The sequence below is a fragment of the Sporomusa sp. genome (genome assembly GCF_035561155.1).
Taxonomy (GTDB): domain Bacteria; phylum Bacillota; class Negativicutes; order Sporomusales; family Sporomusaceae; genus Sporomusa.
Map to the genome: position 1 here is coordinate 171,391 of NZ_DATMYD010000071.1, position 50,555 is coordinate 221,945.

The 50,555-nt window shown below is 45.1% G+C and carries 51 protein-coding genes, 1 other RNA gene and 1 riboswitch; of the genes, 6 read left to right on the top strand and 46 right to left on the bottom strand.

Going from position 1 to position 50,555, the window contains the following annotated elements; genetic code table 11:
* Window positions 1-110: 110 nt before the first annotated feature.
* The 3 genes from VN447_RS09055 (at window position 111) to VN447_RS09065 (ending at window position 2,994) form a co-directional block, all read left to right on the top strand.
* Window positions 111-734, top strand: a complete 624-nt coding sequence (locus VN447_RS09055) for a tetratricopeptide repeat protein (RefSeq protein WP_325524831.1) — start codon at window positions 111-113, stop codon at window positions 732-734.
* A 249-nt stretch (window positions 735-983) separates the two neighbouring features.
* The gene (locus tag VN447_RS09060; RefSeq protein WP_325524833.1) at window positions 984-1,406 is read left to right on the top strand and encodes a GNAT family N-acetyltransferase; all 423 of its coding nucleotides are present in this window, start codon (window positions 984-986) and stop codon (window positions 1,404-1,406) included.
* A 100-nt stretch (window positions 1,407-1,506) separates the two neighbouring features.
* On the top strand, window positions 1,507-2,994 hold the full coding sequence (locus VN447_RS09065) for a recombinase family protein (protein ID WP_325524835.1): 1,488 nt from the start codon (window positions 1,507-1,509) through the stop codon (window positions 2,992-2,994).
* A 168-nt stretch (window positions 2,995-3,162) separates the two neighbouring features.
* Here VN447_RS09065 and spoIIR read toward each other — a convergent pair whose 3' ends face one another.
* From spoIIR to lgt, 24 genes are all read right to left on the bottom strand, one after another.
* Entirely contained in the window at window positions 3,163-3,762 is a 600-nt protein-coding gene (gene spoIIR, locus VN447_RS09070) for a stage II sporulation protein R (RefSeq protein ID WP_325524837.1), read from the bottom strand.
* Window positions 3,763-3,796: 34 nt separating this feature from the next.
* Entirely contained in the window at window positions 3,797-4,570 is a 774-nt protein-coding gene (sigG, locus tag VN447_RS09075) for an RNA polymerase sporulation sigma factor SigG (RefSeq protein ID WP_325524839.1), read from the bottom strand.
* 140 nt (window positions 4,571-4,710) lie between these two features.
* A complete protein-coding gene (sigE, locus tag VN447_RS09080) occupies window positions 4,711-5,448 on the bottom strand; it encodes an RNA polymerase sporulation sigma factor SigE (RefSeq protein ID WP_325524840.1) in 738 nt (245 codons plus the stop codon).
* Window positions 5,427-6,359, bottom strand: a complete 933-nt coding sequence (locus VN447_RS09085; RefSeq protein ID WP_325524842.1) for a sigma-E processing peptidase SpoIIGA — start codon at window positions 6,357-6,359, stop codon at window positions 5,427-5,429. The genes sigE and VN447_RS09085 overlap by 22 nt, the downstream gene beginning before the upstream one ends.
* Before the next feature lie 201 nt (window positions 6,360-6,560).
* A complete protein-coding gene (ftsZ, locus tag VN447_RS09090) occupies window positions 6,561-7,610 on the bottom strand; it encodes a cell division protein FtsZ (RefSeq protein ID WP_325524844.1) in 1,050 nt (349 codons plus the stop codon).
* Between the two features lie 27 nt (window positions 7,611-7,637).
* Window positions 7,638-8,831: a cell division protein FtsA gene (gene ftsA / locus VN447_RS09095; protein ID WP_325524846.1), complete on the bottom strand. Its 1,194-nt coding sequence runs from the start codon at window positions 8,829-8,831 to the stop codon at window positions 7,638-7,640.
* Between the two features lie 159 nt (window positions 8,832-8,990).
* The gene (locus VN447_RS09100; RefSeq protein ID WP_325524848.1) at window positions 8,991-9,320 is read right to left on the bottom strand and encodes a small basic family protein; all 330 of its coding nucleotides are present in this window, start codon (window positions 9,318-9,320) and stop codon (window positions 8,991-8,993) included.
* Window position 9,321: 1 nt separating this feature from the next.
* Window positions 9,322-10,014, bottom strand: coding sequence for a DUF881 domain-containing protein (locus VN447_RS09105; RefSeq protein ID WP_325524850.1), 693 nt, complete (start codon window positions 10,012-10,014; stop codon window positions 9,322-9,324).
* Between the two features lie 25 nt (window positions 10,015-10,039).
* Window positions 10,040-10,786 carry a cell division protein FtsQ/DivIB gene (locus VN447_RS09110; RefSeq protein ID WP_325524851.1) on the bottom strand — a complete coding sequence of 249 codons (747 nt, stop codon included), beginning with the start codon at window positions 10,784-10,786 and terminating at the stop codon, window positions 10,040-10,042.
* A 294-nt stretch (window positions 10,787-11,080) separates the two neighbouring features.
* The gene (locus VN447_RS09115) at window positions 11,081-12,010 is read right to left on the bottom strand and encodes a D-alanine--D-alanine ligase (RefSeq protein ID WP_325524853.1); all 930 of its coding nucleotides are present in this window, start codon (window positions 12,008-12,010) and stop codon (window positions 11,081-11,083) included.
* Between the two features lie 14 nt (window positions 12,011-12,024).
* Window positions 12,025-13,278 carry a UDP-N-acetylglucosamine 1-carboxyvinyltransferase gene (gene murA, locus VN447_RS09120; protein ID WP_325524854.1) on the bottom strand — a complete coding sequence of 418 codons (1,254 nt, stop codon included), beginning with the start codon at window positions 13,276-13,278 and terminating at the stop codon, window positions 12,025-12,027.
* Window positions 13,279-13,355: 77 nt separating this feature from the next.
* A complete protein-coding gene (murC, locus tag VN447_RS09125; RefSeq protein WP_325524855.1) occupies window positions 13,356-14,732 on the bottom strand; it encodes a UDP-N-acetylmuramate--L-alanine ligase in 1,377 nt (458 codons plus the stop codon).
* Between the two features lie 135 nt (window positions 14,733-14,867).
* Complete coding sequence (gene murG / locus VN447_RS09130) at window positions 14,868-15,995, bottom strand: undecaprenyldiphospho-muramoylpentapeptide beta-N-acetylglucosaminyltransferase (protein ID WP_325524857.1); 1,128 nt, start codon at window positions 15,993-15,995, stop codon at window positions 14,868-14,870.
* Between the two features lie 18 nt (window positions 15,996-16,013).
* Complete coding sequence (gene spoVE / locus VN447_RS09135; RefSeq protein WP_325524859.1) at window positions 16,014-17,117, bottom strand: stage V sporulation protein E; 1,104 nt, start codon at window positions 17,115-17,117, stop codon at window positions 16,014-16,016.
* A 13-nt stretch (window positions 17,118-17,130) separates the two neighbouring features.
* Window positions 17,131-18,498, bottom strand: coding sequence for a UDP-N-acetylmuramoyl-L-alanine--D-glutamate ligase (gene murD, locus VN447_RS09140; RefSeq protein WP_325524861.1), 1,368 nt, complete (start codon window positions 18,496-18,498; stop codon window positions 17,131-17,133).
* A 1-nt stretch (window position 18,499) separates the two neighbouring features.
* Window positions 18,500-19,474, bottom strand: coding sequence for a phospho-N-acetylmuramoyl-pentapeptide-transferase (gene mraY, locus VN447_RS09145; RefSeq protein ID WP_325524863.1), 975 nt, complete (start codon window positions 19,472-19,474; stop codon window positions 18,500-18,502).
* Between the two features lie 22 nt (window positions 19,475-19,496).
* A complete protein-coding gene (locus VN447_RS09150) occupies window positions 19,497-20,879 on the bottom strand; it encodes a UDP-N-acetylmuramoyl-tripeptide--D-alanyl-D-alanine ligase (protein ID WP_325524864.1) in 1,383 nt (460 codons plus the stop codon).
* Window positions 20,872-22,386 (bottom strand): UDP-N-acetylmuramoyl-L-alanyl-D-glutamate--2,6-diaminopimelate ligase, encoded by a 1,515-nt coding sequence (locus VN447_RS09155; RefSeq protein ID WP_325524866.1) that lies wholly within the window; start codon window positions 22,384-22,386, stop codon window positions 20,872-20,874. Before VN447_RS09155 ends, VN447_RS09150 begins: the two co-directional genes overlap by 8 nt.
* A gap of 87 nt (window positions 22,387-22,473) precedes the next feature.
* A complete protein-coding gene (locus tag VN447_RS09160; protein ID WP_325524868.1) occupies window positions 22,474-24,564 on the bottom strand; it encodes a stage V sporulation protein D in 2,091 nt (696 codons plus the stop codon).
* A gap of 26 nt (window positions 24,565-24,590) precedes the next feature.
* Window positions 24,591-25,043, bottom strand: coding sequence for a cell division protein FtsL (gene ftsL / locus VN447_RS09165; RefSeq protein ID WP_325524870.1), 453 nt, complete (start codon window positions 25,041-25,043; stop codon window positions 24,591-24,593).
* A gap of 37 nt (window positions 25,044-25,080) precedes the next feature.
* A complete protein-coding gene (gene rsmH, locus VN447_RS09170; protein ID WP_325524871.1) occupies window positions 25,081-26,022 on the bottom strand; it encodes a 16S rRNA (cytosine(1402)-N(4))-methyltransferase RsmH in 942 nt (313 codons plus the stop codon).
* A 25-nt stretch (window positions 26,023-26,047) separates the two neighbouring features.
* Window positions 26,048-26,479, bottom strand: coding sequence for a division/cell wall cluster transcriptional repressor MraZ (gene mraZ, locus VN447_RS09175; protein ID WP_325524873.1), 432 nt, complete (start codon window positions 26,477-26,479; stop codon window positions 26,048-26,050).
* Between the two features lie 155 nt (window positions 26,480-26,634).
* Window positions 26,635-27,465: a polysaccharide deacetylase family protein gene (locus tag VN447_RS09180; protein ID WP_325524875.1), complete on the bottom strand. Its 831-nt coding sequence runs from the start codon at window positions 27,463-27,465 to the stop codon at window positions 26,635-26,637.
* Window positions 27,452-28,276 (bottom strand): prolipoprotein diacylglyceryl transferase, encoded by an 825-nt coding sequence (lgt, locus tag VN447_RS09185; protein ID WP_325524876.1) that lies wholly within the window; start codon window positions 28,274-28,276, stop codon window positions 27,452-27,454. The genes VN447_RS09180 and lgt overlap by 14 nt, the downstream gene beginning before the upstream one ends.
* 184 nt (window positions 28,277-28,460) lie before the next feature.
* Between lgt and VN447_RS09190 the strand changes: the two genes are divergently transcribed.
* Window positions 28,461-28,658 carry a DUF1858 domain-containing protein gene (locus tag VN447_RS09190; protein WP_325524878.1) on the top strand — a complete coding sequence of 66 codons (198 nt, stop codon included), beginning with the start codon at window positions 28,461-28,463 and terminating at the stop codon, window positions 28,656-28,658.
* Window positions 28,659-28,691: 33 nt separating this feature from the next.
* Here the strand turns inward: VN447_RS09190 and VN447_RS09195 are convergent, their stop codons facing one another.
* From VN447_RS09195 to cbiD, 22 genes are all read right to left on the bottom strand, one after another.
* Window positions 28,692-28,937: a FeoA family protein gene (locus tag VN447_RS09195; protein ID WP_325524879.1), complete on the bottom strand. Its 246-nt coding sequence runs from the start codon at window positions 28,935-28,937 to the stop codon at window positions 28,692-28,694.
* A 20-nt stretch (window positions 28,938-28,957) separates the two neighbouring features.
* Window positions 28,958-30,901, bottom strand: coding sequence for a ferrous iron transport protein B (feoB, locus tag VN447_RS09200; protein WP_325524881.1), 1,944 nt, complete (start codon window positions 30,899-30,901; stop codon window positions 28,958-28,960).
* 114 nt (window positions 30,902-31,015) lie between these two features.
* Entirely contained in the window at window positions 31,016-31,339 is a 324-nt protein-coding gene (trxA, locus tag VN447_RS09205; protein WP_325524883.1) for a thioredoxin, read from the bottom strand.
* Window positions 31,340-31,380: 41 nt separating this feature from the next.
* Window positions 31,381-31,770, bottom strand: a complete 390-nt coding sequence (locus VN447_RS09210; protein WP_325524885.1) for a CoA-binding protein — start codon at window positions 31,768-31,770, stop codon at window positions 31,381-31,383.
* A gap of 42 nt (window positions 31,771-31,812) precedes the next feature.
* Window positions 31,813-32,244, bottom strand: a complete 432-nt coding sequence (locus tag VN447_RS09215; RefSeq protein ID WP_325524886.1) for a peptidylprolyl isomerase — start codon at window positions 32,242-32,244, stop codon at window positions 31,813-31,815.
* A gap of 143 nt (window positions 32,245-32,387) precedes the next feature.
* Window positions 32,388-32,563, bottom strand: a non-coding RNA gene (gene ssrS, locus VN447_RS09220) — 6S RNA.
* 163 nt (window positions 32,564-32,726) lie between these two features.
* Window positions 32,727-33,347 (bottom strand): alpha-ribazole phosphatase, encoded by a 621-nt coding sequence (gene cobC / locus VN447_RS09225; protein ID WP_325524888.1) that lies wholly within the window; start codon window positions 33,345-33,347, stop codon window positions 32,727-32,729.
* A gap of 4 nt (window positions 33,348-33,351) precedes the next feature.
* The gene (gene cobD, locus VN447_RS09230; RefSeq protein ID WP_325524890.1) at window positions 33,352-34,452 is read right to left on the bottom strand and encodes a threonine-phosphate decarboxylase CobD; all 1,101 of its coding nucleotides are present in this window, start codon (window positions 34,450-34,452) and stop codon (window positions 33,352-33,354) included.
* Window positions 34,442-35,323 (bottom strand): GHMP kinase, encoded by an 882-nt coding sequence (locus tag VN447_RS09235; RefSeq protein WP_325524891.1) that lies wholly within the window; start codon window positions 35,321-35,323, stop codon window positions 34,442-34,444. Before VN447_RS09235 ends, cobD begins: the two co-directional genes overlap by 11 nt.
* Window positions 35,324-35,361: 38 nt before the next feature.
* On the bottom strand, window positions 35,362-36,087 hold the full coding sequence (gene cobS / locus VN447_RS09240; protein WP_325524893.1) for an adenosylcobinamide-GDP ribazoletransferase: 726 nt from the start codon (window positions 36,085-36,087) through the stop codon (window positions 35,362-35,364).
* Between the two features lie 22 nt (window positions 36,088-36,109).
* The gene (gene cbiB / locus VN447_RS09245; protein ID WP_325524895.1) at window positions 36,110-37,069 is read right to left on the bottom strand and encodes an adenosylcobinamide-phosphate synthase CbiB; all 960 of its coding nucleotides are present in this window, start codon (window positions 37,067-37,069) and stop codon (window positions 36,110-36,112) included.
* A gap of 2 nt (window positions 37,070-37,071) precedes the next feature.
* Window positions 37,072-38,604, bottom strand: coding sequence for a cobyric acid synthase (locus VN447_RS09250; RefSeq protein WP_325524896.1), 1,533 nt, complete (start codon window positions 38,602-38,604; stop codon window positions 37,072-37,074).
* On the bottom strand, window positions 38,597-39,178 hold the full coding sequence (gene cobU, locus VN447_RS09255) for a bifunctional adenosylcobinamide kinase/adenosylcobinamide-phosphate guanylyltransferase (protein WP_325524898.1): 582 nt from the start codon (window positions 39,176-39,178) through the stop codon (window positions 38,597-38,599). Before cobU ends, VN447_RS09250 begins: the two co-directional genes overlap by 8 nt.
* Window positions 39,168-40,580 (bottom strand): cobyrinate a,c-diamide synthase, encoded by a 1,413-nt coding sequence (locus tag VN447_RS09260; protein ID WP_325524899.1) that lies wholly within the window; start codon window positions 40,578-40,580, stop codon window positions 39,168-39,170. The genes cobU and VN447_RS09260 overlap by 11 nt, the downstream gene beginning before the upstream one ends.
* 99 nt (window positions 40,581-40,679) lie before the next feature.
* On the bottom strand, window positions 40,680-41,306 hold the full coding sequence (locus tag VN447_RS09265) for a precorrin-8X methylmutase (protein WP_325524901.1): 627 nt from the start codon (window positions 41,304-41,306) through the stop codon (window positions 40,680-40,682).
* Window positions 41,307-41,397: 91 nt separating this feature from the next.
* Window positions 41,398-42,159, bottom strand: a complete 762-nt coding sequence (gene cobK / locus VN447_RS09270; protein ID WP_325524903.1) for a precorrin-6A reductase — start codon at window positions 42,157-42,159, stop codon at window positions 41,398-41,400.
* Window positions 42,156-42,854, bottom strand: coding sequence for a precorrin-3B C(17)-methyltransferase (gene cobJ / locus VN447_RS09275; RefSeq protein ID WP_422663596.1), 699 nt, complete (start codon window positions 42,852-42,854; stop codon window positions 42,156-42,158). Before cobJ ends, cobK begins: the two co-directional genes overlap by 4 nt.
* Window positions 42,855-42,865: 11 nt before the next feature.
* Window positions 42,866-43,939: a cobalt-precorrin 5A hydrolase gene (locus VN447_RS09280; protein WP_325524907.1), complete on the bottom strand. Its 1,074-nt coding sequence runs from the start codon at window positions 43,937-43,939 to the stop codon at window positions 42,866-42,868.
* Between the two features lie 3 nt (window positions 43,940-43,942).
* Window positions 43,943-44,707, bottom strand: coding sequence for a precorrin-4 C(11)-methyltransferase (gene cobM / locus VN447_RS09285; RefSeq protein WP_325524909.1), 765 nt, complete (start codon window positions 44,705-44,707; stop codon window positions 43,943-43,945).
* Between the two features lie 44 nt (window positions 44,708-44,751).
* Window positions 44,752-45,333, bottom strand: coding sequence for a precorrin-6Y C5,15-methyltransferase (decarboxylating) subunit CbiT (gene cbiT / locus VN447_RS09290; protein WP_325524911.1), 582 nt, complete (start codon window positions 45,331-45,333; stop codon window positions 44,752-44,754).
* Window positions 45,330-45,962, bottom strand: coding sequence for a precorrin-6y C5,15-methyltransferase (decarboxylating) subunit CbiE (gene cbiE, locus VN447_RS09295; protein ID WP_325524913.1), 633 nt, complete (start codon window positions 45,960-45,962; stop codon window positions 45,330-45,332). Before cbiE ends, cbiT begins: the two co-directional genes overlap by 4 nt.
* Entirely contained in the window at window positions 45,941-47,035 is a 1,095-nt protein-coding gene (cbiD, locus tag VN447_RS09300) for a cobalt-precorrin-5B (C(1))-methyltransferase CbiD (RefSeq protein WP_325524935.1), read from the bottom strand. Before cbiD ends, cbiE begins: the two co-directional genes overlap by 22 nt.
* A 111-nt stretch (window positions 47,036-47,146) precedes the next feature.
* Window positions 47,147-47,333, bottom strand: a riboswitch (cobalamin riboswitch).
* Between the two features lie 203 nt (window positions 47,334-47,536).
* Between cbiD and VN447_RS09305 the strand changes: the two genes are divergently transcribed.
* The gene (locus VN447_RS09305) at window positions 47,537-48,142 is read left to right on the top strand and encodes a lactate utilization protein C (RefSeq protein WP_325524937.1); all 606 of its coding nucleotides are present in this window, start codon (window positions 47,537-47,539) and stop codon (window positions 48,140-48,142) included.
* Entirely contained in the window at window positions 48,142-50,313 is a 2,172-nt protein-coding gene (gene ldhH, locus VN447_RS09310; protein WP_325524915.1) for an L-lactate dehydrogenase (quinone) large subunit LdhH, read from the top strand. Before VN447_RS09305 ends, ldhH begins: the two co-directional genes overlap by 1 nt.
* Window positions 50,314-50,555 lie beyond the last annotated feature (242 nt).

Below are 50,555 nucleotides of genomic sequence, written 5' to 3' on the forward strand. Positions count from 1 at the left end.
CTTACCCACCAAGGATGATTAAGATTAATCCTCTTTATAAGTGCAGAAACTAAAGGATATTTATGGAATATGTCGTATGTTTATTATTAGATTTATAGGAGGTGGCCATTTTGAATATTCAACGATTTGTATTTATCCTAGCCCTTATATGCTATTCCCTCATATGGATTTCCCCAGTCGGTGTTGCTGCTGAAGCACAGGAGAAATATACTAATCCTCATGACAAGGTAATTGCGGAATGTACGGAGATAATTGATCAAAATCAGAACGATGCTGTTGCATATTTTAAGCGCGGCAAAGCCTATTTAATTAAATTGCAGTACGACTTGGCTTTAAAGGATTTTGACAAGTCTATCGAACTCAATTCCAAGTATTCGTCAGCATATTTGAACCGTGGTTTGGCCTACGAAAAGAAAGGTCTACTCGATGATGCACTCGACAATTACAGCCAAGCAATAAAGTCTGACCCTTCCTATTCCTTGGCTTATACTTTTCGCGCTTACATTTACGTCAGCAAAGAACAGTATGACTTGGTAATTCAGGATTGCAACAAATCCATTGAGCTTAACCCTAAAATGCCCAGACCGTATTATCTCAAGGCGTTAGCTTATGAAAAAAAGCATCAGTATAATGACGCTATCGCAAACTATCGCGCATATATCACAAACTCTACTGACCCGGTAAAAATTGAATCAGCAAAAGACTCCATTAGAGGGCTCGGCGGAACGCCTTAATACTTCCTAGGTGCAACGATAGAACCAGAAAAACTTAGTGTAATAATCCAACCATCTGATTTTTATTTATACTCGCCTATGTTAATTAAACCCTATTTTAAGAAATACATTGCTGAATTACTTAACGTTATTTGGGGTAGCAAAAAAACACAGCACTGGCAGGATAGGCTGTGTTTTTTATGTTTAGAGGTTTGATTTGCGATTTCGGGTATTTACAACCCAGCCAAGTCGATTCGAAGGAGTAAGTATATGTGGCAAAAAGATGATTATACCATTTCAACCGATAAATCTCTGCTGGAGTTCGATATAATTCACAAATATATTTCTTGTGATTCTTATTGGGGTATAGGCCGAAGTCAAGAAGTTATGCAGAGAGCAATTGAACATTCCGCGTTTTGCTTCGGCGTGTATCACGGCAAAAAGCAAATTGGCTTTGCACGTGTTGTCAGCGATCTAGCCACTTTTGGCTACATAGCGGATGTCTTTATTTTAATAGGTTATCGGGGGCATGGCCTGGGCAAGTGGTTGATTCAGACTATAGTAACCCATCCTGAACTAGCAGTATTAAAGAGGCTTATGTTATTTACTAGGACACCCGATTTCTATGGTGACGCTGGGTTCAAAATTTTTGATCAATCACATGAGACTAAGTTCTTAGAACGTAAGGTTTAAAAGGTACTCCAGGGCTACATACTGCCACGCCTGATACACGCATTTATGAGCTGTTATTAAAAGCTGGCGGTTGATAATTTTTCATCTAAATGGAGGCTCTATGAATGCAGTTTACGTCCGTGTAAGCTCAGAAGAACAAGCAAAATCCGGCTACTCACTTAGAGACCAGTTACAGGTTTGTCGAAATCGCCTGCTCAGTATGGGTTTTACTGAAATAAAAGAATATATTGATGATGGCTATAGTGGAGAATACCTGGACCGTCCCGCCCTCGAGGAGCTTAGAAGTGACCTTCGTGCTAAGCTCATTCAAAACATCTGCATCTATGATCCAGACCGGCTAAGCCGTAACCTTACTAACCAGCTCCTCATTGCCGACGAAATCGAAAAATCTGGTGTCAACCTCTACTTTGTGACCGGAGACTATGATGCCAGCCCAGAAGGGCGTTTGTTTTTTAGCATACGGGGTGCCATCAGCGCATTTGAAAAAGCAAAGATTCGTGAGCGTACCCAGCGCGGCCGGAAGGCCAAAGCTAACTCCGGTAAAATCGTCCATAATGCCCGGCCATATGGTTATAACTTTGATAAAGATACCTCAATGTATGTCATCAATGAGGATGAATCCAAAGTAGTCCGCATGATTTACGCCATGTGCATCGAGCAAGGCATGGGCGCAAGAACTATCACACTGGAGTTAGCCCGCATGGGGGTTAAAGGTCGGAAAGATGGTAAACCACTATCCATTAACTGTGTAGAGCGAATCTTAACCAGAGATATGTACTATGGTCAGCACTATCTATTCCGCCAATCAGTCAGTAAGACAGGCCAGAACACTCGGGAAATTACCGATAATCCACGTGAGGAATGGATACCTATAGCAGTGCCGGCTATTGTAGATTATGAGACATACCAGAAAGCCCAGGAGCAGCGGCAAAAAAATAAGCGCTATGCAAAGCGCAATACAACCCACAATTACTTATTACAGGGTATCCTATACTGTTCCCTATGCCAACGTTCTATGACTGCTTACGCACGTCCGGGACAGCGTAAAAAGACGGCTCCTAAGATGTACTATTATTATTCGTGTATTACTAATGAGTCCGGTAATTACATGCTCGAAGAACCTTGCCAGTGCCGGAGAATACCGGCTAATGAATTTGATGAATCAATATGGAATATCTTCGTTAACTCAGCCAAAGGCAGTGACAACCTCGAACGGTATATAAAAAAAGATGTTGTAAAAGATTACTCAACAGAGATTGACAAATTGTCGAAACTTGAGTCGGATTTATTTAAAAAACGATCAGAAATTACTACCTGGTTCCGGGAGGATTTGATCGATGCCAACACAGCAAAGAAAGAACTTCAAGGTATTAACAGAGAATTGACGTCTGTTACATCGGCTCTAAACGCGCTCCGGCACGCTCAAAGTAAGTTGACTATAACCGGACCGACAATTCTGCCGGAGGAAATTTTGGCTGCTAAAACCTTCGCTGACAAGCAAGATATTCTCCGCAGATCGGGCATCAAAATCTATGCCATACGCCATGATGACTCAGTAGAATTTGAATTTAAAAAAACAAAAACCTAGATTTCATCTAGGTTTTTCACATTTATTATTGCACCTCTGATTTGTTCAAGTCGCTGGTTTTTAACATTCATCCCCCTCCTCTGCCTAGAATTTATCATATAAATATGTAGCATCTAGATTCTACAATAATTATATGAAGGACAAGGGCCAAATGTGTGCCGAAATCGTTTATTTATTAAATAATTCGGCTATTTTCCATCGAACTTGTGGAAAAGAAGCACTCTGTTGCTCAGATTCTTTAGAAAAGCTCAGCGGCGCCAGAGCAGTATTAGCTCCGTCAATAAAACATAGCGGCGGAAATAGTACACACCACCAATTTTGTCCAGCTGCCTGCCCCAATAGAATACGAACAGCCTGATACTCCCCAGCAGGTAATACTAAACTGCCATATGAGCGAACAGGAAACTCAAAAGTTCCCATTTGCACAGCAACCGAATAATTGGCACCGTTTTCGCCTAGTATTTTTCTAGCCACCATAACAATGTTCTCCTGATGGCTGGCTATAATTTCGTTAGCCTCCTGAGCATCGCTTACCTCTTTAACATAAGGGGTTAGATAGGCGATCACTGCATCGCGCACTTTTAATTTGAGCTGTTGATCTTCAGTGCTGTCGCTGTTAGCCAGAATATGCAATCTAACATAATCCCCACGATTAGGCGTTACAGGTATTCCTCGCTCATCCTCATAGAGTAGCAGACTCCAACCGCCAGCAACAAAACAAAATAACAGTGTCAACATCATTAGTTTAAGTGGTAAATTTCTCCTCATTTTTACTGCCTCCCAAAATCTTGCACGTAAAGCTCTATATATATTTGCGCATATGCCCTAAGGCCGCTTTCTCCAGCCGTGATACTTGCGCTTGTGATATACCAATTTCTTCAGCGACTTCCATCTGAGTTTTTCCTTCAAAGAATCTAAGGGTAAGAATATGTTTCTCCCGTTCACTTAGCTTGCGCAGGGCTTCCTTAATCGCCACTCCTTCAAGCCAGCTTAAGTCAAGGTTCTTATCATCGCTAATTTGATCCATAACAAAAATTGGATCGCCACCGTCATGATAAATCGGCTCAAAAAGCGATATGGGTTCTTGGATAGCATCAAGAGCAAAAATTATTTCTTCTCTTGGCACTTTGAGTTCATCCGCAATCTCATTAATGGACGGTTCTCGCGAAAATCGGCTGACCAGCGAATCACGAACCTGCAACGCTTTATAAGCAATATCTCGCATTGACCGGCTCACCCTGATCGGATTGTTATCTCTTAAATAACGGCGAATTTCCCCAATAATCATTGGCACCGCATAGGTAGAAAACTTAACATTTTGTGACAAATCGAAGTTATCGATTGCTTTCATTAGACCAATACAGCCAACTTGAAATAAGTCATCTACATATTCGCCCCGATTGTTAAACCGCTGGATTACACTGAGCACTAAACGCAGGTTGCTATAAATCAACTGTTCCCGGGCCGCTCTTTCACCGGCTTGCATTACCTCGAACAGCTCACGCATTTTAGTGGCAGAAAGCACCGGGAGCTTTGCTGTATTTACACCACATATCTCTACTTTATTGATTATCATGTTGTACCTCCCCAGTTTTCTAAGCTACTAAAACTACTTACCCCACACAAGCATTATTGCCATGGCTTGGAGGTTTTATACTCTAGCTGGCAATACGACAATCCACTTCAGTAAAAATGGCAAAAAAAAAGCCGTAGGATTTATTCCATACGGCTAATTTCTTTGCGTAAACGTTTTATTATTCTTTTCTCAAGTCGCGAGATGTACGACTGTGATATTCCCAGCATGTCGGCAACTTCTTTTTGCGTGCGCTCGTTGCCATCATCATTAAGACCAAACCTAAGCTCCATGATTCGCCGTTCTCGTCCTGACAGCTTACTCATAGCTGTGTACAGCAATGTTTTATCCACTTCTTCTTCAACTGATTTATAAATAATGTCATTATCCGTTCCTAATACATCAGAAAGCAAAAGTTCGTTACCATCCCAATCAATGTTAAGCGGCTCGTCAAACGACACCTCAGCCCGGGTTTTACTATTACGACGCAAGTACATTAGGATCTCATTCTCGATACAACGTGAAGCATAGGTAGCGAGTTTAATCTTTTTAATAGGATCAAATGTATTTACCGCTTTAATCAATCCAATCGTACCAATGCTGACCAAATCTTCGACACTTACCCCAGTATTCTCAAATTTACGCGCTATATAGACAACAAGCCGAAGGTTACGCTCGATAAAGACACTTTTAACAGACTTATCGCCTTTTTGTAAGCGATTAAGCAAAAATACTTCTTCATCGCCTGATAGCGGCGGTGGTAAAATTTCTGCACTACCTACATAAAATACCTCGTCTGGCTTAATCCAGCCTATGCTTTGAAGAAACGATATTACCTTAAGCTTAAAGTATAACTTAACTATCGGCCAGGTAATGCGCATATCCCTGCCTCCTTTGTCGTATTTACCCCGGTTATTAGCGCAGGGTGTAAAAGCGCCTGACAGTCGCTACCGCCAGAAAATACACCGTTATAGATGCCGATAAGCACATTGGCTGTCTGAGCCGGGCCATACTCGGTCATTACTGTAATACTATCTGGCCTAAAGCCTAGAAGAATACTCCGGCTGCCGACAGACTGATAAGGAACAACTTCTACTCTGGCCAGCCAGGCTGCGTCCAAACATTGATCAAGATTAGCTATCCACGCATCTGGGCTGTTTTTGGTCAAATATTCCGATGCCTGTAAGCTAAGCAGTTGGAGTGATGTCTGGTATGTTAAAAGAACGACAGGTGTGCGCCCCAGCAGCGAATACAACCCGTTACCGGTATCAAGCATACCAGTTATCTCAGCATATCGCCCATCGTACTCAATTTTTGCTTGATATAGAGTTTGCCGACGATACATTCTCCCAAGCATTTGTTTAACAATAAGCAAGATAAGTGTTACCGCTATAACGCTGCCTATCGCTAAGTTACCCCAAGATAAACCAATAATGTGGCTAACCCCATGAGGCGCTCCGGTCTGGACAAAGTACAGCCAGCCCAACACGGCTCCACCCAAAATAAAAGAAATAATAAAAAAAATGCCGACAAGTATCAATGTAATCTTTAATGGCCTGCGGCCAAAAGCCAATAAGATAAGCGTCACCGAGGCTAACAGCTTTCCGGGAATCGTATACAGTATCGCCATTTCCGGAAAAATCCCGGCTAGTGAATAAACTCCCCCCATCAAAGCTGTAGGCAGTATGCGTTTCCAACTGAACGGAACTCCCGCAGCATTTGCTGTTAAAACTAAAATGACACTATTCATGATAAAATTAATCAATAGTACCATATCAGCATAAATGTACACTGGTCATACCTTCCTGACATGGAATTTTATCCCATAGAAAAAACTGATACATAGCAATATATGCTTTAGCCAAAATCACTATTCCAATTATACCAAGTATTTTTCTAAAATAATGTAATTTTTTGCCAATAAATAATTCTAAAAATAGACAGAAAACCCGGCTCAATATGAGCCGGGTCTTAAGTACTAGTAAATCAATTATCAACGACGCATCCAAGCCGGAATATCTAAATCTCGCCCTTTAAACGGTTCAATAACCGGGCTTTCATGTCTACCTTCACTTGCTTTTAGCAATGGCTTAGGATCAAAACCAGTAGCAATAACGGTTACCCGCACTTGATCTTCAAAACGTTCATCAATGGTCGCACCGAATATAATAGTTGCTTCCGGATCAGCAGCCTTAGCGATAATATCAGCTGCTTCATTTACTTCAAACAGAGTGGTGTTGGGACCGCCAGTAAAGTTTAACAGCACTCCTTTAGCGCCATCAATTGACATTTCCAGAAGAGGACTCCTAATAGCAGCTTCAACGGCTGCAATTGAACGATTATCACCTGTGCCAAAACCAATACCCATCAGTGCTGAACCGGCATCACTCATAATGGTCTTTACATCAGCGAAGTCAAGGTTTATGAGAGCCGGCACGGCAATGAGGTCGGAAATTCCTTGAACACCTTGACGGAGTACATCATCAACAATTTTAAAGGCATCCATAATTGAAGTTCGTTTATCAACAACCTGCAGCAAACGGTCATTAGGGATGGTAATTAGAGTATCTACCTTTTCTTTAAGCTTCGCAATCCCACGTTCTGCCTGCATCTGACGCCTACGACCTTCAAAAGTAAACGGCTTGGTAACAACGCCAACAGTGAGTGCGCCTACTTCCTTAGCGCACTCGGCCACTACCGGGGCCGCGCCTGTACCTGTACCGCCGCCCATGCCTGCAGTGATAAATACCATGTCAGAACCCTTAAGAACTTTAATGATATCTTCCCGGCTTTCTTGGGCCGCTTTTTCACCAATATCCGGATTAGCACCTGCACCCAGACCTTTTGTCAATTTTTCGCCAATCTGAATACGATAAGCAGCCTCCGAACCGATTAATGCTTGTGCATCTGTATTAACAGTAATAAATTCAACGCCCTGCAGACCAGCCCCAATCATGCGGTTCACCGCATTGTTTCCGCCGCCGCCTACGCCAATAACTTTTATCGAAGCAAATTGATCTAAATCCATATCAAATTCCAGCATTAGTAAGTTTTCCTCCCTTTATATCTATCAAATTTTCAATAGTTTTTTAGCTTTATGAACAAACAAGTTCCAGGCACTACGCCCGGCAACTGGCTCACTTGCCGAAATTCTGGTACCGTGTTTTATTATACCATAACACACAGTATTGGCCGGATGAACATATTCAGCAGCCAAGCATTCCGGTTTTACCGTTTCTGTATGTATTTGAAAAACTTTGGCTACACAAGTCGCTACACTAGGCATCGCTCCGCAACCGCCAGTTAAGTAAATCGCTTCAAAAGCTTGTCCTTGATTTGTTAAATATTTTTCCAGCAGCGGCTTAAGATAATCGTACACCAAAGTCACAATTTCCTCTACCCTGCTTTCGATAATATCACATAAAAAGTCAAAAGGAATATGTTTGTCAACCGTTCCATAGTCATTGCAATCTAAGACTACTCCCTGGTTACGCAGATTAGGGGATAGTCGCGAATAATAGCGCTTAATTTCCTCAGCATGGCCCCGGTTAACGCTCAAGCCCTGCATTAAATCACTGGTTATGTAGTCACCACCCAGCGGTAATGATGCTGATGAAGAAAGGCGGCCTCCCACATACATAGAAATATCAGCAACTCCTGCGCCAATGTCTATGAAAATGAAGTTAGATGGCTGGCAGGGCAACTCATTATTCATTCCTTCAGCTGCCATGATACCGCTAGCAACTATTCCATTTAACTGAATACCACTCCCACCCAGTGCACTGATAAGACTCTGTAATATAGTTTTGGGAGCTGAAACTATATGAGTTTCCACTTCAAGAGCCTCTCCAGGCTGTGTTGTAATTTCCTTTGCCGGAAAGACATGCAGAACTTCATATTCATTATTCGCAACTGAAAAAACAGCTGCCTTACAAGCACGCTCCACATCCGCGTTGGTGACAACTCCAGATGAAGCCGGTGCAACTCTCCCAATACTATTTTGCGCAACAAGCATCGAGCCGCTAATACCCAGATACACAGATCCAGCAGCTTGGCTATCAGTTGCCATAACAACACACTCTACCGCCTGTTTGATAGAATGGGCCAAAGCGTTAACGTCAGTGACAGCACCCCTAACATATCCTTCAGTTGGAGCAGCGCCACTGCCAAAAAGTTCTACTCGGCCATCGGCTTCTTGCCTTCCGGCCAACACTTTGACCATACCTGTGCCGACATCAATAGCTAATATATTTTTTTTATCCATAACTCCCTCGCAGCACAGTATTATGTTTCTTCCCAATAGTTTCAACAAAAGTAGCATTTTCCCTTTTTTTTAAGTGGAAAATTCGCGCTTTTTTTTGAAAGTAATCATAATAAAAGCTTCAAAGCCGGAACATATCTGACAGGCTTTGAAGCTTTCACACTACTTTTTCAGGAAATACCGGCGAATTATAGCCAAGTTTTGAAAAATTCTTAGGCCAAACGCCAAAAGTGAAACGTAGTATAAATCAATTCCTAACCGGTCTCCAATATATACTAAACCGGCAGCTAATAATGCATTAGTGAAAAAACCTGTTATAAATACAGTATTATCGAACTTTTCTTCAATCCCGGCCCTAAGGCCACCAAAAACTGAGTCTAACGATGCTAATAATGCAACCGACATAAATTTAGCATATTCAAGGGGTACTGTAATCGGAAAAGCTATGCCAATAATTATACCTATAATAAGTCCAGTAACCGGTAATACCATATTAGCGACCACCTTCCTGAACCGGCTTAGCGAACTCAAACCGGAAAGCGCCTTTATATGCCGGGACTTTTACTCCATCTTGTTTTTTGATTGTTACCTGAATACCCCAAAATTGGAGTGTCTCAATTACGCCGCCGCGCATTTTGAGCGCATTTTCAAGTGTTGTCGGCTCTCCTATAACCCTGACCTCATAAGGTGGTGAATACCGCGAGTTATTAACCGACAGTGTCGGGCCGGCACAACGAACTTCTGAACTAGCAATAAGCCGCTGCTCGTTAATCGATATAGCTTCGGCGCCTGCTGCCCATAATTCATTAATTACCTTCAGGATATCATCATCATGAATTAGATATAAATTAGGGTTTTCTCCCGGTTTGGACGGACGCTTGCTGTCATCAATAGTTACAATAATTCCAGGGCCTTCAACAGCCACTACGCCAGCTCCCATCCTTACCATTTCGAATTCCTTGGACGCAGCCTCCGCACCCGAAGTGCGTTTTAACTCCTGAACCTGCTTAATTAGCGCGTCCCGTTCCTTTTCTGTCTGGCTTAAGCGTTGGGACAAATCTTCCACCCGTTGGTACGGAATGCTTGATCTGATATCCTGAGTGGTACGAAATTGTACCGCCAGCATAATACCCAACACAACACAGACCAGGGCAATAGCAAACTGCCCTTGTTTGATAGGTAGCAAAATATCGTCTCCTTTCAAAATTCCCTTATCTGTTACGTATTTTAATGATAGGTGATTTATAGTTAAGATCTACATATTCAACAGCCATTTTCTTAGCAGAGATCTCCTGTAAAATCTCGCCTGTCAGCGTCGCTTTTTCCGTAAGGCGCTGGCTATCGCCTACCCGAATGTATACTGAACTTGTTGTATAAGCAACAAGTTCATCCGGCGACTTGATATTGACCTCTGATAACTGGTTTAGAGCATTTTCATCCAGTGCCGCAAGATATGTTAGAACATTGGAAAGGCCAGGATTATTGACCTGGTCGCCCACATACACGTTTCCCAAACGAACACCGGTAATAACAGGGACTTTTACCTCCTTTAGGTTTCTTAAAGCAGCTAAAACCACGCCTTGTCGGTCAATTTCGACAAAACCATATTGGCTGGCAACAAAAGCCAGGGGCTGACGTTCCTTAATATGGATAGCAATAGTAGCTGGGAAACTTCTTTCTACCTTGACTTCTGCCACCCGAAGGTCACTCATCAACCGGTCCCTTATATCAGCCGTTTTTAGTCTAAAAATATTTACTTGTTCGGGAACGCCTGCAACTCGCAAGACATCTTCAACCGTTATATACTTATTTCCATCAACTAATACTGTCCCAACGGTAAAATATGGAGAATTAATAAATAAAAAAAATGCTATCAGCGATGCTAAAGCCGCTAGCAAGGCCGCTAAGGTGGAACTCCGCCGCCGCCTGGCCGCTCTCAAGCGTTCTGCTGTCTGCATGCTATCACTCCTGTAGACATCTTCTGCAGTAATTATACAACGGATTGTCCGCTAGATAAAGTGAAACTTACCTAGAAGGAAATGGTAATGCCCTTCTAGGTTTAGTTGAACCAATCCAGGAGCTTAGCGCCACTTATGCTACCACTAAGCAGTGGAGGTATTAGTGGCGGTTAGCTATCGGATAAAGTGAAACTTACCTAGAAGGAAATGGTAATGCCCTTCTAGGTTTAGTGGGGTTACCTATCAGCTAATAAAAAAGCGAGCAGTATCTGTCGACACTGCCCAAGCCACCTTTTAATCAGCGGCCATCAAAAGAATCCGCTCACACAAATCGGCAAAATGTATGCCAACAGCAGCAGCCGCTTTAGGTACCAAGCTGGTAGCTGTCATCCCCGGAATAGTATTAACTTCCAGTACAAACGGATTATTGTCATTGTCAAGCATTACGTCGACACGGCCAATCCCTCGACAGTTTAACAGCTTATATGCTTCAAGCGCTACTTGCTGAACACGGCTGGTAACCTCGGCTTCCAGGTCAGCTGGTACAATATATTCGGTAGCACCTTTAGTATATTTTGACTTATAATCATACCGGCCTGACTGAGGTACTATCTCAATGATAGGCAATGCTTCCGGTTGGTCAGTGCCAAGTATAGAAACAGTCAACTCTTTTCCCCTAATAAATTCCTCAACAACAATATGGTCGCTAAACTTAAAAGCTTCTGTTACGGCGAGTTCGATATTGGCGGTTTCTTCCACAATTATAACACCGATACTTGACCCCTGAGCAGCGGCTTTAATCACCACAGGTACGCCAAATTCCATTTGAATTTCACTGGCCAAATTACCGCCGGCATCTTGCTTGTTATATAGTCGTGACCGCGGCGTAGGTATTCCAGCAGCCATAAACAGTCGTTTAGTTACTGCTTTATCCATGGCTACAGCACTAGCTAATACTCCTGAACCGGTGTATGGTATGCCTAACATTTCAAGTGTACCTTGCATTAGTCCATCTTCGCCATAAAGGCCATGGATGGCATTGAAGACTATATCAATTTGTTCGCTTTTTAGTTGGTCGACAAAGTGCCGGGGGATTAGGTCAATGCCTACGGCATTATACCCTTTTTCTTGCAGTGCCGCCAAAATAGCCCGCCCTGTATTTAAAGATACCTCCCGCTCAGCAGACGGCCCACCCATGACAACCGCAATTTTTTTATTTTTCATTAAAAAGTCCCCCTTCAGCTACCCTGTACCCTTACAATTTGTGCCCCTAAAGCCTGTAGTTTTTTCTCTATACTTTCATAACCTCGGTCAATATGGTAGACTTGCTCAACCTCTGAGGTTCCCTCAGCGGCTAAAGCCGCTAATACTAAGGCACTGCCAGCCCTTAGATCAGGTGCGGCTACGATGGCTCCGGTCAAGCTTGAGACTCCGCGAATAATGGCCGTACGACCTTCGACTTTGATTTTAGCGCCCATTCGTGTAAGCTCATCTACATGCTTAAAACGATTCTCAAAAATAGTTTCCGTAATAATACTGGTACCTTTGGCAATGGTAACCAGCGATAGCATCGGAGCCTGCAGGTCGGTTGGAAATCCTGGATAAGGCAATGTTTTGATATCAACACCGCGAAGTTCTCCCGCCTTTATCCGGACATAGTCCCTGCCGGTAACTACCTGCGCTCCAATTTCTTGTAGTTTATCAGTGACTGAGAATAAGTATTCTGGAATAATATTTTCAACTACAACATCACCACGAGTCATAACACTTGCCATTAAGAAAGTGCCTGCTTCAATTCTATCGCACATCACGGTGTGCTCGGTAGGAACAAGTTTGGCAACTCCGTCAATTCTAACAGTATCCGTACCGGCGCCGCTGATTCTTGCTCCCATTTTATTTAAGATAGTCTGCAAATCAGATATTTCAGGTTCACGCGCCGCATTGCGGATAATTGTCGTTCCTTTGGCCAGTACGGCAGCCATCATTGCATTCTCGGTCGCACCAACGCTAGGGAAGTCAAAATTGACTTCGCCGCCTGTTAACTCTGCCGCTTCGGCCACAATAAAGCCAAAGCTTTCATCAACTTTCGCGCCGATTCTTTCTAGAGCTTTGATATGTAAATTAATTGGTCTTGGGCCGATAGCACAACCGCCAGGGTAGGAGACTCTGACTTTACGGAATCGCCCTAAGAGCGGCCCCATCAAGAATACCGAAGCCCTCATTTCCCGCATTAGGTGCTCGGGTATTTCGGCCTTGCTGACATTAGTAGTATCAATCAGCATCGTATGGCCTTGCCTAGATATTTTAGCTCCAAGTAATGTCAAAATATCCTGCATGGCTTGAATGTCGCGCAAATAAGGAACATCATGAATAATGCTGACGCCGGAACACAGAAGCGTTGCTGCCATAATTGGCAACGTAGCGTTTTTAGCCCCGCTTACCCGGACGTTGCCACATAGTTGTACTTCTCCTTTGACGATAAATTTCTCCATCGTCTTCCCTCCCAGACAAGTACAATCACCCTCTATTTTTCTTTATATCTAATCTCTAATAAATCCTCTACACAATACTACCGATGCATAAGCTTTTCTACTAGTTCTTCCCCCGTCTGATAAATATTCCCAGCTCCCATGGTCATTACTAAATCTCCGGGCTCTACAATTTCAGCTAAATACCGGGCAATTTTATCTTTGTCCGGTATATACGTAACACGCTGATTGGTTTGCCGCTCGACCTCATCCTTGAGTGTCTCCCCACTAATCCCGGGAATAGGCTGTTCTCCAGCTGAATAAACATCGGTAAGAATCAGCATATCAGCTGGTGTAAAAGCACTGCCGAATTCCTTACGCAAGAACTGGGTACGTGTATACCTATGCGGCTGAAAAACACAAATTAACCGTTTGGGTTCTGTTTGACGCGCTCCTAGCAAAGTTGTGGTAATTTCCGTAGGATGATGAGCATAGTCATCCACTACCCAAACGCCGTTTACCCTCCCTTTAGATTGAAAACGACGTTTAGCTCCTTGAAACTGGCTAAGGCCTTCGGCAATTTGCGAAAAACTCAGCCCGGCTTCAACACCCACAGCCACAGCAGCCAAGGCATTTGCCACATTATGCATACCTGGAACACAGATTCTAGCCGTACCTAAAAGTTCATCACGGTAGTACACATCGAAGATTGTAATCGGACCATCAGATTTTATATTACGCGCAGTATAATCAGCATCATGCTCAAGCGCATATGACACGTAGCGCTTTTCAAGTTTAGACGCCATATTCCTAACATAGGAATTGTCAAAACATAAAACGGCTAATCCGTCAACTGGCTTGAGCTTACCTAAGAACTCATCGAAAGTGCGTAATATATTATCCATGGTCTTGTAGTAATCCATGTGATCGTTTTCGATATTAGTCACGACAGCAATATGCGGTGAAAGTTTCAAAAAAGAGCCATCGCTTTCGTCGGCCTCAGCTACTAAATAAGAACCATGACCGAGTTTTGCACTGCCGCCTATTGATTCTAACTCACCGCCAATAATTATGGTCGGGTCCATACCTGACTTCTCAAGCATGAGGGCAATCATTGAGGTAGTTGTGGTCTTGCCATGAGCACCGGCTACAGCTATTCCCTGTCGTTTGCACATCAGAAATGCCAGCATATCAGCCCGGTGATATACAGGGATTTCCTTGTCACGCGCAGCTTTAACCTCGGGATTGGTTTCCGGGATAGCGGTTGAAACAACTACAGCTTGCGTATCGCCAATATTTTCATAACTGTGACCAATATGTACCCTTGCACCAGCCTGCTCAAGCTTAGAAGTAACAGCCGATTTCTGGGCATCAGAGCCTGAAACAGCATACCCCATATCAAGCAATACTTTCGCAATAGCACTCATACCGGAGCCACCGATACCGATAAAATAAAATTTTTTCACATCATCTAACAACAGTATTTCTCCCCTTTCTTGCGCACCCCGTCTCCGGTGCCCGCATCCGGCAGAAAGAGCTGCTCCTAAACTTACCCGGATGCCGCTCTGGCATACCACATTGTATGCGCTGCCCACACCCGGTGTTACCTTTTATTATTTACTTTGCAGCTTTATTAGGCAAAGGGCCAACCGGGCAATTGCTTCTGCCGCCTGAGGCCGACCCAACTCTCTGCTCTTTTCAGCCATACCTGATAGCATGGTCGGATTCTCTAGTAAGTTTTCAATGGTATTTGTTAATTTAACCCCGGTTAATTCTTTATCAGCAATAACGGTTGCCGCACCATGTCTCTCAAGAGCTCTGGCATTGAACTCCTGATGGTTTTCGGCAGCATAAGGATACGGTATCAATATTGCAGGGATGCCTCTGGCCGTTAATTCAGCCAATCCCACAGCCCCGGCGCGGAATATCGCCAAATCAGAGGCTGCCAAAGCTAAGGGCATATTATACAAATATGGTTTGATGATAATATTGCCACCACTGGAAATGTCTATACCAGCTTGTTTAATATTGCCAACTATGCTATTATACTCGCTTTGTCCTGTCACATGCAATATTTGAATGCGCTGGCTACCGTTAAAATGTTTGTAAACATCAAACATAGCATTGTTTATACTGCGTGCCCCACGGCTACCGCCAACTACCAGCAGGGTAAGTTTGTTGGGCTCTAGCCCTAACGCTGTTTGACCCTCTACCCGGGCAGCCGACATGACCTCAGGTCTAATAGGATTGCCTGTAAATATAATCTGGTCAGGCTTGTACTTCTTAAAATATTGCTCAGCTTCCTTATATCCTACGGCAATTTTATCAACAAACCGGGATAATATTTTATTAGTTATACCTGGAATGACATTTTGTTCTTGAATCATAGTTGGTATTTTGAGCAGGCTGGCTGCCAGCAGCACCGGACCGCACACATAGCCGCCAGTACCAATGACAACATCAGGCTTAAATTTTTTAATAATTTTAGCAGAGCTCCAAACACTACCCACTGTCTTAAGCAGTGTCTGGACATTCTGCCAGGAAATTCGCCGCTCCAGCCCTCGTACTTCAATTGTTGCAAAATTAAACCCTTCTTTGGGCACAATGTCCGCCTCAAGGCCGTGTTTAGTTCCTACAAACAAGATTTCGCAGCTGTCGGTTAACTTGGCTACTTCTCTTGCGATAGTAACGGCGGGGTAGATGTGACCACCTGTTCCCCCGCCAGAAATAATCAGGCGCATATGGTTTGCCCCCTAAATTCATTTCATGTTTACATACCGTGATATATTGAGTAAAATACCTACCCCTGCTAGTGTAAAAATTAGAGCAGAACCACCAAAACTAATAAAAGGCAATGGTATTCCCGTTACTGGCATGGATGCGGTGACCACCGCAATATTCATGAGCGCCTGCAAAACGATGATACTTGTTATGCCGCCAGCCAACAAACTTCCAAAAATATCAGGCGCCGAAATGGCTATTTTAAAACCTCGCCAGGCAAATAGAAAAAACAATATTATTACAGTAGCTGTACCTATAAAACCAAGTTCTTCCCCTAGTATAGCAAAAATAAAATCAGTGTGAGGTTCGGGCAGATACAAAAATTTTTCCCGGCTGCGACCTAAGCCAACACCAAACAAGCCGCCAGAACCAATAGCATACAAAGATTGAATAATGTGGTAGCCGCTGTTTAACGGGTCAGCCCATGGATCACTAAATGCCAGCAGTCGCTTTAGACGGTATGGCTCCGCAATAATGGCGGCAACTATGCCTGCAACACCGAGGGCACCTAACGACCCTAAATGTGATAATCTAGCCCCTGCAGCAAATAACAAAATAAACACGGTACCACCAATAACAAGTGCTGTCCCTAGATCAGGCTCTTTTAAGATTAACCCAAACACTACTAAGAGCATCAGTAATTGTGGGACAACGCCCTTAATAAAGCTACCAATTTTATCCTGAGATTTTGCCAGACTATTAGCAGTAAAGAGCACCATGCTCAATTTTGCTATTTCTGATGGTTGCAGATACAGGGAACCGAAACCTAACCAACGCCTTGCCCCATTGACCACTTTACCTAACCCAGGAACGAGGACAAGTACTAATAGAATAAGGGTAATTATCATAGCGGGTTTTGCCAGTTTACGCCAAGCGTGATAATCAACGTTCATTGTAAACAGCATGGCCAGCAATCCCAGTGTGGCCCAAATCATCTGGCGTTTTAGAAAATAGTAGCTGTCATTATAGTTGACATATGCTGAAACCGCACTTGAACTATAAACCATTACTATCCCGAACCCCAACAAACCAATAATGGCAAAAAAGATGACATAGTCGGGCGACTTAGGTCTGACCGCCAATCTCGCTCCCCCCTTAACCTAACCGGCGTACCAAATCTTTGAATACTTTCCCCCGTTCTTCATAATTGTTGAACATATCATAGCTGGCACAGGCCGGCGATAAGAGCACCACCTGAGGAGGCTGCGCCAAGCTATGGGCAAGCGCCACTGCCTCACTCAACGAAGGCGTATTATGAATATTTTTCACGCCATGTTGTGCTGCGGACTCCGCAAAACGTTGCTGAGCTTCTCCCAATAAAATCAAATGGTCAACCCGCTCTTTAATCAACTGCATAAATTCAGTTAAATCGGTATTCTTATCCCGACCACCGGCAATCAGAATAATTTGCCCGGGAAAAGCCTCTAACGCTTTTATTGATGATTCAGGGTTAGTGGCTTTAGAATCATTGTAATAGGCTACGCCGGCAATCTCAGTCACAGGCTCAATACGATGCTCTACGCCCTGGAATGTTTTAAGAACTTTAGCCATATCTTCAAGGTCAGCTCCGGCCAAATAGCCAACCGCACAGGCAGCTAATGCATTTTCTACATTATGGCCGCCTTTTATTTGAATATCATTGACTGCACAGATATCAGTATGTTTCCCGTCCCAATTCAGTGTGATCGTTCCGTTTTCTACAAAAATACCCGAGTCCAGACGCTGCTGGCGGCTGAAATACAGTATTTTACCTGGCGCCCGTTCGGCCATCCCTCTTACGACTATATCATCATAGTTGAGAATTAAGTAATCATTCTCATGCTGGTTAGTAAATATGCGTTCTTTCATTTCCTGATAAACTGCCATTGTATGATGTCTGTCCAAATGATCCGGTGTCAGGTTTAAGACTGCCGCAATATGAGGTCTAAATTTTATAGCCCCTTCAAGTTGGAAGCTTGATATTTCAGCAACTACAAAGCCATCAGGTCCGGTCTCAAGCGCCTGATCAGACAGTGCAGCGCCAATATTGCCGCCTACAGATACCTGACGACCAGTAGTCTTAAGTATCTCGCCAATTAGTGTTGTTGTTGTTGTTTTACCATTGGTACCGGTAACTGCAACTATAGGCGCATTACTCAGCCGATAAGCTACCTCTACTTCGCTCATTATGGTAATACCCCGGCCCTGAGCAGCGGCAACAAGCGGGATATATATAGATATGCCCGGTGACAACACTATATAGTCCATACCGTCCAGTAATTCTTCATTTTGATTCCCTAGCGCCAAAACAACACCAGTTGCTTTTAGCTGAGAAAAATCTTTATCAATTTTATCGGCAGACTTGGCGTCACTTAATATAACATGTGCGCCTAACTGCTGCAAAATATTAGCTACTGAAATACCGCTGACACCGGCGCCTAACACCAAAATATTCTTATTGGAAAACTCTGTCTGTTTACTCATTTTACATACCCCCTGCCCGGCTGACTGCCAACACGCTCAAAGCCACGGCGGCAAACACTGCGCCTGCCAGCCAAAATACCGTCACCACTTTGGTTTCAGACCAACCGGACAATTCAAAGTGGTGATGAATTGGACTCATTTTAAATACTCGCTTCCCTGTTGACTTAAAGGAAATAACTTGAATAATGACTGAAAGCGCTTCAATAACAAATACGCCGCCAACAATAACCAACAAAAATTCAGTTTTAGTCATTACTGCAACTGCCGCAAGTGCCCCTCCCAAAGCCAATGAACCGGTGTCGCCCATAAAAACCTTAGCAGGATGAGCGTTATACCGTAAGAACCCCAGACACGCCCCAGCCAAAGCTACACAAAAAATGGCTAAATGAGGTTTTCCAAAGGAAAGAGCCACTACGGCATACGCCAATGCAGCTACGGTTGTCGTGCCTGCGGCTAAGCCGTCAAGACCGTCAGTAAGATTAACTGCATTCGTAGTACCGACAAGTACAATGAAGATTAGCAGATAATATAAGGCCCCAAAGTCAACATTAACTCCCAGAACAGGTATCCATAAATCGGTTCCGCGACCAAAGTAAATACTTGCAATATAGGAGAGCGCCAACGCCATAATAATTTGTCCCAGCAACTTTTGCCGGGCTTTAAGACCCAATGAACGTTTAAGCACCACTTTTATAAAATCGTCAAGAAAACCAATTAAACCATGGCCTAATGTAACAAATAAGGCTAACAGCACCTCAGGGTTTTTGCCTGCAAATACAAGGCTGGGAATCGTAAGAGCCACTAAAATCAACACCCCGCCCATAGTGGGCGTGCCAGCTTTGGCATAATGTCTTTCAGGGCCTTCTTCCCTGATGCTTTGCCCAAATTTAAGCCGCCTTAGCATGGGAATAACCAACGGCCCCGCTATTATAGCAATGGCAAATGCCATCGCGGCAGCATACAACAATTCCTGCATCGTAACCTCCTGTATTGGCTCGCTATAGCAGCGACGTATCGTTAAATGTTTCCAGCATAGTTTCCATCTTCATGCCACGGGAACCTTTAAGCAAGATATAATCTCCAGGCTTCATCAAACAGCGTAAAGCTTCTATTGCCTCCTGGTGCCCGGTAAAGGCGCGGGTAGTTTTAACACCATGCTCATAGGCAGCATCCACAATATGTTGTGATAATTGCCCCACTGTGAGTACTATGTCTATTCCTTGCTCAGCGGCCAGCTGCCCGATCCGACGATGAGCCTCAACTGCTGCCTCGCCAAGCTCCAGCATATCACCTAACACTGCGATCTTGCGGCCTTTGCTAATGTCAGACAACGTCTTAAGCGCGGCTGCCATTGATAGCGGACTGGCATTATATACGTCATTGATAACAGTATACTCTCCGTATCTTTTTACCTCTTGCCGCATCGCACCAGGAATAAAACTACTAATCCCGTCTTTTATTTCACCAGGCCGTAACCCTAATTCCCATCCGACGGCGATAGCCGCCAGTGCATTATAAACATTATGTATACCCATTGTATGCAAAATAACAGGAAAAGAACCACGTGGACTACAACAGTCAAACGTAGTTGTCAATTCACCGTTCTCCCCGGTGGATATGTTCTCGGCACGCACAAATGCTTCTGGGTTTAAGCCGTAAAACACGACGCGTCCATGAGCTTTTTCCTGCATAGCTCGAACATGCGGATCATCAGCATTAAGCACAATCAAATCATCATGAGCAATAGCTTCAACTAATTCGGCCTTAGCAGCAGCGATATTTTCAACTGAACCTAGGATTTCCATATGAGTTTCACCTACATTGGTCACTACACCCACTGTAGGTAAAGCAATTTCGGTCAGCTCATGAATTTCTCCACGGGCGCGCATACCCATCTCAACAACTGCGGCTTCATGTACAGACTCAAGTTTTAACAGGGTTAGTGGTAGCCCAATTTCATTATTAAAATTGGCTTCTGTCTTAAGCACGTTGAACCTGCTAGACAACACAGCGGCAAGCATATCTTTGGTTGTAGTCTTACCGTTAGAACCTGTCACACCGATTACAGGGATCTGATAACGTTTACGATGAAACCTTGCTAAAGCCTGCAGGGCAGCCAGAGTATCTTTTACTTCTATTACAGCCACGTTAGCAGGCACAGATGTCTGCCTGCTAACAACGACCCCAATTGCCCCCTTACTGACAGCCTGAGCAACAAACTCATGCCCGTCAAAGCGTTCACCAATTAAAGCTATAAACAAATTGCCAGGCTGAACAGTCCTAGTATCAGTGGAAATACCACGGAAAAGTTTGCCGCCTGTTGCACTGGCCAAACGACCGCAGGTAGCCTTTAACACTTCAGTCAAACTAAAATCAGGCATTTGTTCTCATCTCCCTGATAATCTCACGAGCTACTTGCCGGTCATCAAAATCTATTGTTCGGTCTTTTAATATCTGGTAAGTTTCGTGGCCCTTACCAGCAATGAGTACGACATCCTGCGGCCCAGCCAATTTAATTGCCTGAGTGATGGCCTGACGACGGTCAGGAAGTATTTCATAGCTTTTGCCAAAGCAAGCGGTTTCCAAACCTTCCCTTATCCCCACTTCTATATCTTCTAATATTTTTTCAGGTTCTTCACTACGGGGATTATCAGATGTAGCCAGCACGATATCGCCATATAAAGCGGCTAGTTTGCCCATAATCGGCCGCTTAGTACGGTCACGATCACCACCACAGCCAAACACTACGATAATCTTGGCTCTGGCAAACTGTTTAGCTGTTTTAAGCACGTTTTCTAAACCGTCCGGTGTATGAGCATAGTCAACAATGACAGTAAACGGTTGTCCGGCATGCACTAATTCAAATCTTCCTGGTACGCTGGTAAAGCTTTCGAGGGCCTGTTTAATAATGGCTGGGTCAACTTTTTCCGCCAGAGCAACCCCGATTGCCGCCAACACGTTATAGACGTTAAACATGCCAGTAATACTTAGCTTGAGCGGCATAGTCCCAAACGATCCATTGACACTGAAGCTGGAGCCAGCTGCTTCCACATCAAGACTGTCGGCAGTTAATACTGCAGAACTATTAATAGCATAACTTATGATCGGACAATTCGAATTGCTTGCCATCGTTTTACCGGCATCATCATCAAAATTAATGATTGCGGCTTTACCTGCTTTCTTACTGCCAGGCCTGTTCAAGTGCCGGAACAACTCAGCTTTGGCGTCAATATAGTTGTCAAACGTTTGATGAAAATCCAAATGATCTTGGGTCATATTGGTAAATACAGCAACATCAAATTCACAGCCGGCTACCCGGCCCAACGCCAAGGCATGTGATGAAACTTCCATAACTGCGTATTCCATACCGCTATTGACCATTTCAGAAAGCGTACTTTGTAGTTCAATTACATCAGGTGTAGTATTTTTTACCGGCAGTACCTTATCGTCAATCAGCGTCTGTATTGTTCCAATTAGACCTACCTTGTAGCCGGCCTGCCGTAAAATACTTCTAATCAAGTAGGTAGTTGTTGTTTTGCCGTTAGTGCCAGTGACGCCAATCATTCTTAACTTATGACCCGGATAATCAAAAAAATAAGGCACAACGGCCTGCATCGCCGTACGAGTATTATCAACTTTGATGACAGTTATGTTGCCGTTTGATGCTTCTGGTACATCTTTTTCCACAAGCACAGCCACTGCTCCGCGCTGAATTGCATCGCCGACAAAATCGTGCCCGTCAACATGAGCTCCTGTCAGACAGACAAACAATGTGCCAGGAACTACCCTGCGGGAATCGTGGGCCACTGCCTTGATTTCTTTATCAAGCCGTCCTTGTATTGCTGCATACGGCAGTAATGCCGCCAATTGTTCTAAATTTTTGACCATAACCTTATCCTCCTGCCCAACTACAAAAAAATTAGTTAATATACTCTTATTATCTATTTTTACCAATATATCTTATTTTAACGCCATTTACTCGAAATAGGTAGTAATACTTGTTCCTGATAATACTTTACTGCCAGGTAACGGGTCTTGTTTGATCGTTTTCCCGCCCGTCCCCTGAGGATTTATTACAAGTCCAAGCTCGGCCAGCATATCTGATGCCTCGCGTGGTGTCCGACCGGTTAAGTCCGGTACAGTAACTTCACCTGCCAGATAGCGTGGTGTCATAGTATAAAGCAGCACACCGCTACCAGTCGGCATGCGACTTCCAGGTTTAGGAATTTGATCCGCTACCCTGTCACCTGACTCTTCAATACGCGGGATCAACCCTGCTTTCTCTAACTCTTTTATGGCCTCAGGAACATTTAAGTTAATTACACTAGGAACCAGCACATGGGTATCTGGACCACCGGGTTTAGCTGTACCTGATATTGGCTGCGGACTGACCTTAAGATACTGCAGGACATCTTTCATTACAGCCCCAAATACCGGCGCTGCAATCTGCCCGCCGTAGTAAAGACCGACAGGTTCATCAATAATAACCAGCATAGCGACCTGAGGATTGTCGGCAGGAGCAAACCCGACAAATGAAGCTACATATTTATCAGGCAAATAACCACCGGCGCCGACTTTTTGTGCAGTGCCGGTTTTTCCTGCAATTTTGAAGCCCTCTATATACGCATTCTTACCTGAACCCTGTGATACTACCGATTCTAATATCTCCTTAACTTGTTTCGTTATCGTAGGATCAAGAACCTGCCTGATAACATCAGGCTGAAACCCTCTAACGATTTGCCCTGATTTATCCTTAACTTCTCTGACAATCTGCGGTCTAAGGAGCTGACCATCGTTAGCTACAGCAGCGGCTGCCGTCACCAACTGAACAGGTGAAACGGCAATACTCTGGCCGATTGACATGGTTGCGATATTAATTGGGGTTGCTTTGGCGCGGTCAATCATAAGCCCCTTTGCTTCTCCCGGCAAATCAATATTGGTAGTTCGGCCGAAACCAAAAGCATCAATATAACGGTAAAATGGGTCGCGCCCTAAACGCAGTCCAACATTAACAAACCCCACATTACAGGAGTTCTGAACCACCTCAGCAAAGGTTTGACTGCCATGCCCCCCATGTTTCCAGCAGTGGATATTGCGCCCTTGTACTTCGACCTCACCAGGATCAAAGAATCTTTCGTCAGGCTTAACAATATGTTCGGACATGGCTGCTGATGTAGTAATAATTTTAAAGGTTGAGCCAGGTTCATAAACATTAGAAACAGCAATGTTTCTCCAGAGTTTTGGAGAAACCTCACTAAATTTATTAGGATTATAGTCCGGCCTGTTGGCTAACGCCAAAACTCCGCCGTCGCGTGGATCTATGGCAATAATGGTAGCAGCCTTGGCCTGGGTCTCTTTCATTACCCGGTCAAGTTCACGCTCGACAATCTGTTGAATAACCAAATCAATGGTGAGATAGATATTATTTCCTTCCACCGGTGGCACAAACCGGTGGGACGCCTGGGGAATCTCCCGGCCTCTGGCATCGTACTCAATGACAATACTGCCTGAACGGCCTTTCAGATAACTGTCAAAAGTCATTTCTACGCCATCCAAACCTTGGCTGTCAATCCCATTAAAACCGAGAATATGTGCTGCCAGATTATCATGGGGATAATAACGTTGGCTTTCTTGAGTTAGACCAATACCTGGAAGATTAAGCATTTGTACCTGTCGGGCTGTTTCTGGTTCAATCTTGCGTTTTATCCACGTAAATGCCTGGCGCTTTTTTAATTTGTTTTTAAGATTGTTTTCATCTAACGCCAAAATAGCAGCCAGTCTGGCTGCTGTTTCTTCATGGTTCCGTATTTCGGCAGGTATGGCGTATACAGATTCAGTGCTGACACTAACCGCAAGCTCCCGGCCATGCCGATCAAAAATAATACCCCGTTTTGCCTCAACCGGAATCTCACGTATACGTTGATCAACAGCGTTCTCTGATAGCCAGGCACTCTTATAAAACTGGAGATACAGTAAGCGACCAATCAACCCCATCATAATTACCGATATGATCAAGAAAAGGCAAGCGACCCTTTTCCTGATGGTAACATGCGAAACAGATGCCACTTATTTATCTCCCCCATCGTTTAAAATTACCGCCCTTTGCTCGCCTCCGCTTTGTTGACTTTGATAGCGCTCAGTATCTGCTCAGTAACACCGGTATTTTTGACCGGTTCTGATTGAGGCTGAGTGTTTGCAGGTATGGCTGACGCATAATAAGCGTTTTTAGGCACAACCATCCCTAACTCTTTTACGGCAATTTCTTCGATACGCTGCGGCGATTTAAGCCTGGCAATATCAAGGCGCAAAAGCTCATTTTCTTTCTCTATCTTTGCTACTTGGCCTTTAATTTTTACCAAATCATAGCCAGCTTGCACAATAGCAGCACTCTGCATAGTTGTAATGGCAGCCATTACAACAGCTATAATGACAAGTGTCAGGCATTTGACGCGCAGTCGTTTATCAGCTTTTTGTACAATCTTAGGCGCAGGTGAAGCGGCTTCCTGTTCATACACATGTAATTCTTGTTTTTTATGTACTAACATTTCTATTGTTCCTCCCCATAATTTAGAACAATTGTCGCTATAACTTTACAGCGATCCGAAGCTTAGCGCTACGAGCGCGAGGATTATTCTCAAGCTCATCAGGCGACGGTAGAATAGGCTTTCCCAGTACCTTTACTTTGGGCTTAGTGTTGCAGACACATATCGGTATTTGCGGCGGACAAATGCACGCTTTAGCCAATTGCTGCAACGTTTGCTTAGCAATCCGATCCTCTAGTGAATGGAATGTTATTATTCCAATACGCCCCCCGGGTTTTAAACGCTCTACCGCTGTAATAAAAGTATCCCGCAAAATTCCCAGTTCGTTATTAACTTCGATCCTAATAGCCTGAAACGTTCTTTTGGCTGGATGTGGACCATCCCGGCGTGCGCCGGCAGGGATAGCTTTTTTAATAACATCTACGAGTTGACCTGTAGTTTCTATACTGCTCTTAGCCCTGTTTTCGACAATAAATTGGGCAATTCGTTTAGCCCAGCGTTCCTCGCCATAATCAGTAATTATCGCTGTCAATTGTTGTTCATTGTAGGTATTGACAACATCATATGCTGAAAAATCTGCACTTGGATTCATACGCATATCAAGCGGTGCATCCTGCATGTAAGAAAATCCCCGGTCAGCAACATCAAGCTGATGCGACGATACTCCTAAGTCAAACAAAACACCATCTACTAATCCTGTCTCCAAATCATCAAGCACCGAACCCAAACACTGGAAATTATTTTGAACGATACTTATCCGGCAACTAGCCCCTGATAAACGCAGCTTACCGGCATTAATAGCTGCCGGATCCTGATCAATGCCAATTAACCAGCCTGCCGGTGCTAAGCGTGCGGCTAAACAGGCGGAATGACCAGCGCCACCTAACGTACAATCTACATAGATGCCCTCCGGATTAGAAAAAATGCCTGCGACGCTCTCTTCTAGCAGTACACTCGTATGTTCAAATTCATGTTCTTGCACTTTTAACAACTCGTTTCGGTTATAATTAAATCCCTAAATCAGCCAAGTTTTCAGCAATCTCAGCAACAGTAGGACTCACTTGCTGGTTATATTCATCCCAGGCGACTTTATCCCAAATCTCAATCCTGGTTGACACGCCAATCACGACTACGTCTTTATCTAACTTGGCATGCTCGCGTAAGTTAGGAGGCACAAGCACTCTCCCCTGTTTATCACAATCAAGTTCGGCTGCTCCTGAAAAAAAGAAGCGGACAAAGGCTCTGGCTTCTGGTTTAGCCAGCGGAAGCTTCTTTAATTTTTCTTCTAGGATAGCCCACTCGCTGCGGGTATATACAAATAAGCAGTTATCTAATCCTTTGGTGGCAATAAATGTTTCTCCCAATTCTTCACGAAATCTGGCAGGAAGAATCAGCCGGCCTTTATTATCGATGGTATGCAAATACTCACCCATGAACACGGCTGTCACCACCATTCAAAATTATTAACCACTTTACACCACTCTACACCACTTTTTTAGTCTATTCTGGGCAAATAAAAAAAATCCTGCCTGAAATATGCAGGATTTTTTAAAAAACCAAAATTTGGAGACTAAAGTCCTATGTTTTTAATTACTTAATTTCTAATCAAGCCAAATCGTTCCAATAAAGGTGCAGCATTGAGCCTAACGAAGAAACTGCGAAACGTCTGCGGTCCCCTAAAGATAGGTATGCGCTCAAGCGCATACGGATTACTCTCTGCACCCGCCTGACCGTAACGGATAGTAAATGCAGCTTTGTAACCAGCCTGTTTAACCATTTCCTCAATCTGCAGGTTGTATGCGCCGGTAGGGTAAGCAAAGTAGCGTATCTTCCCGCCTAGCTGCTGCTCCATCTCTTTACGGGAAGTTACTAGCTCCTCCATAACCTGCTCACGCGAAAGCTTGGTAAGTGCAGCATGAGAAACAGTATGAGAGCCAAAAACAAAACCGTCTTTCTGCATTTCCCGCACTTGGTCCCAGCTCATAAACCGTTCATCGTGCCCGACTAAATTAGTCACTAAAAATATAGTAGCGGTAAAACCATACTTTTTCATAATAGGATACGCATTGGTATAATTATCAAGGTAACCATCATCAAACGTAATTAAAATGGGTTTTTCCGGAAGTTCTTTACCTTGGTTAAGATAAGACATAAGCTGATCTGGTGTAATTGTAGTAAAGCCGTTTTGAGACAGATACGCCATTTGTTCTTCAAATTCTTGTGGTGGTATAGAAAGTGCATGATAAAATGAATCAATTTTATGATAATTTAAAATAGGAACATCAATAAGCGAAGTATTTACCGCACGGTTACTATTGCGCCCAGCAACCACAGCAGTGGTGCTTACTACAGCAGATGACAAAATTAGTAGAAAAATAAGGCCTAGAACAATAAGACATACCTGACGCCGGCTAATACGGGCCACCGCCTTTCCTCTCTAAATATCCGGTCTTAAGCCGGTTTTGTATTTTATAGTTCCGCCACAGCATAAGCGCTCCGGCCCACATGATAGCTATTCCACTCACCACTTGCGCCAAGCGCCAATCCCCTATCATCTCACTATCAATCCGTAGGCCTTCAATTACCAGGCGCCCTACCGAATACAAGATAATATATAGTAAAAATAGGCTGCCTGGTACTGACTTTTCAGGTTTTCTAGCCATCAGCCAGCTTACTGCCGCAAGTATAATAAATACCACTAAATCCCAACCACATTCGTATAAAAAAGTTGGATGAAAAAAATCAAACTGCTCATACCCTAACGGGCGGTATGCATAATCAATGTAAATTCCCCAGGGAACATCAGTAGGATAGCCGAAGGCATCCTGATTAATAAAATTACCCCATTGGCCAATAGCCTGGCCAAAAACAAGGCCTGGTGCGACTATATCAGCCCAATGCCAGAAAGAAATATTATAGACTCGAGAATATATCCAGACAGTAAGAATAACACCGATAAGTGCGCCGTGAATAGCTAAGCCTCCGTGCCAAATCTTTAAAATCTCATTTGGCGCATCAGCATACATCTGCCAATTCACAGCAACATAATAGATTCTGGCGGTAATGATGCCTACCGGTATGCTGTATAGCGTTAAATCCAACAGCCTGTTAGGGTCCTCCTTGCGCAGCCGGATATGCCACCAGTTAATGATACATGCCGCCAGAATAGCAGCGGCCAAAATCAGCCCAAACCAACTAAAAGCAACAGTCTTGATACAAAATGCAGTTTTTCCCATGTAAACTCCTAATGCCGGTCAGATTTCGTATAAAAAGCACATAAAAAACAGAGAGCAGGCGATAATATTAGCATCATACGACATTCTCTAAAATCATAATAAAGTCATGACAAGCATTAGTCAAGTATGATATAATTAATTATCTTGTCAACATATTCCATATTCAACTTAAGGAGGCGCTACAATGACTATCACTAAAGAAATGAGCATCGTCGATGTCGTCCAAAAATATCCTCAGACTGTTCAAGTATTCCGCAACTATGGTATGGGATGCCTAGGTTGCGCTGCCGCTCGATTTGAGAATATCGAGCAAGGTGCTGCCGCTCACGGCATTGATGCAACCGCTCTGGTTGCCGACTTAAACAAAGCTGTAACCGAATAGTTTTTGAAAAACAGGGCAACCAGCCCTGTTTTTTTATTTGTTCCTGCCGGGCTGGGATTTGACAACAATAATCCCTAATGCGGCCTCACGATCAAGCGCCAATTGAGTATTATCAATTCTGAGAACATAGACAGGTGAGGTTTGCACTACTTCTATTTCCATCCCAGGCAACAAACCAAATACCGTCAGTTTCCGCATATTTCTACAATCTTGACTGCTTATAGCTACAATTCTAGCCTTTTCACCCGCTTGAAGCATAGTAACAGACTCTTCTATCATAGCATTCCTCACAATCAGGATTAAAATAGTAACAACTGAAGAACCTGGTGAACTAAAGCCGCCGAAACAAACGCAACCATAACAATCAACACCACCATAGCCCCAGCTGTAATCAATCCTCGTTCTTTAACCATGATGGCAAATTGCGCAACACACGGAACGAATAAGGTTAATGCTACTGCTGCAACAACCAATTGCGCATCTGTCAGTTTGCCTGCAACTGCCAAGTCATAAAGCCCGGCTGCCCCGTAGTCGCGGCGAAAAAAACCGAGCAAAAAGGCTTGAGCAGTCTCCGGTGGCAGCCCTATAAGCACCATTGCAGGCTCGACATATTGAATCATTGTATTTAAGATGCCACTGCGATCACCAGCCCACAATACAACGCTGGTGACAATAAACACCGGTAATATCTCCATGAAATACCAAGACATTCGCGTATATGCCTTTTTTATAACATTACTGGCAAGCGGCAGCCTTAATGGTGGTATTTCCATATAGAAAGCACTCCTGTGTCCAGGCACAAACTTAGCACTTAACCAGCCCACAGTAACAAAGATGAGAACCATGTAGACGCTCCAGAGAATAACTGCAGCTGAGTTATGTGAGAGCAGTGCCAGCACAACTCCAAGTTGGGCCGAACAAGGTATGGTTAGAGATAATAGAAAGGTGGCCAACAAACGTTCACGCTTACTTTCAAGCGTTCGTGTAACCATTACAGCCATAGTGCCGCAGCCTAAACCCAGCGTTAACGGGATAACTGCCCGTCCATTAAGCCCAAAGTACCGGAAAATTGAATCTACCAACATAGCCAGGCGTGGCAGATAACCAGTATCTTCAAGTATAGCAAAAGCCAAAAAGAATGTCCCGACAATAGGTAAAATAATGGCTGTCGCGTAGCGGAATCCCATGGTAAAAATACCGTATTCCCCCACCAGCAGCGAGCGTAACCATTCCCAGGGGATATAGGCATTAGCCACTCCTTCAGCCACTGGGCTAATGATCGGTACAAATACACTGTTATTAATATAATCAACAAGATAGCCCGCGCCAAATTTCCCCACAAACTGGTATAGCCCGAAATATAGGACAAGACATACGAGGGGAATGCCTGTCAACGGTTCTCTAGTTACCCTTCCCAGCCATTCCGCCAGCATTTTCATTTTATGGCGCTCAAACCTTGCGTATCTAACAGCTTTTACAACTATTTTGTCGACAATAACCTGCCGCTCTGTCGCAATAAGAGCGTCAAGGTTATTTTTCTTATTTGAAGACAGCTGCTCAATGGCAGCAGCTATTTTAGGCCATGCCGCTTCGGTCTGAGCAATACTAAACGTCATAGCGTCCCCTTGCAGTAGTAATAGCGCGGTAATACGTTTGCTAAGGCCATAGGTGCGGGTTAATAGTCCGCTTATTTTAGTCACTGACTGCTCAATTCCATCGCTCAGTTTAAAAACACTTGGCTTCACCCGCTTATATTGGCCAACTGTCTTTTTTAAAGCCTCCAACCCAATACGGTTAACAGCAGAAGTAGCGATAACCGGGATTCCGAGCATCTTCTCAAGCAACGATACATCAATAAGCATGCCCATATTCTGTGCCTCATCCATAATATTTAGATTAAGGATAACAGGCAACCCTGCATCAATCAGCTGAATGGTCATATTAAGCATACGCCGCAAGTTTTTAGCGTCAACAACATGGACAACAACATCAGGTACTTGCCTTGTTAGTAGTAATCTGGTAACCTTTTCCTCCTCAGTTAGAGGAATTAGTGAATACATTCCTGGTGTATCAATAACCTCGAAACGCTGACCACTAAATTTAAAATGACCTGTAGAAATATCAACCGTAGTACCCGGATAATTAGACACGGCGACATAACTGCCTGTTAAATAATTAAATATAGCACTTTTGCCTACATTGGGTGAACCTACAAGTACTACTTTTATGGCTGTATCCCGCACCACAGTATCCTCCGCCAGTTTCAGAAATACTATGGTATTTCCTATGCTAAAAAACACGGGGATATGCGTTACATACCAAATAAAATTCCCGGCCTCGAAAGGCCGGGATCAAAATTAGATTAACTTTTCTACTTTAGCGGCAATATTAGCTTTAGGCATATACCCTGTCAGCTTCTCCACTAGCTCACCATTTTTAAAGACAACCATCGTAGGCAAACTCATAACACCGTATTTTTGCGCCAGGGAACGGCTTTCGTCAACGTTGACTTTTGCAACCTTAATTTGGTCGCCCATTTCTTCTGCCAGTTCATCCATAACCGGAGCTAATCGAGTGCAGTAGCCACACCACGGAGCCCAAAAATCTACAAGCACCGGCTTAGCGGCGTCAAGCACTTCTTCCTGGAAATTATTTTCGTTAGCATTGACTACGTTTGCCATCAGACAGTCCCCCTTTTAATTAAAATAAAACATGGATTATCCTACTTGTGGTTGCGAAGCTCAACCAATACACAATTCTGATCAACCACATTAAGATCAAGATTTTTAGCCAGTTTTACTACACTAGCGGCATTAGCTCCAGGCTGAAGCCAGACATTTTTAATACCAAGCTCAGAGCAATTATTCATGATCTGTTCGCCAACTTTCGGAGGCACTACAACGTTTACAACCTCAGGTACGACCGGTAAATCCTTAAGCGCCGGGTAGCATTTAACACCAAGTATCTCTTGTATACCAGGGTTTACCGGGTACACAGTATAGCCAGCTTCCTTGAGCGCTTTAAAAATCTTATAGCCAAACTTTTCGGTGTTATCGGTAGCTCCCACAACGGCCCAGGTTTTCATTTGGAGCATTGTTTCAATATAATTCACAGAGCAGCCCCCTTACGTCAGTTTACGACGTTACCTGTTAAATCATTCCTCAACAACAGTGACTTTATTCATTATGTTGCCTTGATTAATCTGGTCAACGACGTCCATGCCTTCAATTACCTTGCCAAATACGGTATGTACCCCATCCAAATGCGGTTGGGGCTCGTACACAATAAAGAACTGGCTGCCACCGGTATTGGGGCCGCGATGGGCCATCGACAGTGATCCGCGTTCATGTTTGTTCGGGTTACCTTTAGTTTCACAAGGAATTGTGTACCCAGGACCACCAGCGCCAGTACCATTCGGGCAGCCGCCTTGCGCAACAAATCCTTTAATTACCCGGTGAAACTGTAAGCCATTATAAAAACCTTCATTAATCAGCTTTTCAAAGTTAGCAACCGTCTTAGGTGCGTCTTTTTCGAACAGCTCAATGACCACGTTGCCTTTATCCATCTCAATAATTGCTTTTTTCAAAGTGTATCCCTCTCTTAAATAGAATTATTTTAATTATAACACAGCTGGATATACTTTGGCAAAATTGGAAATCCACAACCTACGAATTTTTTTGCAAAAAAAAATACCCCTTCTAGGCAGAAAGAATATTCAGTAAAACATTATGTAAGCCCATGATACCGTTCTCTTGTATGTTCATACCCGCTTCTCGCAGGTGGGCGTCTTGTATTTACGCTTTTGCCTTCCACTCTTAGGAGGCTTGGCAGCGGCATAACATCAAACTCCCCATGTAAATGAGTCGGTTGAACATATAAGAGGTTAACGAGCACCTCAGGCATTAGTGACTTTCGACACTATGTATCTTATCATGTTCGCATCGTTAGTTCAAGGCTGAAAATCAGTCAAAAAACTGGTTTTTTTGACTAATATATAAAAATCACCTGGATATACCAGTTCGACCTTGACCGCACGCAGTCATTACTTATTTGACTTTCAGGAAATTGTTAGTGTGCGCTTTCTTCTTTTAAATGTCGGACGCAGTTGAGTAGAGTAATTGTCGGTCTCCCATCATAATAATCAATTACATTTACTGCTGTGTTATCTTGCCTGATACTCCAGACATGATTCAGATGAATTTCCAGCGTAGCGCACAAAATGGTTCCAATAGTGCCTCCATGAGCTACTACTGTTACGGTTTGCTCGGGATGCGCGGCCACAATCTTTTGGATAGCGGCAGCTGCCCGCTCTTTTAGCTGATGAAAGGTTTCTCCGCCAGGGATTTCAAGCTCGTCCGGAGTCGTCCACAACTTACCCAATAGACCTGGCCAACGCTCAGAAATTTGTTCGTAAGTAAGACCTTCCCACTCACCAAACTTTATCTCCCGTAGTTCAGGAACAAGGTTTACCGTCAAGCTATGCTCGGCAGCTATACATTCAGCGGTCTTAAAAGCTCGGGACAAATCACTGGCATAAACGGCATGAATAGATTCTTCAGCCAAACGTTTTGCTACTGCGCGAGCCTGACTAAGCCCTTTATCATTTAGAGCAATATCGCTGTGTCCCTGATATTTCCGCTCCAAATTCCACATAGTTTGACCGTGACGCACTACTATTAGTCTGGTCATGGATTCACCTCAACACCTGCTCTAAGCGTTCGAGCAGTATTTTGTTTTGTTCATTGAGTTTAACAGCAACCCGGATGTAATAAGGAGAAAGTCCGGGATAGTTGCTGCAATCACGAATTAGGATGTTCCGCTCAGCCAGAGTTTGACGTAAGTGGGCAGCTGAGTAGCTGGTTTGCCGTGTATTGATTAATATGTAGTTGACAGATGGCGGAAAGGGATGTACTCCAGGTAAAGCTTTCAGACTTGCGTACAGTATGTTTTTTTCATGGTTCACGATTTCTCGGCTTTTCTGCTGATACTCCTTATCGGTTAAAGCTGCGACGCCTGCTGCTTGCGCTAAGGAGTTAACATTCCACGGGTCTTTGGCAGCATGAAGTTTGGCTGTCAAATCTCGATGAGTGAGGGCAAAGCCAAGTCGAAGACCAGGAATGGCATAAAACTTAGTAAGCGAATGTAGTATTACCAGATTATCGTACTGTTTAAGCAGTGGTCGGCAGGTATATTCCCTGTCGCCAATAATGAAGTCCATGAAAGATTCATCTACAATTACCATTATCCCGGCCTTCTTGGCTGCAAACAGCAAACGTTCCAGTTGCCTGACTGTCAGCAGCGTACCGGTAGGATTATTGGGGTTGCCAATAAACACCATATCTACTCCGTTTAGACGGCTACAGAGTGAACTTACATCAAAAGCAAAATTGTTTTCCGGCGACAAAAATGCATATTCGATCTCGGCACCGGCCGCTGTGGCCGCCCGCTCATATTCACTAAAAGCAGGAGCCGGGATAAGCACTCTTTTGGGCCGCAAGGTGTGTGTCAGCACATAAAGCAGTTCAACAGCGCCGTTACCGGCAGTAATATGTTCAACATCAACATCATAATAGCTGCTTATTGCTGCTTTTAGCGTTACAGCCTCAACATCGGGATAATGAATCACCTGACTGACAGACTGAGTTATCGCTTCACGCACACTGCCGGCTAAACCAAGCGGATTTATGTTGGCGCTAAAGTCAAGCACGCCTGCTAACGCGCCACCACGCTCGCGCGCCCAGGCATGCACATTGCCGCCATGAACAAAACTAGCTGCTTGGTTATCAGCGCTCATTGCCATCATCTCCTGTTATGATAAGTCCGCCGGAAATTAGGCGGACAGTTTTTAAATAAGCAACCTCCGGGCAGGCTCGGCATATCTCTTTGATACAAGCTTCATGACCCGCCATGGCGTCAGCGCTGAACATAACACCCAGCACCGTACCGCTATGAGCAGCGCAGACACCTACAGCACCGAAGTCGCTGCTGCAATTTATCACTCGTTCAAGGCAAGGCTTATATAAAATCGCTTGATTAGCTACAGCGCTCATAGTGGCTCCCTGTCCAATAAGCCGGGCATTACCCGTTTTCAGACCTTGTGCCACTAACTCAACGGCGGTCACTATCTGCGTCTCTTTTGCTTTGTTTAAAATAGCTAAATCCTCACGGTCATTAAAGACTAACGTATCTACCTGGCCGCCGACATCAAAAACCGCGATGTACATTGGCGGGGGATTGCCCAGGTAGCGGCGGATTTTACCCTGCACATGATCGAACATAATAATTCCTGGATAAAAAATGCCGTCTGTTGGTTCGATTGTTAAAGCGATATCGGCAATTTCATCACAAGACAGCTGCGTATCTGCCACTGCCAGCGCGGCAGCCTGACAAGCAGCACTGATATCGGCACTGCTGGAAGCCATCCCTTTACCTACCGGTAAATCAGATTCTACTGCTAGCCCAATATTTCCCGAGATATTAAGATATTCAAATATCTTATTTACAGCCGCAGCAGTCTTGGGTTGAGCATGCGCCATACTGCCGCCGGAAACGACTGTCACTTCAGAATACCAATCCACCGGACAGGTAATCAAAAAGTTAACCCCGTTTATTGTGCCCTGTACCAGTTCACCGCATGAGCCAGGTGCTTTAACTTTAATTGTCATACCAAAGTCTGCCTTTCAGTGATTGAATCTTATTTCCTCTAAATGACAAATACGAGCAAAGCCATTAACTCGGTCAGCTCGGTAACAGCGCCATATGTATCCCCGGTTAAGCCGCCTAAAACATTAGCAAAATAACGGGCTGACAGTACTCCAGCCAGAGCCGCTATACCTGTACTAATTGATGCCTGAAGGCCCATCGGAATAACAATCACAAGAGCTGCAATTATGGCAATGATTAAAGTTCTACGACCAGCGTACTGGGCGAAAGCCTTTCCCATACCGTCAGGCCGTGCATAAGGGAAAGACGCGATACTGATAACCATGGCCAGGCGCCCCGCTACCGGCATAACCAAAAGGGCAACGGTAAGCATTGTCGGAGTCATATCGATAATAAGCGAATATTTTAGCAGTATCAGCAACCCAAATGCCACTACACCGTTGGCACCAACACGGCTGTCTTTCATTATTTCCAGCATTCGTTCTCTGGACCGTCCTGAAAACACGCCATCAGCAGTGTCCATAAGACCGTCACAATGCAGACCGCCAGTAAGCACAATTTCAGCTAAAATAATAACGACTGCCAGTACATGCGACGGCAAAAACTGGCTCAGGAAATAATTTAGTCCGGCCAGAATCAAACCAATAATGGCGCCGATTAGTGTAAAATACTTTACGCTGCGGCCAAAGCTGTCCGGCGACCAGTCTGTCTGCTCCACCACTCGGATGCGAGTAAGAAATTGTAATCCGGTAAAAAAGTCTTTCAAGCTCTAATTCCTCCACATTGAACTACACAGAACTAAGCAGCACCCATTTTACAGACAAGGCCCCTGCAATAAATAGTGTGGTCACCAAATACATGATTTGAATGGTTTGTTCAATATGTACAGGCTGGAGCTCATTTTTAGCCTCACCCATATGAGCCCGTAAAGAAGCCACTCCACCATAATAGTTGAGACCACCCAATCTAACCCCCAATGCTCCGGCCACACCGGCCTCCGCAAAACCGCTATTGGGGCTGGGGTGCTTGGCTGCATCACGCTTGATGGCCTGCCAAGCGCCGTTGGCATCATGCCTAAGTAATGCCGCTGCGATAATGATTAAAATACCGGTAATCCTTGCCGGAATATAGTTAAATACATCATCAACCCGGGCGGCGATCATCCCAAAATCCCGATATTTTTCATTTTTATAGCCTACCATCGAATCCATGGTATTCACTGCCCGGTACAGACAAGCCAGCGGCACACCGCCGATTAAGCCGTAAAACAGCGGAGATATAATACCATCAACGATATTCTCAGCCACAGTCTCAACCGTTGCTCGGGTAACTTCGGCTGTATCAAGATTGGCAGTATCACGTCCTACAATCCACCCTACCTTATACCGTGCTTGTTCCATATTACCAGTATCTAGATAACCAGCAATCTCCCGCCCGGCTTCAGCCAAACTCCGGGGTGATATGGCAAAAGACAGCAGTACAGCTCCGCCAATATAAACAGCCCATGGATGAATAGAAGCTAAAGCAGCCATAATCAGCCACGCTACTGCATACACTACTGAGATCACAACAGCGACAAGTACAGTACCGGCCAAATTTTTACACACAGGCGAATGATTGGCATTCAATAGCCAACGTTCCAGCCAGGCTATGAAATTGCCGATCATAACTACGGGATGAAGTGATGTGCGTGGGTCGCCGACAACGCGGTCAATAACCACGGCGCCTAATGCTAAATACTCTGTCATGCCTACTTACCATTTGTTTCGTTCATGATACGGTAGACTAAGTCCATATTCATACTGTGGCGGACAACGTCTGCCAACCGGTCGTAGGCGGCATCTTTGAGGGCCTGCGTATTCTGAGTAATACCTAGCGGCGACAGACCTTTACGTACTCTCAGCGCATCAAGCACAGCCCGGCGATACGCATCGTTATCAAAAATCCCGTGCATATAAGTTCCCATAACAAGGCCGTCTGAAGAAACAGCACCGTCAGGCATGTCTACCTGCTCGCCCGAACGGGTGACAATCGTAAAGGCGGTGTCAACGGGGGTCATGAACTGGGTACGGCCCATATGAATTTCATAGCCGGTCAGACTATCACCGCTATAGTTAATTCCTAAGAACTTATGGTTATTAGCCGTTGCCTTGACCTGATGGGTTACTTTATCAGCTTCAAAAATAGTGATACTGTCAATAAGGCCTAAACCCATGACTTTATCAAGATCTGATTCAGTATGGTCAGGATCTTGAACCTCCCGCCCCAGCATCTGGTAACCGCCACAGATGCCAACAACCGGCGTACCGCTCTTTACCAGCTTAATAAGTTCCTGCTCGTAGCCATTGTGCCGAAGGTACAACAAATCTTCAGTCGTATTCTTGCTGCCAGGTAGAATAATAAGATCAGGCTTACCTATGGCTTCCCCCTGACGCACATATCTGACCCGAACGTCACTTTCATTCCCAAGGGCATCAAAGTCAGTAAAGTTCGATATTTTGGGGAGACGTAATACGGCAATATCAATTTCTCCCGTCGTATCTGACTGCTGTTTATCTTCCAGAGATACCGAGTCCTCATCGTCAATACCCAGCCTGTCAAGATGCGGAATAACACCGAGTACTGGCTTACCGGTCTTAGTTTCAAGAAAATCCAGCGCAGGTTTCAGCAAATTAATATCGCCCCGGAATTTATTAATAATAATGCCTTTGACCAAATCCCGTTCATCAGGCTCTAACAGTTCCAACGTGCCTACAACTGATGCAAGCGCACCGCCCCTGTCAATATCAGCAATTAAAAGTACCGGCGCCGGAGCTAGTTTGGCAATACGCATATTAACAATATCGTTGTCTTTAAGGTTAACTTCAGCCGGACTGCCAGCCCCTTCTATTACAATAACGTCAAAGTCATTATGCAGCCTCTGCAGACACTCGGTTACTACCCCCAGTGCCGTAAGGCTATAGCCGGAATGATATTCTTTTGCTGACATATTGCCAACTGGCTTGCCCATGACAATGACCTGTGAGCAAGAATTACCAGTAGGTTTTAGTAATACTGGGTTCATTTCAACAGCAGGTTCTAGTCCGGCGGCCTCAGCCTGTGCCACCTGAGCCCGGCCCATTTCGCCACCGGTTTTTGTTACATAGGAGTTAAGTGCCATATTCTGTGATTTAAATGGTGTTACCCTTTGACCATCTTGTTTAAATATCCGGCACAACGCCGTAGTTAAAATACTTTTGCCAACATGAGAACTGGTTCCCTGCAGCATGATCGCTTTAGCCATTAAGCTCACCCTCCCCCAGACTAACGGCTATCTTCTTTAACTCAACAGCCAGACCGCTAACTACTAAATAAACCTCGTCAGCATTTCTGGCGACTTTTTGATTGACAAATCCGGCTACATCGCGATATTCGCGTGCCAGCGCGTTATCAGGCACAATCCCGAACCCGACTTCGTTACTAACAAAAATGACATCTGCGTGCTCCTGTTTAGCACTAGCAAGCAATTTATCAATGTCGTCAAGCACAGCCTGGCAGCGCTCTTCCCGGTTAGTCGGTGCATCAGGTGCCAGGAGCAAGTTAGTGGTATAGAGTGTCAGGCAGTCAAACAATACTACGTCTGCGCTCTGAACAGCTTGTGCCATAGCCAACTCGGCCTTGTAAGGCGCTTCAAAAGTTGGCCAACTGGCTGGACGGCGGCTTTGATGAATAGTCACCCGTTCTTTCATTTCATCATCATATATTTGAGCAGTAGCGATATAAGCTACCTTCCGGCTGCCTTTGGCGGCGTACCGTTCAGCAAAAGTGCTTTTGCCGCTCCTTGCACCGCCAGTAACCAAAACAATTTTACCTGCCATGCTGTCTACCTCCCTGTCCAGTTTGGCAAGACCTATACTGCGCACACTGTTCGACAAACCGCTCAGCTGCCTGCCTGTTACCGGCAAAATGCATGTGCAAATAGGACGCCAGCACGCTATTTGACGCATAACCGCCGTGATATAAAGCACCTGTCCGCATTTTCTTAAATTCGAACGCCCAGGGAAACTCCACTGCACTTATATCCGGAATCATTCGTGAAAAATGAAACTCATGACCGCGCAAAATCTCCCTGTCGTCACATAATACATTATCCGTTAAGGCTGTTGCTTCCACATAGCCTACAGTTTCGAGTTTGGACTGCATCTGGCATACAGCTGGAATTACACCGGCCATGTCATAGGCCTGACCATCAAAATCTACAATCTGACGAGCTAGATACATCAGGCCGCCACACTCGGCATATACAGGCATGCCTTGCTCTGCTGCACGCAGTATTTCATTACGCATTGAGGAATTAGCTGACAATTCTTTGACAAACATTTCGGGAAAGCCACCCCCCAGCACGATACCGTCCACTGCAGGCAGTTGGCTGTCTTTGAGTGGACTAAAAGGAATAAGCTCTGCCCCGAATTCAGCCAAAACCTCAAGACTCGAAGGATAATAAAAGGTAAACACGTCATCCTGTGCCACACCGATTCGGGCTTTAATCACACGACTGTTAGTTTCTGGTGATGAGCGTACAGGGATGGGCCCCGCTGTTTTAGCCAACGACAGTAAATCGTCCAAAGCCACCTGCTGAGCGACTTGGCGTCCCATTTGGGCTACAGTTGCGGCAGCCTCATGCTCAGTGACCGGAGTCAAGCCAAGATGACGTTCCGGCATACTAAGCTCATTGTTGCGAAAAACTGCCCCAATGACCGGAATTCCTAATTTACCAAGTGCCTCACATACCATCTGCCGGTGGGTTTCCGAGCCAAGCCTGTTAATGATTACACCGGCTAGATTGACTTCGGGATCATACAGTTTAAAGCCTAAAGCAATAGCGGCAGCACTCTCGCCCATAGATTTGGCGTCAATAACCAGAACTACCGGTGCGTTTAGCATTTTAGCTATAGCCGCGGTGCTGCTGACACCAGCGCGCCCGCCATCATACAGTCCCATAACACCTTCGATAACAGCAATGTCATTGCCTGCCGCCGTACTAGCAAATATTTCTGCGAGACAATCGGGCGGCACCAGCCAAGTATCAAGGTTATGGGCACTTTTACCACTGGCCAAACGGTGGAACCCGGGGTCGATATAGTCAGGGCCAACTTTATACGATTGAACTTTAAGGCCACGCTCAGCTAAAGCAGACAGTATACCGGTTACAATCGTTGTTTTGCCAACACCACTACTAACCCCGGCAATAACTACCCGTGGAATATTCAATTGGCCCATGCGTAATCCTCCTAAATATTCGTTGCCGCTGTTGTCTTACCTTTGCACAAAGCCGGTAAAAACAGTCACTTTGCCGCATGATTGCTCATGAGACATAGCTTATCGGCCCAGCATGTACATGACGGCATTGACAGAGGCTGCTGCGATGGGGCTCCCCCCCTTATTGCCCAAAACAGTAATATACGGAACAGACGAGGTAGTATGCAGCAATTCTTTGGACTCCGCCGCGCCAACAAAGCCAACAGGCACGCCAATGATCAGCGCAGGTTTAATACTATCTTCTTTAATCATTTTCAGAACTTCAAACAAGGCTGTCGGTGCGTTACCGATCGCCACAATGGCACCATTGAGCTGAGCGCCGAATTTACGCATAGCTGCCATAGACCGGGTAATACCCGCCGCCTTGGCTTCCTGAGCCACTGCCTCATCAGCCACCAAACAATACGTCTGCCCGCCCAATTCAGCCAACCGGCGTTTGTTAATACCAGTACGCACCATCTCAACATCACAGAAAATATTACACCCGGCTTTGAGCGCACTTAAGCCGGCGGCAATAGCCTCTGGATGAATTCTTATAATATTAGCATAGTCCGGGTCCCCGGCAGCGTGGATAATACGAGAGAAAACCTTGATCGATTGTTCATCTAAATTGAACCCGGCCAAGTACGGCGCAATAATCTCCATGCTGCGTGTTTCAATGGCCATGGGGTCTTTTATATACTCCATTACGTTACCTCCAATGAGATTGCTACGCTAACGCTCGCAATGACTAGAAGCTTTGCCATGCGAATGCATTGTAAAACAACTTTGCTTTTCCTTATTTAATGTGAACCATGTTAATTACTTCTTGTTGGGTCATACATAGGTTTTTGTACTCAATGGCAGGTCGGCCAATTACGATAATCGGCAAACCTAGTTCCATAGCAGCCGATATTTTAGTATCAGCGCCGCCGATTATACCGCTGTTTTTGGTTATAACCACTTCAGTACCATACTCCTTAAACATTGCCATATTAAGCCCGTGGGAAAACGGTCCTTGCATTGCGACAATATCACCGGGGCTAAAACCCAACTCAATACACTCAATTATAACATCAGGCTGAGGAAGCACCCTCGCTATAATCCGGATTTCAGCTAGTAACGGCTCGTTTTTAAATAGCTTGAGTGTGCGGCTGCCAGTGGTCAAGAAAATTACCTTGCCTAAACCTGCGGCAATTTTTGCGGCCTCGCCAGCATCACTGGCTATATATAACCGTTCATACTCAGCAGGGACACTAACCACTGAACGTTCATACCGTATATATTTAATACCTGTGGCTTCACATGCCGCCATCGCATTCACTGAACCATTAACAGCATAGGGATGGCTGGCATCAACAATAGTCTTAATTTCATGGACGCCTATCAGTTCTTTCATACCTTCTACTGTCAGTTGTCCGGCGTGAACACTGATACCAGGAAATTCGGCTAAACTTCGGCCATAATCACTGATTACCGATACAATTACCTGATAACCCGTTTCAGCCAAACGTACCGCCAACTCCCGGCCATCAAGCGTTCCGGCCAGCACTAAAATCATAGCCGGTAGCCCCTCGGGGTTACCATTTTGCCGTCAGCTACATAAGTCTGACTGTTGCCGATGAGTACCAGCGAAAACATGTCGATGTGCTCGTTAGTGAATCCATCCAGTGTTGATAATGTCATATCCTCTTTGGCTCGGGTAGCATGATGCACGATACCGACCGGGGTGTTAGGCCCGCGGTGTTTTAGAGTAATCTCGCGCACTGCCTCGATTTGACTTGTCCTTCTAATACTTTTAGGGTTATAGATAGCAATAACGAAGTCACCAGCCGCCGCCATCTCTACTCTTTTTTCAATAATCTCCCACGGAGTTAGCAGATCGCTCAAACTAATAACAGCAAAATCGTGCATTAACGGCGCTCCCAAGACGGCAGCCGCAGCACTGACGGCACTAATGCCCGGAACTACAACAACTTCAGGCTGAACAGTTGCAGGATACTTAGCAACAAGCTCAAGCACCAGACCGGCCATACCATATACCCCGGGATCACCGCTCGAAATAACGGCAACCTGTTTTCCGCTCATAGCTTGCTCTACAGCCGCCTGACACCGGTCAATTTCCTGCATCATACCGGTACCAATGGTGGCTTTGCCTGTCAACAAATCTTGTATCAAGTTTAAGTAGGTATCATAGCCGACAATAACCTCAGCACTTTCAATCGCTTGCCGAGCCCTTGGCGTCATATCAGCCAAACTGCCAGGTCCTATTCCCACCACCGATATTTTACCGGAGCAATAGCAACAGTTACTTTGGGATACTTGGTTTTGGTCAAAAGCAGATTGCTGCTCTGCCCTGTTAGAATTGCTGCTGGTTCGCATACATTTCCCACTCCTATCTTTTCATTAACAAAATCAGATAATGATAATTTATATTGTTCAATACATCGCGCAAGCTGCTCGTTGGTAAAAAACTCAATAGGCACTTCCAGCTGCTGGGCAGCAGCCAACAACCCAATTTCGTCTTCTTTAACAACAGTACTCCCAATAACCGCAACACTTTTAAAACTGCGGCCAACCTCCCTGCAAGCCTGGTTAATGGCTGCCAGGATTTCACCGCTGGTAGCACCGCGGCGGCAGCCAAGACCAATGGCTAAACTTCCTGGACGCAAGTAGAGGTGTGGTTTATCAATATTGAGTTCCCTATCGGTAATGATTACTGCAGCGTCATATCTATCCTGGCAAGCAAGTTCATCGATATCTGCCAGTGAAATCCCCTGTTTCGCTGCCAAACACATATAATGCTCATACCCGGCCAACGCTTTATCGATGAAAAAATCAACTCGATCACCATTAACGATCGCCGAATTGATCATCTTTAAGGCACAAAAAGGCTCAATCGCCAGATCAAGCTTGACTGCAAGCACATCGGCGGCTGGCAAGTTGGCGACATCAGTGGCAGTAGTAATAACCGCCGTCGCTCCAGCGGCAGTACTTATCAGCCGAGTCAAATCATTAGCGCCGCCAATATGACCTGACAGCAGGCTGACGGCAAAATTGCCACCATCATCCATGACCACTACAGCAGGGTCAAGCCGCTTATCCCTGACGTACGGCGCAATAACCCTCACAACAATGCCTGTCGCCATGATAAAAATCAACCCATCATAAAGTGAAAATATTTCACGTACCAAATCACTCAAACAGTCATACGTGTGCGGCGAATGTATAGGATTACGCCCTGTCTTAACATATATATCGACATCAGGGCCCAAGCGTGGCGCTGTACTCGCAGCTAGTTCGGCCCCTTTATTAGTCACTGAAATGACTGCCAGCTTCACAACCTACTTGGCCTCCTGTGCCTGCCTGAACATGTGTCCAAACTCTGGGGCATACAGTCGCGACAAGGCATAATCTGTACTCAAGACCTTGCCAACCACAATCATGGCTGTACGGTCAATACTATTTTCCCTGGCAATTTGCGCAATGGTAGCTAAAGTGCCGCGGAAGATTTTCTGATCAGGCCACGAAGCTTTTTGGACAATGGCTACAGGCGTTTCATATGTATACCCGCCGTCCACTAGTTCCTTAACCACATTATCCAGCATATGAACACTCAAAAAGATGCACATCGTTGCCTCATGGCTGGCCAGTTTGGCCAATTTTTCCTTTTCAGGAACAGGAGTACGACCTTCCAACCGGGTAATAATGACTGTTTGAGACACATCAGGAAGCGTGTATTCCTGCTTTAAAGCCGCCGCTGTAGCCAGGAAGGAACTAACTCCCGGAATAACCTCAAACGTAATACTTTTGGTTACCAACGCATCCATTTGCTCCTGGATGGCGCCATAAATGCTAGGGTCACCGGTATGGAGTCTAACTACCAGCTTACTTTCTTTAACTCCCGCTTCCATCACTGCAATAACTTCATCCAGAGTCATTGATGCGCTATTATAGATAGCTGCACCATTTTTGGCCAGCGATAACAGCGCCGGATTTACCAAAGAACCAGCATAGATAATAACATCGGCCTGCCCTAAAAGACGCTGACCTTTGACTGTTATGAGTTCAGGGTCACCTGGACCAGCTCCTACAAAAAATACATTCATTCACTATTTCTCCCTTCTTTTAAGCTGTTTCATTTCTTCAACAGCTACCCTTTTTTACTACACGCAATTATATAGATCGGATTAAGTGCCTTAAACATATTACTGGCACCTACCTGCTGGATTCGGGTAACCTGTATACAGCAAGCCTCGACGCTGTACTCAGACCTTTGCCGCATGATATTGAGCGTAGTAGATAATGTTTCAACAGTGACAGCCGTTACAATCAGTCTTCCACCCGGTTTAAGCAGCTTGTCAGCACACCTGAGAATTTCAGGCAGTTTACCGCCACTGCCGCCAATCATAATCACGTCAGCCGCCGGTAACCCCTCAAGCGCCTCCGGGGCTGCTCCCAGCACGGCCTCAACATTCGCGGCCTTAAATTTGGTGGCATTAACCTTGATTAAATCAAAGCCTTCCGGTTCACGCTCAATAGCGATTACCCTGCCTTGTTCGGCTAACAAAGCCGCTTCTATGGACAGTGATCCGGTACCGGCACCGATATCAATGACAGTATCGGCAGAACCAATCTTGGCTTTCGCCAGCGTTAATATCCTAATTTCCTGCTTAGTCATAGGAATGTCGCCCCTGACAAACTCGCTGTCCGGAATCCCTAACCCATGTTTCATGCCTTCACCACCATTACACTATGTTCAAACCCGGGTGTTCCCGTCGTCTCGGCCAAAGTCATCGCGGCTACTACTTCATTATCATAAGACAAATTGGTACACAACCAGACACAAGCCGTCTCCGGCCACCCATGTTCTAACAAAACGCAGGCAATATGGGCGGGATTATGCTGGGTATCAGTTAAAATCCCTAACTTGTGACCAGGCCGGTATCTGAGCACATCATCAGCCGCCTGTCGGCCATGCATGCTGATTAATGCCGCATCCTGCCAGACTTCGGCCAGCCGGGCAAAAGCCAGCTGTGCCGAACTAATGCCGGGAATAACAGTGATACGTTCAGCAGCGAAACGCCCCCTAAGAGCAGCCAACATACTATAAAATCCAGGATCCCCCGACACCAGAACAACCACATCCTGACAGGCAAGCCGGCCCTCGATAAAATCGAGTACACCCTTAATATCTTTATCAATAATTCTAATAACCTGGTTTGCTGATCCAAATGTATCAAGCGCCCGTTTGCTGCCTACCAACACTTTAGCCCCAGCAATCGTTCGACTGGCGATTGGCAGTACATAATCAGGCGAACCCGGACCAATGCCTACGACAATTATTTTATAGGTATGTTCCATCCTAAATGGCCTCCAATTTCCCTGGCAGTCTGATCAAGCCCCAGTATATCTCCCTTCAAAGTCACAATCACTGTCCCAACTGTCAAATCGCCGAACACATAACGCACAGCCCTGGCACTGGCCCGCTCGGCCAGTACATCGTATACACCGGTCATGTTATAGCGGGCAATAATAGGCATGGCAGCTTCAGTCGTAGTCGAAGCCAATACCTCTTCAATGGCTGCCTGCGGCGCTCCGCCAGCCGCCAGATAGGCAGCCAGTGTTTCCAGTCGGGCGTCAGCCATACGGTTATGCGTATGGAATATCCCAGCCGACACCTTAACTATTTTACCAAGATGCCCAAACAAGAGCACCCGGCGCATCCCATACTTAACAGCATTCTCCAGCATATGTCCGATAAAGTTACTAGTCTGAACAACCGTGGCTGCCGGGAGGCCATAGCGATTGACCGCAATATCCTGGCCAATTTTGCCAGGTGCAAACACGATCTCATCATACCCCAACGCTTGTACCACACTAATTTGTGGGACAAGCGAATTCTTAAACGCTTCCTCTGACATGGGTTCGACAATACCGGTAGTGCCTATAATAGACAAACCGCCGACAATCCCCAATATCGGGTTCAGAGTCCGGGTTGCTAACTTTTCTCCGCCAGGAACAGAAATAGTCACTATAGCGCCTTTACCAGAGGGCAGGCAATCATCGACCGCCTTAGTAATCATCGTACGCGGCCCAGGGTTTACCGCCGGTTCACCTACCGGCATAGCCAACCCCGGTTTAGTCACTGTCCCTACTCCTTCACCGGCTTTTATAATGACTCCAGGTTCCTCTGTTACTATTACTTCTGCCGCAATCTTAACACCATTAGTAATGTCCGGGTCATCACCGGCATCTTTAATCACCCAGGCAACACCGCCGCCAGCGATCGCATGACTCTCGGCCACCGGCGCCACCAGTGTGACCCCCTGCGGCGAAATAACCTCCACAGCGGCAGCATGCTGCCCCTTCCAGGCCATAACTGCCGCCTTAGCCGCCGCGGCTGCACAGGTTCCTGTAGTAATTCCCTTGCGCATCGGTTTATCAGACAATAGAAAAACCCCCTTGAGCAGGGGGTAAATACCAAACAATAAAGAAATTTTGCCTGATTATTGTACCCACACCTGCCTATCTTCCGTAGGTCCTAACGGCATGTGATAGAACAGGCAGGTCTCCTGACTCTGGTTCATCGCACACTTAAGCCTTCCCGGTTTCCCAGTGGCATAAATTAAGCAGCATCCCCATTACAGTGGCGGGACCGTGCCGGTATTGCACCGGACTTCCCTATTAAGCATGAAGCACCCATTCCCTTACACCTATCAAATTATGATTATAATATACTTCCATATAGTTAAGTATTTTCCTGCTGGCCAGCTGAAATATTATAAAATTAAATAATTTAGATTTTTTTTGCAAATTATTCAATTTTTTTGCAAAATAGAAAAGGATTTTAGAATTTTAGTGCAGAAATGTTATACTGGTCAGACCATCATACCGATTTTACATCTCATATTGGGGGAGTGAAGAGTTTGAAAAAAGTGAGTGAGAACTGGAAACAAGCGCTTACATCCTGTTCCGGCGGCGCCAGCCTATTCTCAGAGTTCGAAACCAGAGCAAAAAATGCAGCGGCCGAAGTTTTCCGAGTAAAAACAGCGGCTGAAGCCAAAGAAGTCATCGCAATCCTTGTAAAATACACCAACGCCCGTAAAGTTGTAGCTGTTAACAGTCCGCTGCAGCAAGCTGCCGGTATCAATGCCGCATTAACCGAACTTGGTGTTACTCTGTACACCGAGCAGGCCGACATTGCTGAGCATGCTGAAAGCGCCGACATTGGCATCTCAGCCGTTGAATTTGGCATTGCCGAGTCAGGAAGCGTTTGCCAGGATGCTATGGCATTTGAAAGCCGTCTTGTCTCCATGCTTCCTCCCGTTCATGTTGCTTTTATGAACAGCGGAAATATTGTGCCTGGTGTAACTGAAGCCATGGATGTTATCTCCAAAGTCTATGACCATGGTTATATTAGCTTTATTACCGGCCCCAGCCGTACTGCCGACATCGAACGCGTTCTGACAATCGGTGTTCATGGTCCCAGCCGTTTTGTCATCATTGCCGTTGATGAAGAAGTTAACGGAGGTGGCAACTAATGGAAACAAATAACCGTAATATAAAAAATGAAATAGAAGAAAAATTAAATGATGAGGTATTACGCGGTGCATTAGGCCGATTTGCCGAAGCCTATCCTATCTCCCGGGCTAAAGCCTACGAAAACGTAGCCGATGTTGAAGCCCTGCGGGAGCAAGTCCGTCAAATGAAAATGAACGCCGTCGCCGACATTGACAACCTTGCTGATAAGTTTGAGAGTGAAGCCACTAAGCGCGGCGCCAAAGTATTCCGCGCCAAAGATGGTAACGCTCTTAAAGAATATCTCATTAACCTCTGTAAAGAAAAAGGCGTAAAGCGTATTGTTAAATCCAAATCCATGGCCTCAGAAGAAATTCATCTTAACCATGACCTGGAAGCGGCTGGCCTTCATGTAAAAGAAACCGATCTGGGTGAATGGATTATCTCGCTAGCCGGTCACAAGCCATCCCATATGGTTATGCCAGCCATCCACTTAAACCGTGAGCAGATTGCCGACTACTTCTCCAAAGAACTTAAGCAGGAAATCCCAACAGATATTCCTTTCATGGTACAAGCTGCCCGTACAGCACTCAGAACCGAGTTCTTGCAAGCTGACATGGGCATTTCTGGCGCAAACTTCGGCATTGCCGAAAATGGTGCCATTGGCTTAGTAACCAATGAAGGCAATGCCCGCCTGGTTACTACCCTGCCGAGTGTTCATGTTGTAATCATCGGTTATGAAAAGCTGATCCCTACCATTAAAGACGCTGCTCCTATCCTGCGCACCCTACCGCGTAACGCCACCGGCCAACTTATGACCAGTTATATGACCATGACCTCAGGCGCCACCCCAGTAATGGTTAAACAGGACGGTAAGTGGGTTGAGCAAGATAAAGAACTTCATATTATTCTCTTTGATAATGGCCGCCTGAAGGCCGCTCATGATGATAAATTCAAAGAAATCTACCAATGCGTCCGGTGTGCCTCCTGTCTTAACGTTTGCCCTGTATACACCCTTGTGGGCGGCCATGTGTATGGTCACATCTACGCCGGCGGCATCGGCGCCATCCTGACTGCCTTCTTAAATAGCATGGGCGACTTTGAAAAGATTAATGAGCTGTGTATTGGCTGCCGTAAATGCGTTGAGATATGCCCTGGTAAAATTGATATCCCCCATCTCATTGAAGAACTCAGAGCCAAAGCTGTCAAAGAACATGGTCTGCCGTTCGGCGTTAAAGCTGTATTTGAAAACGTCTTGGCAAACCGCAAAGTTTTCCACACCCTGCTGCGCTTAGCAGCTATTGGCCAAAAACCCTTTCAGTCCGGTCGCGTAATTCGTCATCTACCGCTGTTTTTAGCAGGCATGGCCAAAGATCGAAGTCTACCGGCCGTGGCTGACGTGCCATTCCGCGATCGCGTAGCCAAAATAACCAAGAAAGTCAATAAACCTGCCAAACGAATTGCTTTCTTTAGCGGCTGTAACATCGATTTTATTTTCCCTGAAACTGGCGAATCAGTATATAAAGTACTCCATGACCTTAACATGGAAGTGGTCTTCCCTGAGGAGCAAAGCTGCTGCGGCAAGCCAGTACTGGGTATGGGCGACCGCGAAACAGCCAAACGAATTGCCAAGAAAAACATCGAGGTCTTCGAAGCAGCCAACGCTGACACCATTCTATCAGCCTGTCCTACCTGCGCCGAAACCTGGCATCAGACATATGTCGAGTTGTTTGAAGATGAGCCGGAATGGAAAGTCCGTGCGGAAAAACTCGGTCATAAGGTCTGCGAGTTCACCAGTTTTGTCGCTAAGGAATACCAAAAAACAGGGCGCTTAACCAAAACAGACGGCAACAAAAAAGTCACCTATCATGATTCCTGCCATATGAAGCGGGGCCTTGGCATTTACGCTGAGCCGCGGCAGCTGCTTGAAGCCGCCAAAGGATATGAGCTGGTAGAAATGAAAGACTGCGACAAATGCTGCGGTATGGCCGGCGCTTTCGGTGTAAAATACAGCGAACTGTCAATGCCAATACTTAAGCAAAAAATCACCAATATTAAAGCCAGCGACGCAGAGGTTATTGCCGTTGCCTGCCCGGCCTGCATGATGCAGATTCAAGGGGGCCTGGACAAACAACTGCCTACTGTGAAAATTAAGCATGTAGCTGAGATTTTAGCAGAAAACATCAAAAGTTAAAGTAAGTAATCGCAAGATAAAGAAAACACGGCTTGCGCCGAGCCTCTGGCGAAAGCGGAAGCCGATGTTGCCCTTATCCAGGCGGAAAGTTATACTTTCTAACAGGGAGTCTGCTTAAAAAAAGAGTGATTTGGACTGTTCCAGTCCATTCGAGAGAGATAAATCATCACAATGTCTTTATTTAAGCAAGAAAGAGGGTCTATTGCTCGCTTAAGACCTACATTCTAACTCTTAACGGTTCC

Coding starts and splice junctions, on each gene's coding strand:
- VN447_RS09060 (WP_325524833.1), top strand. CDS start 984: ATGTGGCAAAAAGATGATTATACCATTTCAACCGATAAATCTCTGCTG.
- VN447_RS09065 (WP_325524835.1), top strand. CDS start 1,507: ATGAATGCAGTTTACGTCCGTGTAAGCTCAGAAGAACAAGCAAAATCC.
- spoIIR (WP_325524837.1), bottom strand. CDS start 3,762: ATGAGGAGAAATTTACCACTTAAACTAATGATGTTGACACTGTTATTT.
- sigG (WP_325524839.1), bottom strand. CDS start 4,570: ATGATAATCAATAAAGTAGAGATATGTGGTGTAAATACAGCAAAGCTC.
- sigE (WP_325524840.1), bottom strand. CDS start 5,448: ATGCGCATTACCTGGCCGATAGTTAAGTTATACTTTAAGCTTAAGGTA.
- ftsZ (WP_325524844.1), bottom strand. CDS start 7,610: ATGCTGGAATTTGATATGGATTTAGATCAATTTGCTTCGATAAAAGTT.
- ftsA (WP_325524846.1), bottom strand. CDS start 8,831: ATGGATAAAAAAAATATATTAGCTATTGATGTCGGCACAGGTATGGTC.
- VN447_RS09100 (WP_325524848.1), bottom strand. CDS start 9,320: ATGGTATTACCGGTTACTGGACTTATTATAGGTATAATTATTGGCATA.
- VN447_RS09110 (WP_325524851.1), bottom strand. CDS start 10,786: ATGCAGACAGCAGAACGCTTGAGAGCGGCCAGGCGGCGGCGGAGTTCC.
- VN447_RS09115 (WP_325524853.1), bottom strand. CDS start 12,010: ATGAAAAATAAAAAAATTGCGGTTGTCATGGGTGGGCCGTCTGCTGAG.
- murA (WP_325524854.1), bottom strand. CDS start 13,278: ATGGAGAAATTTATCGTCAAAGGAGAAGTACAACTATGTGGCAACGTC.
- murG (WP_325524857.1), bottom strand. CDS start 15,995: ATGCGCCTGATTATTTCTGGCGGGGGAACAGGTGGTCACATCTACCCC.
- murD (WP_325524861.1), bottom strand. CDS start 18,498: ATGAGTAAACAGACAGAGTTTTCCAATAAGAATATTTTGGTGTTAGGC.
- mraY (WP_325524863.1), bottom strand. CDS start 19,474: ATGCAGGAATTGTTGTATGCTGCCGCGATGGCATTTGCCATTGCTATA.
- VN447_RS09150 (WP_325524864.1), bottom strand. CDS start 20,879: ATGCCTGATTTTAGTTTGACTGAAGTGTTAAAGGCTACCTGCGGTCGT.
- VN447_RS09155 (WP_325524866.1), bottom strand. CDS start 22,386: ATGGTCAAAAATTTAGAACAATTGGCGGCATTACTGCCGTATGCAGCA.
- ftsL (WP_325524870.1), bottom strand. CDS start 25,043: ATGTTAGTACATAAAAAACAAGAATTACATGTGTATGAACAGGAAGCC.
- lgt (WP_325524876.1), bottom strand. CDS start 28,276: ATGGGAAAAACTGCATTTTGTATCAAGACTGTTGCTTTTAGTTGGTTT.
- VN447_RS09190 (WP_325524878.1), top strand. CDS start 28,461: ATGACTATCACTAAAGAAATGAGCATCGTCGATGTCGTCCAAAAATAT.
- VN447_RS09195 (WP_325524879.1), bottom strand. CDS start 28,937: ATGATAGAAGAGTCTGTTACTATGCTTCAAGCGGGTGAAAAGGCTAGA.
- trxA (WP_325524883.1), bottom strand. CDS start 31,339: ATGGCAAACGTAGTCAATGCTAACGAAAATAATTTCCAGGAAGAAGTG.
- cobC (WP_325524888.1), bottom strand. CDS start 33,347: ATGACCAGACTAATAGTAGTGCGTCACGGTCAAACTATGTGGAATTTG.
- cobD (WP_325524890.1), bottom strand. CDS start 34,452: ATGAGCGCTGATAACCAAGCAGCTAGTTTTGTTCATGGCGGCAATGTG.
- VN447_RS09235 (WP_325524891.1), bottom strand. CDS start 35,323: ATGACAATTAAAGTTAAAGCACCTGGCTCATGCGGTGAACTGGTACAG.
- cbiB (WP_325524895.1), bottom strand. CDS start 37,069: ATGACAGAGTATTTAGCATTAGGCGCCGTGGTTATTGACCGCGTTGTC.
- VN447_RS09250 (WP_325524896.1), bottom strand. CDS start 38,604: ATGGCTAAAGCGATCATGCTGCAGGGAACCAGTTCTCATGTTGGCAAA.
- cobU (WP_325524898.1), bottom strand. CDS start 39,178: ATGGCAGGTAAAATTGTTTTGGTTACTGGCGGTGCAAGGAGCGGCAAA.
- VN447_RS09260 (WP_325524899.1), bottom strand. CDS start 40,580: ATGGGCCAATTGAATATTCCACGGGTAGTTATTGCCGGGGTTAGTAGT.
- VN447_RS09265 (WP_325524901.1), bottom strand. CDS start 41,306: ATGGAGTATATAAAAGACCCCATGGCCATTGAAACACGCAGCATGGAG.
- cobK (WP_325524903.1), bottom strand. CDS start 42,159: ATGATTTTAGTGCTGGCCGGAACGCTTGATGGCCGGGAGTTGGCGGTA.
- cobM (WP_325524909.1), bottom strand. CDS start 44,707: ATGAATGTATTTTTTGTAGGAGCTGGTCCAGGTGACCCTGAACTCATA.
- cbiT (WP_325524911.1), bottom strand. CDS start 45,333: ATGAAACATGGGTTAGGGATTCCGGACAGCGAGTTTGTCAGGGGCGAC.
- cbiE (WP_325524913.1), bottom strand. CDS start 45,962: ATGGAACATACCTATAAAATAATTGTCGTAGGCATTGGTCCGGGTTCG.
- cbiD (WP_325524935.1), bottom strand. CDS start 47,035: ATGCGCAAGGGAATTACTACAGGAACCTGTGCAGCCGCGGCGGCTAAG.
- ldhH (WP_325524915.1), top strand. CDS start 48,142: ATGGAAACAAATAACCGTAATATAAAAAATGAAATAGAAGAAAAATTA.